We start from the raw sequence: 57671 nt of genomic DNA, 5'->3' as shown, positions 1-57671 counted from the left end.
GCTACATCGGCAAACTCGAACGTGGCGAGCATCGATGGCCATCGGCGCACTACCGCACCGCGTTACGCGCGGTGCTCGGCCGGGACACCGATGCCGAACTTGGCTTCTACATCATCCAGGGGCACGCCAGCGACGACGCGGCAGAGGTTGAATCGGATGCGTCCGGCGAGGCTGGCGCGGCGGTGGCGGGCCTGGCCATTGCGCCCCCGGTCGAGCTGGTGGCCGAGGCGGTTGCCGGGGTCGCGGTGCCGGACGCGGGGGCCGGGGCGGCGTGGCAGGTGAATGTGAGCGCGCAGGCGGGAACGGCGGTCACGGTGGTGTGCCAGGACGGCGCGGCGGGCCGGGTGGCGGTGCTGGCCGGCGGGGTGCGAGTGCTGATCGACGCGGCCGGCACCGGTCCGGCGAGCCTGGCCCCGGCCGTGCTCGACGTTGCGGCGGTGCCGGGCAGTGCGCGGGTGTACTCGCTGGTTGAGCGGCGGGCGCGATGAGGGCGGGCGGGGTCAAGCCGGGACAGGTGGCCGAGGCGCGTAAGGATCTGGGTCGGCAACTGGCCGCGTGGCGCGACGCGGCCGGGTTGACCCAGGTGCAGCTTGCCCGGCGCATTCCCTACTCGCGGAGCACGGTCGCCAACGTTGAGGTCGGTCGGCACAGCATCACCCGCGCGTTCTGGCGGTGCGCCGATCGGGAGGTTGGCGCGGCCGGGGCGCTGTTGGCCGCGTTCGAGGAGGTTGACCGGCTGGTGCAGAGGCAACGGGAGCGGGTGCTGGGACGGCAAGTCCGGGAGCGGGCCGGGTATGGGCTGCCGGAGTCGGGGCAGGCGCCGGACGGGTGCGGGTGCGGGTTGACGGTGGCCCGGTGGGCCGGGCGGGAAACCCAGGCGTTGCGGGAGGCGTTGCGGATGAGCGTGCGAGCGTTCGCCGAACACCTCGGGGTGACCACCTCGACGGTTTCCGAGTGGGAGAGCCGGGCCGCTGCGGCACCGCTGCGGTTGGCTTCGCAAGCGGTGTTGGATCAGGCGCTCAAACTCGCCGATGCCGACGCGCGGACCCGGTTCGCGGTGCTGGCGGCCAGTGCTGCGCACGGTGCGTCCGGCGGGGTTACCGGCGACGGGGGCAGCGTGAGGCGCGGGTCCGTGGTGGCCCCGTCGCGCCGCCCGGAACGGGCGCGCGTCGCGTCCTGAAACCTAAGCACAGCAACAGTTTTCGAGACGGAGGAAGGGGGGCCGCGATGGTGGGAACGCCGATTCCGAACCTGCACGGCACCCCGACGCACGTAATGGCGGTGGAGTTGTACCAGGGCCACCACGGCGACGCGACCGGGGCGTGTGTGCGCTGCGGCGAGCGGGCACCGTGCCCGGTGCGGTCGCACGCCGCGTCGGTGATCACGGCGGCCGGGGAAGACCCACGCTGGTATGACGGGCGACTGACGGCCGCGCCGCCTACGCCCACCCCCGGTCTCCGGCAACCGGGTGCGGATGAGCGGCCCACAGCTCAACTGGGCCTGGACCGGACGCATCCGGATCACTCCGGCTACCACGTTGGTGGGCGCACTGTGCCGATGAGCCGCGAGGGCTTCCTGTACGAACGGGAGCCGGAGCTGTGATGACCCTCGACGCGCGTTTCCCGCTGAACAACGATGCTGGATCATGGCGGCAATTGAGCGTTGCCAGTTATCTGCTTGACCCGTCGTGGAAAGGCGGGCAACTCTGTGGAAGGCAAAGCGCGGGATTGATCGGGGAGGACCGCAACGAGGCGTTCCGACCCGCTTTCCATTGTCCGGGTTCCTCGCGACGGAAGGAAAGGCGATGGCGGTAGTAGCTTTCGGGGCGCGGCAGGCGGTTGACGTCGTGCCGGTGCCGGTGGATCTGTCCACGGTTCGATTCGATCCGGATCGGCAGATCAGCATCATTACCGAGGACGGGGTGAGTGTTCCGGCGTTGAAGCACTCCACCGGTACCACGTCCACGAACACCGCAGTGCAGGACAACAAGGGCGGGTCTGACAAAGATTCCGACCGGACCGAGGACTGAGCGCACGCGTGGGCGGGCGTACGGTCGTGGTGTTCACCGGAGAGTTCGACGTGACTGCCGATGCGGTGATTGTCGAGTTGGAACGTCGGGGCGTTCCGGTGTTCCGGTGTGATCCGGGCGCGTTCCCGTCCACGTTGGTGCTGGGTGCCCGGTTCGGCGGTAGCTGGACCGGGCACCTTCGCACCGACCGGCGAACGGTGGACGTGGCTGACGTGGTGTGCGCGTGGTGGCGGCGCCCCACCCCGATCGCCGTACCGGCTGAGGTGCCGCACGCCGATTGGGTGCGCGCGGAGGCGGTGGCCGGGCTGCGGGGCGTCCTATCAGTGCTGCCATGGTTGAACCACCCGGACGACATCCGCGCGGCGGAGCACAAGCCGTTGCAGTTGGCCACGGCGGCACAGGTCGGGCTGAGCGTCCCGGCAACGATGGTGACCAACGATCCGGCCGAGGCGCGGGCGTTCGCCGAGGAACACGGCCCGATCATCTACAAGTCGTTGACCATGGGCCTTCTCGACGGGGACAAGGTGATCTACGCCTGTCCGGTCGATCCGGCGACGCTGGATGACGGCGTTGCGGTCACGGCGCACCTGTTCCAACAGCAGATTGAGAAAGCGTACGAGTTGCGCGTGACGGTGGTGGACGGGAACGTGTTCACCGCGCGCATAGACGCATTGACGGAGAAAGGCCGCGCCGATTGGCGTGCCGATTATCGCAATCTCCGGTACAGCCCTTACGCGCTACCAGAGGAGGTGGCGGACAAGGTGCGGCGTTTCCTCACGCTGCGGCGACTGCGTTTCGCCGCGCTAGATTTTGTTGTTACCCCGGACGGTGAGCACGTGTTTTTGGAGGCGAACCCGAACGGGCAATGGGCTTGGATAGAGCACGAAACCGGTCTGCCGATAGCCGCTGCTATCGCCGACGCGTTGGAAGGCGTCACACATGACTGATCAACGGTCCGAGGACATCGCCCGGTTCCTTTCCGGGTTGGAAGCCGACGGCTACCTATCCGATCCGGCGTGGAAACAGGCGTTCGGCCAGGTGCCGCGTCACGTGTTCCTACCCGCGTTCTTCCTGCCGCTGCCCGATGGGCGGTGGCAGGCCATCGATGCGACCCACCCCGACTACTGGGTCAACGTGTACGCGGACACCACCTTGACCACGCAACTTGACGGCACGGTCAGCCCGGACCCGCACGTCGGGCCGCTGTCCGGTACCGGCACGTCCAGTTCGACACAGCCAGGGCTCATGGCGTTGATGCTGGACGCATTGCGCCTGTCCGGCGATGAGCGGGTGTTGGAGATCGGCACCGGGACCGGCTACAACGCGGCATTGTTGGCGCACCGCCTCGGCGCGGCCAACGTCACCAGCGTCGAGGTTGACCCGGTGGTCGCGGACCTGGCCCGGCAACGCCTCGCCGCGTGCGGGTACCGGCCGACCGTGGTCACGGGTGACGGGGAACAGGGCTGGCCGGAGGGCGCACCCTATGACCGGCTGATCGCCACGGTGTCCGTGCCGGCGGTGCCGCCCGCATGGCTGGCTCAGGTACGTGACGGCGGGGCCATCGTGGTCAGCCTGTGGCGTGACCTGGGCGGCGGTCCGCTCGTGCTGTTGGAGGTCAACGCCGGTAGCGCGCAAGGATTCTTCCTGGCCGAGCAGGGAGGGTTCATGCCGGTCCGCGCGGCCAACCGGGCGGCGTCGGCGCTGTCCACGGCGGTCAAGCAGACCGGCACCACCCGGCCGACCCGGCACCCGAGTTCCGTGCTGCACCACGCCGACGCGGGGCTGTGGCTGGCGTTGCAGGTCCTCGGCGTGACCTGGCTCGGGTTCACCCCGGACGGCGGCAACGAACAGATGTGGCTGTTCGCCACGGACGGCTCATGGGCGGCGGTCGACGACACCGCCGGGCAGGTGGAGCAGTACGGACCGCGTGAGCTGTGGGACGAGATCGAAACCGTCTACGACCGGTGGCGCGACGCCGGGGCACCGACTAGGGACCGCCTTGGACTGACCGTCACCGACACCGGAGCACACCGGGCCTGGCTGGACAGCCCGGACGTGGTGCTGTGGGACGGCGCGAGCGCACGCCGCTAGCCTTCACGGGCATGACGGTCCCTCGGCCGGACGCAACCAACGGCCGGGGCGGGGGCGGGCACCTCGCCCCGGCCTCACGCTGCGCCCCGCCGTGTCTCGCGCAGGCTGGGGTGGTGGTGTCAAGCTGTGAGGGTGAGCCGTCGCCGTGACCGTCGCACATGCGCGCGTAGCGTGCGGTGGCGGCGTGCGCTGCGGCGCAGGATCGGGGCCGGCCCGTCTCGGGTGCTGAAGCCGCGCACGCGGGGGGCGTGGGCGAACTGGGCTGATGACGTGTACAACCGGGGCGTAGGCGCGGTGTTCGATGAGGAGTGGCGACGGCAGGTGCGCGGCGAGCCGTCCTCGATGATCCTGCTGCCGGTTCACGACGAACGCTTGCACGGCCCGATGCCGAACGAGGTTTCGGCCGATGTCCCGGTGGCCTCGCGCAAGCGGCGGGCGCTGGCGCAACAGTTGCACGCGCAGTTGGCCGACCCCCCGTCGTGGAGCGGCCCGGACCGGTTCGGCTGGTCGGTGCTGGACGTGCCGGCGGCGCGGCTTGACGGCGCGGCGCGGGCGTTGCGGGAGGCACCGGCAACGGCGCTGCGTGACCCGTCGTCGGTGCTGGTCACGGTCGGCAAGCGCTCTGGCTCGGTGGTGCTGCGCCTACACGGGGACACGTTCTCGGTGGTGTTCCACGTCTCGCCCGGTGACGGGCCGGTTCTGGTGGTGCTCGATGAGTTGCCCGGGTACGCGGTCCGAGTCGATACCGACCCGGACCCGAAGGGCATCATGCGCGTGATGGCGATGAAGCACGAGGTGCTTCGGGCCATGGACAAGACGCAACGGTCCCGCCCGGCGGCGGCCCGTGCGCCCGTGCCGCACACCACCTAGTCCGGTTGGCGTGCGGCGGCGCCATCGGTTGGCGCGTCGGCTCCCCATTCCGGGTGCTTGGCTTGCAGGTACCGCGACGCCAGCGACGTGAACACGGCCCGCTTGACGCGGGGCAGTTTGGAGCGGGCCGAACCGGAGGACATGCCGATCTCCTGGGCGGCCTCGGGAATGGTGCGCCCGTACAGGCTGCACAACGCCAGCAAGGTTGCTTCTTCTGCGGTGACCTTTGGCCTGCGGTCGGTGCGGCTGGGTTTCACGTGGGCGGTGGCGACCACGAGCGCGCGCAGCACTGGGGCCAGCTCGTCATCGGGCGGCGGGGTGTCGTCGGCGGGCGGCTCCGGTTCGGGTTCGGGTTCCCCGGGAAGCGGGGGCCATTGGACGTCCCGGTCTTTCCACCATGCCTGTTTGGCACGGTGGACCGCTCGCCAGATGATCCGGTCACCGATGCGTTCGTCGTCGGGCCGCACGTTGAACAGCTCGGCAAGGAATCCCACGGCGAGGTGTTGGTGAACCTGCCGTTTGTCGTCGTACTCGCCGTTGGCGCCACCCGGCGTCAGGTAGTGCGCTTTCTCGATGAGCCGTAGTGCGGCGACACCGATCACGTAGACGTACCACCGGCCGCGCTGCTGCCTGGCGTTGGTGATCAGGTAGTGCCAGACCGCATCGCGGGCCGGTAGCGGCGTGGTCTCTTGGTGCAGCAACGCCCGAAGGGTGTCCATGGGCAACAGCGCATCGGGCGGGTACGCGCCGAGCATGTGACCGGGCACGCCGATACCGGTCATCGCCTCGGCTTGCTCACGCAGGTACTCCAACGGTAAGGGGGTGTAGAGCTGCCACCGGCGGGTGCGGCGGGGTGCGCCGTCGTCCTGGTGCGCGGGTGTGAGGTCACCGTCATCCGGGGGTGCGAGGTCATCGTCGTCCGGTTCGAGCACGGCGGGGTGTCCTTCCAGCGGCTCACGTGTGCGCGTGGCTGTGGTGGACACGCCGGGTCCGCCGGTCGGCGGCTGGGTGTGCGGTGGTCGGCGTTGACCGGGCACGGTAACCCGGCGTGCTGCGGACAAGCGCCGGGATCGTGTCGAACGATTGTACGAAAGTTGCTCGGGTGTGGCGACGGGGTTTCCCGTGCCGGAGGTCGCGGAGATCCGCGCGGGCGGCGATGCCGGCCGTTCGGGCGGCGGGGTGGCGGTGTGCCTCATGTGGTCACCAAGCGCATTGCCGACCGGCCGAAGCGCAGCGGCGGGCGCCGATGGATGCTGGCGGTGACCGTCACGGCGTGCCCCCACATGCCCGTGCCCTGCTGGCGCGCTAGATCACCCGAGCGTACGCCGACTGCCCAAGATTCTTTCCCGCCATATTCGTGATCTTGCGATTTTTCCTTGATCACGAGTTCTGTATGGGGGAAGGCACTACCGAGCCGGGAACCTTTCCCGGCAGTGCGCCGGCCCCGGGTGGGGTCGGCGTTGTGCTGTCTGCCCGTGTTCACCCGAAGGTGTCTGCGGGCTTCAACCCATTCACGGCCGGTCCGCTCCGCGCGGGCCGGTCCTGCCAAGGAGGCGCATGAGCATCATTCAACCGATCGCAGGGACGATCATCATCTTCGGTCCGCCGGTGTGGGCGGGCTCTCCTGTGGACTGGCCGGACACGCTCGGCCAGTGGATCACCAACCTTCCCGCCCACCTGGCCGGGCTGTGGCACGCGGTCGGGTCGCTGTGGTGGCCGTGGGTGCCGTTGCTCGTGCTCGCGGTGGTGTTGAGCGTCATCGCGGTTCGCCTCGCGCTGTGGGTGTTGTGGCGGCGGGTGGCGGCCGGCGGGTACTGGGTGGAGATCACCCCGCCCCGGACGGTCGAGGCGGCCCGTTGGGGTCTGGTGTGGCGGCGGCTGGACGGCCTGGCCTGGCGTGCCCGGGGCCGGTGGCGCCTGGTACGTCCACCCCTCGCGTTCGAGGTGTATGCGGACGGGCGTGGATTGCGGGCCGGGCTGTGGCTGCCCGGCTGGGTGCCGCTGCGCGTGGTGGCCGGGGAGGTCGCCCGTGCCTGGCCCGGCGCTCTCGTGCGCCGCACGGAACCGCCCACCGTGGACGGTCCCGGCGCGGTGGCCGGGGTGCGGTTGGCGGCTGACAGCTACCACCCGGAAACGGGGTGGCTGGTGGACGACCCGCGCCCGCGTACCGGCACCCGTCGGGGCGTGGGCAGTGACCCCGACTTGGGCATGGTGTGGTCCGCCCTGGCCGATCCGGGTACGGAGCGGGTGGGGCGGCTGCTGCTGCAAGTCCTCGTCCGGCCCGCGCCCGGTCGCCGGGTGGGCCGGTTGGCGGCGGCGGCCCGTCACCCGGTGGGGCCTTCGCGGGGCGGGGTGGCGCGCGGCGGTGATGCGCTGCTGTGGCTGCTGCAAGCCGCGTTGCGGACGGTGTTGTCCGTGCTGGAGGTGTTCCTGTCGTCGGGCTCCAGCTCGTCCCGGTCGCGCTCCGGCTCGACGGGGCGGCGGGAGCCACCGAACGCCATCGACCGGGAGGCGATGGCCGAGGCACGCGCCAAACGCAACGACCGGCCGCACCTGCTCGTCTCGGTGCGGGTCGGTGCGGTCGGCGGGCGGCGTGCTGCGGTACGGCAGGCGGCCCGGTCGGTGGCGGCCGGGTACGGCGAGGCATCGCGGTGGCTGCGCCCGGTCCGCCTGCGCCGGCCCGCGGTAGCGCTGTCGCTGCGGCGGGCGAGCCGCGGTGAGTGGCTGCTGTTGTCCGCCAACGAACTCGGCGTGCTGGCGCACCTGCCACCCGATCCGGCGCTGTACCGGTTCGACACGGCCGCGCTGCACCGAGCACACCCCGGCGGGGCGCGGCGTGCCGACCCGGAGGCGGGCTGGACCCGGCAGGGCTGGACCCCGGCCAGTGGCGACGACCCTGACGACGAAAAGTTTCCGGAGGCGGTATGACGAAACGACAACCATCAACCACCACGGCGGGCGCTGCGGCGCCCGCCGTGCCGCTGCGCCCGGCTGCGGCCCGGCTGCGGCTGTTCCCGCCCGACTCGCCGCGTCGGCAGGCGGTCAAGGCGCTCGGCGTGGCACCGCTCGGTGAGCCGGTGCTGATCGGGTTGGCCCCGGCGGACGCGCGGCACCATCTGCACGTGCCGGGGCCGACCGGTACCGGCAAGACAACCCTGTTGCTCAACCTGGCCATGGCCGACGCGCGGGCCGGGCGCGGCCTGGCCGTGTTCGACCCCAAGGGCGACTTGGTGCGGGACCTCCTCGACAGGCTCCCGCCCGGCGTGGCCGGGCGCCTGGTCCTGATCGACCCGGACGAGAAACAGGCACCGCCCGCGTTGAACCTGTTCGACCTGGGCGACGACCCGGAGACGGTGGCCGGCCAACTCGTCGGGGTGATGGCCAAAGTGTGGGCGCAGTACTGGGGGCCGCGCACGGACGACCTGGCCCGGCACGCGGTACTCACCCTCGCGCATCTGCCCGGCTCCACCCTCGCCGACCTACCCCTACTCCTTGCCGATGCGGCGTATCGGCGGAGGGTCCTCGGGCTTGTTCGCCGCCGGGCCGGGCCGGTCGAGTCTGCGGAACTGGCCGCGTTCTGGGCCTGGTACGACGAACTGTCCCCGGCGCAAGCATCCGTGCAAGCCGGACCGCTGCTGTCCAAACTGCGGGCGGTGCTGTCCCGCCGGTTCGCCGCGTCCCTGTTCGGCGTGGGCGCCTCCACCTTCCGGCTTCGGGAGGTGCTGGACGGCGGGGTGTTGCTCGTGCGGCTCCCGCCGACTCTCGGTGAGGACACGGTGCGCCTGGTCGGCTCGCTGCTGCTGGCCGCGTTGCTCCACGCGGCGAACGGTCGGGCCGACCTGCCAGAGGCGGACCGGCTTGACGCGAGCCTCGTCCTCGACGAAGCGCACACCTTCCTGCACCTGCCGGTGGGCATCGACAACGCGCTAGCCACCGCGCGGGCGCTGCGGGTCTCCCTCGTGCTGGCACACCAGCACTTGGGCCAGTTGTCCGCGTCCATGTTCGGGGCGATCGACGCGAACGCCCGTAACAAGGTGTTCTTCTCCCTGCCCCCACGCGACGCGCGGGACCTGGCCCACCACGTCGCGCCGTACTTCGAGCCCGAAGACCTCATGCGCCGCGACGCCTACGGCATCGTCTGCCGCCTCGTGATCGACGGCCGCGACAGCGAACCGTTCAGCCTCAACACCCGCCCCGCACCCCCGGCCGTGCCCGGCCGCGCCGAGGCGCTGCGAGCAGCGGCCCGCGCACGCGGCCTGTCCATGCAGGAGCGTCATGCGCTCGCCGAGGCACGCCGCCTCGGCCCCGCCGCAAGGGCCACCAACCCAAGCGGGACCGGAAACGGCCCGGCTGCCAACCCAACCGACGTACCTACAGACCCAACGGGCGGACGGTTCCCGCCCGCAGGGCCAACCGGCGGCCCGGCCGACGGGCCGGGAGTGCAACCGCCCCCGGTGGCCGGATTCCGGCCACCCACCCCACGCAAGAAGAGAAAACGATCGGGGCGCGTTGATCCTTGAACATCGCTTCCGCGCTTGCCAACCCAACCGGAGTGGCGTTGTCAGATCCGATCCGGCCCGACAGGCGGTCTGTTGGGTTGGTGTTCGACTCGGAGCCTCCCTCGGGTGCTCCCCGGCGGCTCCCCGGAGGCGAGCGCCCAACTGAGGCTCCGGCCTTGAACAACCCAACAGCGCAGGCCAACCGGCCTGTGCTGCCTCGTCTGCGAAAGGTGACTGGTCATGAAGACCACAACAAACAACCCGCACGGGCGGCCCCCCGAACCCCGGGGACGCCACCCCGGCACGTCCGTGCCGGACGTAGCCAGCGAACTACGCCGACTCATGCCCCGCGACCGGTGGCTGATCGACCTACTCCATCACCATCAGGTCTTCACCACCGAACAGGTTGCCGCGCTCGGCTTCGACAACGTGCACACCGCCCGTAACCGGCTCAACCTGCTCAACCGGCGCGGGGTGCTGGCGCGGTTCCGCGACGCGGTACGCCCCGGCTCCCAATCGTGGCGGTGGGCGCTCGGCTGGATCGGCGCGGCGTTCGTCGCATACCGCGACGGCGGGCCGGTACCACGACCGGGCACGATCGCCGATCGGGTCAACCGCCTCGCCGCAAGCCCGCGCCTGCCGCACCTGCTCGGCGTAAACGGGTTCTTCGTGGACCTGGCCTCGCACGCCCGCCACACCCCCGGCACCCGCCTCGGCGTGTGGTGGTCCGAACGGCGCTGCCGGGACGTGTGCGGAGACCTGGCCCACCCGGACGGGCACGGCGTGTGGACCGAAGACGACCGCACCTGCTCGTTCTGGCTGGAATACGACCGGGCCACCGAACCCGCCCGCCGGGTCTTGGAAAAACTCGACGGATATCAATCACTGCACCGGGCGACCGGACTCAACCACGCGGTGCTGATCCGGATGCAAACCCCCCGGCAGGAAACCACGCTGCACCAACGGCTACGTACCCACCCGGCCGTTACCGGCGGGCGGCTCATGGTCGCCACCATGAGCGGCGACCACACCACCCATCCCGCAGGGCCGGTCTGGCTGCCCACCGGTCACAGCACCCGGCGTCGCCTGGCCGACCTACCCACCACCGGCACCGACACGTAGCCCGCGCACGCGGACGCCAATCTCGACCGCGCCCGGTCGAGATTCGATAAGCAAAAGCCATATCTTGCTCGGCGTTTGGCGGCCAAACGCCATATCTTGCTGCGCGACCGAACGGCGCGTACGCAGATCCGGTAACCCGTACTACAACTTGCTCCGCCGACCCGACTCGACGGGAGTCGTCACCGTTTAGGCGCTACCGGTCGCGGACGACGTGATACGCAACGATACGACGCGAAACGAGTCGCGTATAGCACCACGGGCGTGTCGCATGATGCCACCTGGCCTCTCGGCGACGGAGCCGCAGCGGGTGGCCTCGGGCTGGTAGCGCCGTTGCTCGGGGGGCCGGGCGCTACCGGTAACCCCGTAGCGGTCCTGCCTGGGCGGTAACACCACCGAGGGTGTGGTAACGCCTTGACCTCAATGACCAGCAACGCATCTGTTCACTTCGTCACACCCATATATCCCGGCTGGTGTCGGGCTTTTCTGTCCCCTGTCGGCTCGTGCCAGAAAAGACTGTCACCGAGGGCTACGGGTAGCGCGGGTGGTAACGCCCCCGCGTCATTCTCGAACCAAGGAAAGGCGAAAGCGATGACCACAGCAAACCGGAATCCAGCAGGAACAACCGTGGAGGACGATGGCCACAAGCCAGACGACGACACCTGACCCACGCCGTCGCCCACGAGGCGACCAGGAGCCGCTCCACCAGCCAACGACGCCGGACAGCGGCCCCACCCCCGCCGACAACCCGCACGCGAACACGCCTGGCCATCCGGACGCACGGGGGACGTTACCGATGGCCCGTTACCTGCTCGACCCGGCGACCGAAGACGAGATCCAGGCACTCGCCCGGACCGCGCCACCGATGACTCCTGACGTGGCGATCCGGATTGCCCGGATGCTGCGGTGGAACGAACGCGACACCACCGGCACCGACCGGGCGGCCTGACATGCGAGCGCCGGGCGACCCGACCCCAACGGGTCCGGGCCGCCCGGCGCTTCTGTCGTGCGGCGGGCTACGCCGCGTCCTGCTCGGCGTCCGGGCCGAACCGCCACGTCCATTCGAGGCGATGCGCGCCGAACGGCTGGCGGCTGCCCTTGCCGGCCCGCAACAGCTTGATGTCGGCCACGGTACGGATGATTTCCCGCTTCACCGCCACCTCGTCACCCAACTCGGCCCATCTGCGGGCGGCGTGCTCGCCGATCATCCCGCGCAGCACGGGCGGGATACCCGCCTCCTTCGCCCGCGCCTCGTGCTCGGCGATCTGCGCTGTCAGGCCCTTCTCGGCGCGGGCGTAGGCGATGGCGGACACCTCACCTTCCTCGCCCAGCTTGCGCCAGTCCTCCAGTTCGGCGCGCAGCCGGGCGGCCTCGGCGCGGGCGTGCGCCGCCTGCTCATCCCCACCGGACAGCGCGGACAGCATCTCGCCGGTCTCCGGCAGCGACAGCCACGCCACCACGGTCCGCTGAACGTACTCGTCCAGGAACTCCGCCTTCACGGCGGCGCACCGCTTCTTCAAGCAGGAGTACACCTGCCCCTCCCACCCGTGCCGGGACACATGCCCGGACGAGATTGGGCCGCCGCACACTCCGCACGCGACGATGTAGGACAGCAGGTGGACGGCCCGCCCCGCCCGCGTGGTCGTCCGGGACGGATCCTCCAACAGCCGCACGCACGCCCAATAGGTGTCCTCATCCACCAACGCCGGCCAGATCCCGTCCCCGACGATCTCGCCCCGGAACACCCGCTTGCCGATGTAGGCCGGGTTGAGCACCTGCTTGCGGATGATCCCACGCCGCCACGTCGACCCCTGCGGCGACGGGATGCCCTTGGCGTTCAACTCGTCCTCGATCGTGATCAGCGGAACCCCGGCGGCGACCTTCGTGAAGTTGTCCCGCACCACCCCGGCATGGCTGTACTCCGTCACCGTCTCATCCGCGCCCACGGCCTTGCGGATCTCGGTGTCCGGCTCCTGCCGCAGCAACGCCTTGGTGCGCTGGTCGTAGATCCGCCGGTAGCCGTAGGTCACCTTCCCGTGCGGACGCCCCGCCTCGGCCGCGCCGACGATGCCACGCAACACGTTGTCCCGGATCGAGTCGGCCAGCCACTCCGCCTGCACGGCCTGGAAGCCGAGCATCATCCGGTCGTTCTTGTCCCGCAGGTCGTACAACACCCCACCGACCAGCCAGAAGTACAAGCCGACCTCGGTGCACATGTCCCGGATCCGCACGTACACCGCGAGGTCGCGTTCCTTGCGGGAGATCTCCCAGATCACCAGCACGTCACCCTTACCGGCGCGGATCTGCTCGATCAGCAACTCGAACTGCTCACGCTCCTTCGTGGCGTGCCGACTCGCCGACCGGTGGTTGTCGGTGAACGACCCGGCATCCTTCCACGACCGCTTCGTGATCTCGGCAAGGTTCAGCTTGCCCTGATCACCGACGCTCTTGCCCTGTTCCTTCTTGTCCTGGCTGGCCCGCTGATACCGCAGTGCCCGCACGTCAGCGCCACCGGCCAGCAGCGCGTCCTTGGTGTCGAACCGAACCCGGTTCCCGGCCCGCGTTCCCCGCCGTACCATCGGATCGTCCCCTGTTCAATCGATGTCCCTAGCTGCTAACATCGACCTTAGCATCTAACGACCCTTGGGAGTGCCGACCGAACAACCGAGTGTCTCGGCGACCTGGGCCTCGGTGAGGTCCTCCCAGTAGCGCAGCACCAGCACCGCGCGCATCCGGGGCGGCAGGTGCTGCAGAGCGGCGAGCACCTCGTCGCGGACCACGACGTCGTCGGCCAGGTCCCGGTTCCCGCCGTGCTCGGTCTGCGGCCGCCAGGAACCGGTGATGCCGGCGAGGAACTCTCGGAACCCGAATCGGCGCCAGAGCCGGGTCCTTTCGTTGACCATGATCTGGCGGACGTACGCCATCGGTTGGTCCACCTGTCGCCATCGGCGCATCACCCGCATCAGCGCGATCTGCACCAGATCCTCGGCCGCGTGCCGTGAACCGGTCAGCAGGTATGCGGTCCGGATCAGGTCCGCGTACCGGATCTCGACGAACTCGCGGAAGCCGTCATCGGACACCTGCACCCCCTTCAGCCCTGCCTGGGCGTCCTTCATGACAGGGAGAGTCCGGGCCGGAAGGAAACGTTGTGCGGCGGTGGCGAGAAGTTCCAGGCGCGGGGGCGACACACGCCGGCCGCATGGGGGATTGTGAGTGCGTTACCGGGTGGTAACGATGTCGTGTCATGGACTCCGCCCTGACCCTGATCGGACTACCCATCGCCCTCGGCATCATCATGCTCGGTCTGGGTCTCGGACTGACCATCGATGACTTCCGCCGGGTGGCCCGACACCCGAAGGCCGCCGTCATCGCGCTGGCATGCCAGGTGCTGCTCCTGCCGGCGCTCTGCTTCGGCCTGGTCCTCGCCTTCGACCTGCCACCGGAGCTGGGCGTCGGGATGATGCTGCTGGCCGCCTCACCCGGCGGCACCACGGCCAACCTCTACAGCCACCTCTTCGGCGGGCACGTGGCCCTGAACATCACCCTGACCGCCATCAACTCGGTGCTGGCCGTGTTCACCCTGCCGATCGTGGTCAACCTGTCGGCGGCCTACTTCCTCGGCGACGCGAGAAGCATCGGCCTGCAGTTCGACAAGGTGCTGCAGGTGTTCGCCATCGTGCTCATCCCGGTCCTCGTCGGCATGCTGATCCGGGCCCGGGCGTCGCACGTGGCCGAGCGCCTGAACCGGCCGGTCCGGTTCCTGTCCGTCGTCGTGCTGGTCGCGGTGATCGTCGGCGCCGTGCTCGGCGAGCGCGAGAACCTCGCCGACTACTTTGTCTCGGTCGGCCTGGCCGTGCTGGCGTTCAACCTGTTGAGCCTCGGCATCGGGTACGGGGTGCCACGGCTGGCCGGCGTCGAACGGAGCGCCGCGAAGGCGGCCGGTTTCGAGATCGGCATCCACAACAGCACCCTGGCCATCACGATCGCGCTCAGCCCGGCACTGCTCAACAGCACCCAGATGGCGATTCCCGGGGCCGTCTACGGCATTGTCATGTTCTTTACCGCAGCGGCCTTCGGCTACCTGGTCAACCGGGTCGGCACGCGACCGGCCACCACCCGGGACGAGGCCGCCACGACCTGACCCCCACAACGGCGTGGCGCTCGCGCGTACGACCACGGGTGGTCAGGTTTTCGGTGACGTTCCCTCGCTGTGCAACGATCGTTGAGCGTCATGCCGACCGCCCCGGTTCCGCCGGCCTGCCCCGCAGGCCAATGGCGGGCATGCGGAGAGGCGCCACACCTCGTACCCCTTTGGAGAGCACGATGTCCCTCTCTCCGGCTCGGGTCCTCGCCGCGCTGAACGCGGTGCGACCGCCCGACCAGGCGTCCCCCGTCATGGACAAGGCGGTGGTGATCGGCGGCAGTGTCGCCGGGATGCTGGCCGCCCGGGTGCTGTCCGACTACGCGGACAGCGTCGTGGTCATCGACCGCGACGACCTGCACACGACCGGCGGACGGCCCGGCGTACCGCAGGGAACCCAGCTGCACGCGCTGCTGCCCGGCGGTTTCCTCCAACTCGAACAGTTGTTCCCGGGGTTCCGGGAACAGGCCCTGGCCCAGGGGGCGATCGGGGCCCCGCCCGCGGCCCGGCGGAACTACCTGGACGGCCGGCTGAAGGTGGTCGTCCCGGACGACGCCGACAGCCTGGCCGGCAGCCGGCCCCTGCTGGAGTCGCTGATCCGTCAGCAGGTGCTCCGGCTGCCCAACGTCAAGACGATCACCGCCCGCGCCACCGGACTGGTGTTCGACGGCGCCGCCGTCACCGGCGTCCGCTACGACGTCGGTGGCGTGCCCGGTGTCGAGAACGCCACCCTCGTGGTGGACGCCATGGGCCGATCGAGCCGCCTGTCCGAGTGGCTGGAGGAGGCCGGCTGGGAAAGGCCGGCCCTGCGGCGGATGACGGTGAACCTCAACTACGCGACCGCCCTGTTCCGGCGGCGCGAGGCGAACCCGGAGCACACCGTCGTGCTGGCGTTGCACAGTCCGGCGCGGTCGTCGGACGTCGCCGGTGCCGCGTTCTTCGCCATCGAAGACGGCCGGTGGATGGCCATGATGGCGGGGTACGGGGAGAACCGTCCCGGCCGCACCGCGGAGGACTTCGTACGCCGGCTGCGGGAACAGTTTCCCCCGGAGTTCGGCGCGGTCGCCGACAGCGAGATGCTCGGTGACGTGCAGACCTACCGGCACGCCGACAGCCGGCGGCGGGACTTCGACGGGCTGACCCGGCTGCCGGCCGGGCTGGTCAGCGTCGGCGACGCGGTCGCCTCGTTCAACCCGGTGTACGGGCAGGGGATCACCACGGCGGCCCTGCACGCGGCCTGCCTGTCGAGCTACCTGCGATCCGGCCCGGATCTGGGCGTACCCGCCCGCCACTTCTTCGCCCTGCAGCGGGTCGTGGTCGACGCCGCCTGGTCGATGTCGACCTCGGCCGATCTCGCGTTGCCGCACGTCGACGGGCCCTACCCGCGCGGCTACCGGTTCTCCAGCTGGGTGAGCCGGCAGATCGTCACGGCGACCGTCACCGACGTGACCATCGCACGCCGGTTCAACGAGGTCGTCTCCATGCGGGAGCATCCGAGTTCGCTCGCCACCCCGAGGGTGATCCTGGGCGCCCTGCGCGCCACTCGCCGCGCACGCTGACCCGTGGCCGGCGGCCGGGACCGGCATCGGGCCGACAGCAGATCGACCGAAACCAGTTTCCGTTGCCCGCCGGACCCGGGCAACATCCGACCATGGCTCTCATCGAACGCGTCCGGGACCTCTGGGTCGGCCTTGCCGGCGTCGCGACCAGCTTCCCGCCGGCCGGCGTACGGGTGGTGACCGCTGCCGGCTCCCGGCTGGCCCCGCCGGGATGGGCGGGCATCGTGGTCCTGGGGGACGCGGGCATCGCCACCGTGCCGCATCCGGGCGTTGCCCGGTACCTGCACGGGTCCCTGTCGGGCCGGCCCGCGAGCGAGGCGGTCGACGCCGGACGCTGGCGCGACCGGCCGGAGATCCAGGGCGTGCTCGGCCCAGCCGCGCTGGCCTACCTGGACGAGCGGAACTTCGAGCGGGTACCCGATTCGTCCGGCACGCCGGAGGTACTGCCGCCGGGGCATCCCGACCTCGGCCGGTTGCTGGGGCGGGTCGGCGCCGACGAGGCGGGGGAGAGCGGCATCGAGGAGGCGACCTCGCCCGTGTTCGTGGTCCGAGACAGGTCGGAGGTGGTGGCGGCGGCCGGCTACCGGGAGTGGCCCGGGTCGGTCGCCCACCTGTGCGTGCTGACCGACTCCCGGTGTCGCGGCCGGGGCCTAGCCGGGACGGTGGCGTCGGCGGCCGTTGCGGACGCGCTGCGGCAGGCGTTGTTGCCGCAGTGGCGGGCCCGTCTGGAGCCGTCGCGGCGACTTGCCCGGCGACTGGGCTTCCGCGAGCTGGGGACGCAGCTGAGCGTGCAGATCGCCCCTGTGGAGGCGACCGATGGCGAGGTCCTGCCGCGCTGGTAGCCATCCGGACGTCAAGCCCACGTGTCCGATTCCACAGGTCGAGCCGACATGATTGCATTCATAGCAATGTAAGCATATGTTGCTCGTGACGGTGGACGAGAGGGGTCGGGGTGGGCGCCGGACACGATCACGGGCAGCAGGTCCTGCGGGCGGGGGAGAAGCACCGCGGGCGGTTGTGGGCGGCCTTCGCCCTGTTGGCGGTCTTCATGCTGGTGGAGGCGGTCGGGGCGTGGGTGACCGGCTCCCTGGCCCTGCTCTCGGACGCCGGGCACATGTTCACCGACGTGCTCGGCATCGGCATGGCGCTCGCGGCGATCACCGCGGCGAGCAGGGCGTCTCGGGACGGGCAACGCACGTTCGGCCTGTACCGGATGGAGGTCCTGGCCGCCCTGGCCAACGCGGTGCTGCTCTCCGGGGTGGCCCTCTACGTGCTGGTGGAGGCGCTCCGGCGGCTCGACGAACCGCCGGAGATCCTGGTCGGCCCGATGCTGGCGGTGGCCGTGGCCGGGCTGGTCGCCAACGTGGTGGCGTTCCTGCTGCTGCGCTCCGGCGCGAAGGAGAGCCTGAACGTGCGCGGCGCGTACCTGGAGGTCTTCGGTGACCTGCTCGTCTCGATCGGCGTGATCGTTGCGGCCGGGATCATCGCGGCGACCGGCTGGTGGTACGCCGACCCGATCGTCGCCGTGGCGGTGGGCCTGTTCATCCTTCCCCGTACCTACCGGCTCGGCCGCGCCGCCCTGCGGGTGCTCGTGCAGGCCGCGCCGCCGCACGTCGACGTCGCCGAGGTGCGGGCCGGGCTGCGCGGGGTGGACGGCGTCGCCGACGTGCACGACCTGCACGTGTGGACCCTCACCTCGGGCATGGACGTGGCCTCGGCCCACCTGACCCTCGACGCCGACGCCGACCTTGCCCGGGTGCTGGCCGCCGCCCGCCAGGTCCTGCACGACCGCTTCCAGATCGAGCACGCCACGTTGCAGGTGGAGCCCACCGACGCCGACGGCGTCTGTGACGGCGCGCACTGGTGACGAGCCGGCGCGTGATCCCTCAGCCCGTTCCCAGGAATCTGCCAGCCGGCCGGTACAGCATGGGCCGTACCCGCAGAGAAGGTTGACGCCCCCATGACGAGGAACACCCGACTGACGCTGGCGATGATCCTGGTGGTGATCCTGGCCGGCCTCGGCGTGCTGACCGTGAACCGGCACACCGCCCCCCGCACCGCCGGCCAGACCGGTGCGCCGGTCGACCCGGCCGTGCTGGTCCGCGACGACAGTCACCGGCTCTCCACCAGCGCCGACGGCCGGGTCACCCTGGTGGAGTTCCTCGACTTCGAGTGCGAGTCGTGCGCCGCCGCGTACCCGGCGGTCAAGGACATCCTCGCCACCTACCAGGATCGGATCACCGTCGTGGTGCGGTACTTCCCGGTCCCCGGCCACCCGAACGCGGAACTGGCCGCCCGGGCCGCGCAGGCCGCCGCGAACCAGGATCGGTTCGCCGGGATGTACGCCCTGCTCTTCGAGAACCAGGACGCCTGGGGGCACCAGCGCACCCCGCAGACGGAGGCGTTCCTCGGCTACGCCCGTACCCTCGGCCTGGACCTGGAGCGCTTCGCGCGTGACCTGGACGACCCGGCCACCGCGGCCCGGGTCGCCCGGGACAAGTCCGACGGCGAGTCCGTCGGCGTGCGGGGCACCCCGACGTTCTTCCTCGACGGCCGCGAGCTGACCCAGGTGCGTACCCAGGAGGATCTGGTCGCCGCCATCGACGCCGCCCTCGCTGGATGACCGCCACCGTCGACCGCCGCCCGGACGCGACCGCGCCGGAGGCCGGCTTCCTCGCCCGGGTCACCGCGTGGGTGCTGGCCGTCGGCGGCGGCATCGGCCTGCTCGCCGCGACCACCCTCACCGTCGAGAAGATCAACCTGCTGGCCGACGCCGACTACGTGCCGACGTGCAGCATCAACCCGATCCTGTCCTGCGGCTCGGTGATGATCACGCCGCAGGCCGCCGCCTTCGGCATCCCCAACCCACTGATCGGCATCGCCGGCTTCGCCGTGGTCACTACGATCGGCGTCATCCTGCTTGCCGGCGTTCGGCTGCCCGGCTGGTGCTGGCTCGGCCTGCAGGCCGGGGCCACCTTCGGTGTCGTCTTCGTGCACTGGCTCGTCTACCAGAGCCTGTACGTCATCTCGGCGCTCTGCCCGTACTGCATGGTGGTCTGGGTCGTCACCATCGCGATCTTCCTCTACACCACCCTGCACAACCTCCGGCGGCTGCCGCCGTCGTCCCCGCTGGCGCGGCTGGCCGAGGTCGCCAGCTACCACAGCTTCATCCTGGTCACCTGGTACGTGGTGATCCTGCTGGCCATCCTGGTGCGCTTCTGGGACTACTGGTCCACCCTCGGCTGACCGACCTCGGCCGGCCTAGCCGGCGGGGTGGGCGATGACGTCGGTCAGGGCGAGAACGCCGGGTAGGCGGGTGTCCTGCCGCTGGAACTGCACCACCACCGGCACCGAGGAGGTGAGCACCGCGCCGTACGGGCGGGCCAGGCGGATCGCCTCCGGGTCGACCAGGTCGTTGAGGCGTACGTGGCGGATCCGTCGGGGCGGCACCGTGAGCGGGTACGGGCCGACCGGCTCCTGGTCGGTGTAGTAGACGGTCAGCTCCAACTCGGCGGGCCGGTCACCGGTGTTGAGCACGCAGAGCTGGTCGAAGCCGGTGAAGTCCGGTTCCTCGCCGTGGCTGGGGAAGGGGATGCGCCCGCCGGGCACCACCCACGTGGTCGCGCCGATCGGGTCCATCACGCCTCCTCCAGCAGCCGGGCCAGGTCCGGGGTGAGCAGCACGCCGTCCGGGTCGAGCCGGCGGCGGACGCCGGCGAAGGTGTCCCAGTCCGGGTAGAGCTCCCGCAGCTCCTTCGCGGTCAGCGAGTGTTTCTTGCCCCAGTGCGGTCGGCCGCCGAAGTTCCGGAAGACCGCTTCCATGTCGGCGAAGTATTCCTCGTGCGGCAGGTCGACGTTGTGCAGGCAGGCGATGGTGGTGGTCGCCCGGCCGTTGGCGTTGCTGAGGTGGATGTCGTCGGCGGCGACGGTACGCACGAGCAGCCGCCAGGCGACGGCCTTCCGGTGGCGGTCGAGGATGCGCCGGCGTACCTCAGCGAAGCACTCCTCGAACGCCTCGCTGGGCAGCATGTACTCGATCTCCTCGAACCGCAGCTCGCGGTCCTGCGGCAGCTTGTGGTGCAGCGGCCCGGTCTCCCGCTCCCGGATCGGGCCGGTCCAGATCGGCTCGGGCGGGTCGATGTGGTCGTCCAGGGCGCGTACCTGGGTCAGGTTGCTGCGCGGGTACCAGTAGAAGTCGAGGTTGCGGTGCCGGTGCTGCGACTCCTCCCGATGCGCCAGCGTCCATTCCAGCGGCGCGCACCAGGTGCGCCGGACCACTTCGAAGTGTGGTTGGACGTCCAGGGTGATACGGGTGACGATGCCCAGCGCCCCGAGCGACAGTCGGGCGGCCGGCAGCAACTCGGCGTTGCGCTCCGCCGAGATGTCCAGCGCCTCGCCCGTGCCGGTCACCAGGCGTACCCCGGCGATCTGGGTGGAGAGGTTGCCGAATCGCGGCCCGGTGCCGTGGGTGCCGGTCGCGGTCGCACCGGCGATCGTCTGGTAGTCGATGTCGCCCAGGTTCGCCATCGCCAGCCCGGCGTCGAACAGGCCCTCGCCGAGGTCCTCCAGCCTGGTGCCGGCACCGACCGTGGCGCGCCGCCGCCCGGCGTCGTGCGACAGCACGCCGGCGAGCCGGTCGACACTGACCAGGAACCCGTCGGTACGCACCAGGGGGCTCGACGAGTGACCGGAGCCGACCGGCCGCAACGTCGCGCCCGACTCGCGGGCGTGCCGGACCAGCTCGACCACCTCGGACTCGTCCGCCGGCTCCAGCACGCCGCGCGGGGTGAACCGGATGCTGCCGGACCAGTTGCGCCACTCCCGGGTCACGCGGCCTACCTTCCCTGCGGCGTCCCCGTCACCGCGCGGGGCGCGGGGCTCGGCACTTCGTCGGTGACCGGCGGTGCTACCCGAGAGCCGGAGCGGATAAACAAGATCGTTCACCGGCCGGTCGGTACGTCGGCGTCGGCGTCGAGCGCGTCGAGCAGCCGGCGGCGCCGCAGCGCCACCACCACGACGCCCAGCGCCAGCCCGGTGAGCGCCACGGCCCACCGCACCCCGATCACATCGGCCAGCCAGCTCTGCACCAGCGCGCCCGCCGGATAGGCACCGGCGAAGGCCATCCAGTACAGCGAGGCCACCCGTCCCCGCAGGGCGTCGGGCGCCAGCACCTGCACCGTCACGTTGGCGGTGGAGAGCACCGCCAGGTAGCTGGTGCCGAGCACGACCACCGCGGCGAAGCCGAGCCAGAGCGTCGGCGCCGCGGCCAGGGCGAAGGTCGCGAGACCGTGTACGGCCAGCGCGACACCGGCGACGCCGGACCGCCGCCGGCCGCTGCCGTACACGCTGAGCAGCACCGCGCCCAGGACGGCGCCGATGCCCAGCCCGGAGGCGAGCAGGCCGGCGCCGCCGGTACCGGCGTCGTACACGTCGGTGGCGAAGACGGCGGCGAGCTGGACGATCGGCGTACCGACGAAGGACACGCAGCCGGCGAGCAGCACCGCGACCAGCAGTCCGGGGACGCGGCGGGTGTACCGCACGCCGCCGCGCAGCCGGGCGAACATCGGCTCCGGCGGTGCCGGCTCCGCCGGCGTACGCGGCCGGATCGTCGCGAGGGCCAGCAGCATCGTGACGTTGGCGCCCGCCGCCACCAGGAACGCCGCGGTGCTTCCGGAACGGACCAGCACCGCCGTGGCGAGCACCGGTCCCAGCGCCCGGGCGGCGTTGGCCTGCATCGCGTTGAGGGCGATCGCGTTGAGCAGATGCCGGGGCGGCACCAGTTGTGGGATGAGGCTCTGCCAGGCCGGGGTCTGCACCCCGTTGGCCGCGCCGGCGGCGGCGACCAGGGCCAGCAGCGCCAGCGGTGATGCCGTCCCGTCCCGGCTGAGCAGCGCCAGCAGCAGGGCGACGGCGAGCGCGACCAGCTGGGTGACGGCCAGCACCGCGCGGCGGGGGTAGCGGTCGGCCAGCACCCCGCCGACCGGAGAGCCGAGCATCGCCGGCACGAACTGCGCGAACGCGCCGAGACCCGCCCAGAGCGCCCGCCCGGTCGCCTGGTAGAGCAGCAGGGGCACGGTCAGGTTGAGCATCCAGGTGGCGGTGCTGGCGCAGATCGCCCCCACCCAGAACGCCCGGAACGGCGGGCAGCCCAGCGCCGCCACCGCGCCGGCCCAGCGGACCCGTCGCGGCGGCGTCGGTACCCCACCGCCCGGGGGCACCAGCACCGCCCGCCGGCGGCGGGACGGCGCGGTGCCGGCCGGACGCCCGTCCCGGTCGCGTTCGCTGCGCACGCCGTCTCCGGTACCCGGTGCACGCCGCCCAAACGCGGCGGGCGGACCGTTACGGGGCGGGGACGACCTCCTGGCCCAGCGGCCAGATCGCCGCCGGGACGAGCTTGAAGTTGGCCACGCCGAACGGGATGCCGATGATGGTGAGGCAGAGGCCGACGCCGGCGACGATGTGCGACAGGGCCAGCCACCAGCCGGCCAGGAGCACCCAGATGACGTTGGCGATGCCCGAGGCCACGCCGACACCGGGCTTGGGCACCAGGGTCCGGCCGAAGGGCCACAGCGAGTACGACGCCAGGCGCAGCGACGCGACGCCGAACGGGATGGTGACGATGAGCACGAAGCAGATCAGGGCGGCGATGCCGTAACCGATCGCCAGCACCAGCCCGCCACCGAAGATGAGCCAGAGCACGTTCAACACGAAGCGGATCATGGATTCATCATGACCCCCGGGCGCCACCGGCCGTCCAGGACGGCCGGTGGCGCGGGCGCGTCAGCCGGTGACGCCGGTGACGCTGCTGCCGGACTTCGTGACCCGGTAGGTCACCTGTGCACCGCTCCAGAAGTGGAAGGTGAGGGTGACCGGGGCGTTGTCGCGTACCTCGCCGAAGAAGGTGTCGGTCAGCGTGATGCGGCCGCCGGTGTAGTCGGGGGCGAACGTCACGTCGAACTCCTTGAACGACGTCCAGTCGTGCGGGCCGGCGTTGCTGCCGTCGGCGTTCCTCGCCTCCATGGTGGCCAACTGGTCGCCCCGGAACTGGGTCGGGACGGCGAAGGAGTCGGTCGACCCGGTGGCGTTGGACAGCACCGGCGTGTCGTAGGTGATCACGTCGATCCGCCAGGGCACGCCGGCGGAGAACCGCGCGTGCAGGGTGGCGTTGACCCCGTACGCCCGGTTGCCGACCAGCCGGGTCAGCGCGCTCGCGGTGATGGTGAGCTGGCTGCCGGAGACGGTGTAGTCGGTGCCCCGCACCAGCTCGGTGCTGCCCTGGCGCAGCCCGGAGAAGGTGGTGCCGTTCAGGTTCAGCGTGAGCGACCCGGCGGTGACCGAGCCGGTACGCGGCACGTACAGCTGGTCGGCGGAGGCGGTGCCGGAGCGGGTCGTCCAGCTCGACCTGATCTGGGCGAACAGCTCCGCGTCCCGCCACTGGAAGCTGGTCCGGTTGAAGTGCTGGCCGTTGTCCCAGAGCTGGGTGGTGAGCTGCCTGCTGCGGGCGTGGTAGCCGAAGAACTCGAAGAACTTCAGCTTCTCGCCCTGCTGGATGGTGCCGGTGTGCCGGTCGAAGCCGAGCAGCCCGTACTCGCCGATGACGACCGGGATGCCCCGGGCGACGAAGGCCCGGTGGACCCGGTCGAAGGAGTCGGTGAGGTCCTGCTGGGCGACCGCGTCGAAGCGGGTGCCGCCGGCGACGTTGACGCTGAACGGCCAGTAGCCGTAGAAGTGCACGGTGGCGATCAGGTTGCGGTCGTTCAGCCGGCTGATGGTGGCCGCCAACTCGTCGACGCGGGCCTGGTCGGCGGAGGTGTGCAGGGTCGGTAGGACCAGCATCCGGGTGGCGTTGTTGCCGCCGGAGGCGCGCACGATCCGGTGGAACGAGGTGTTCAGTTCGTCCAGCAGCTGCGCGTTCTGGGCGTCGCCGGAGCTGTTGGCGAACTGCGGTTCGTTGACGCTCTCGAAGTGCAGCCTCGGCGAGGCGTCCCGGAACGCGGTCGCGATCTGGGTCCAGAGCGCGTTGTAGCGGTTCAACACCGTGGTCCGGTTGGTGGGCATCTCGTGGATCCACTGCCACGAGTCGTGGTGAAGGTTGATCATCACGTAGAAGCCGTCGTCCAGGGCCCAGCCGACGACCTCCTTGATCCGGTTCAGCCAGGCCGCGTCGATGGTGTACGACGGTGCCGGCCCGTGGTGGTTGCTCCAGGTGACCGGGATCCGGATGCTGTTGAAGCCCTGCGCCCGGATGGCGTCCAGCTGCGCCGCGGTGACCCGGGGGTTGCCCCAGGCCGTCTCGTCGGCACCGACGGCGTCGAAGCTGTTGCCGAGGTTCCAGCCGGGCTGCATCGCGGCCACGTACGCCATCGGGTCACCGGCCGGCGGCGGGGTGGTCGGCGGCGGCGTGGTGGGCGCTGGGGTGCTCGGCGGCGGGGTGCTCGGCGGCGGGGTGGTGGGACCGACGCTGCCGGTGCAGGTGACGCCGTTGAGGGCGAACGTGGTCGGCGCCGTGTTGCTCCCGGACCACGACCCGTTGAAGCCGAACGAGACCGTCTGGTTGGTGGCCAGTGCGGCGTTGTAGCTCAGGTTGGCGGCGGTGACGTTGTCGCCGGACGAGGTGACCGTGGCGTTCCACGCCTGCGTCACCCGCTGCCCGGAGGGGAACGTCCAGGTCAGCCGCCAGCCGTCGAGCGGGTCGCCGAGATTGGTCACGTCCACGCTGGCGGTGAAGCCGCCCGGCCACTGGCTGGGGGCGGAGTATGCCACCCGGCACCCGGCCGCCGCCTGGGCGGCACCGGCATTGACCAGGCCGACCCCGGCCAGCAGTACGGCGATGCCGCTGGCGACCAGACCGAATCGCCAGCGTGTCCTTCGTAGTGTGCCCCTCAGCCCAGCCATGACGCTCCTCGTGTGGTGATGGTGTCGACGGGTGGCTGGCCGGGCGTCGCCGGACCACCGGAAACATCCGGCCGGCTCGCACCATAAGTTTGGATCAACAACTTTGTCAATCGACACATCGCGATGTCGCCGCCACCGCTGGTACCGCCGGACGGTGAATGAGCACGGCCCGGCGGGGTAGTCGGCGGCGTGGTGGCGGCGGGCGAGCGGGGCTGGGGCCGGGCGCGGGGCGCCGCGCGCCGGGTGGAGGCCGGGGTCGCGGGGGCGGTCGGCGGGTTCAGCCGGCGGGTCGGCTGGCGGGAGCGGCGCCGGACCCTGGAGTTGTACGCCATCCTCGCCGTGCAGGCCGGGGTGGCCGCCGCGCTCGCCTGGACGGTGGCGCACGAGGTGCTGCACCACCCGTCGCCGGTCTTCGCTCCCACCGCTGCCGTCGGCACCATCGCCGCCGCGATCGGCCGCCGCACCCGCCGCACCGTCGAGCTGCTGCTCGGGGTGCTGGCCGGTCTCCTGGTCGGCGATGCCCTGATCGCGATCATCGGCACCGGACCCTGGCAGATCGGCACCGTGGTCACCCTGGCCATCCTGCTCGCCCTCACGCTGAGTCGGGGCGGCCAGGTCGTCACCCAGGCGGGCGGCACGGCGGTGCTGATCGCCACGCTCGCGCCGTTCCAGCGCGGGCTGGAGGTACCCAGGATCATCGACGCGATCATCGGCGGGCTCTCCGCCGTGGTGGTGGTGGCCGTCCTGCCGGCCAACCCGCTGCGCATCATCCAGAAGGCCGCGCGCCCGCTCTTCGCGGCCCTGATCGAACACCTGCACGCCGCCGCGGACGGGATGTCCAGCGGTGACGCCGAGATGGTGGCCCGGGCACGGGACGAACTGGGCGCCCTGGACTCTCAGCTCGCGTTGCTCAACGACGCCGTCTCCGGCGCGGAGGAGGCGGTGGCGGTCTCGCCGGCCCGCTGGCACCGGCGGCGCGAGTTCGAGCACTACCAACGCGGCACGCGCTACCTGGACCTGGCCATCCGGGGCAGCCAGGAGATGCTGCGCCGGGGGGCCACCGCCGTCCGCGACGGCGAACCCGTCCCACCCGGGCTGCCGGGCGCGGTGCACGACTTCGGCGACGCCCTCGCGCTGCTCCAGATCGAGGCGGAGAGCGGGCACCACACGGAACGGTCCGAGCTGCTGGTCCTCAAGGCGGTGGACCGGGCGGCCGAGGCGTACGACGAGGGGGTCGGCTTCTCCGGCAGCGTGGTGGTGGCCCAGATCCGCACCGTCGCCACCGACCTGCTGCGCAGCCTCGGCTGCGGCGAGGAGGAGGCCAGCACCGTCGTCCGGGAGCGCTTCGCCCGGCGGCGCGCCGATGATTCCGCCGACTACCCGGCCGAGCCGGACCGCGCGTGACCGGCCCGGCCCGGTCGGGTCAGAGCCGCCCGGCGACCGTCCGGGCCAGCTCCGTCAGGCGCTTGTCGTACGTGGCCATGTCGTCCAGCCGGACCAGCCGGATGGCGACCCAGACCCCGGAGGCGTGCACGAAGACCGAGCCGTCCTGAAGGTGCGCCTCGTCCCCGATTCCGGAGAGCGTCTCGAACTCGTGCCCGAGTTCGCGGTCGATGTCGAGAATCTTCTGCGCCCCATCGCCGACGAAGACCTCCACCTGTGCCAACGGCCCCGATACCGGCCCGGTGTACGTGCAGGTCTCGCGGACCGACACCGCGTCCTCCAGCGGCGTGCCCGCCAGCTTCTCGGCCTCCGCCTTGGACACCAGCGCGCAGGCGTCGATCTCGGGCGCGTCGACCTGTGGCGCGTCGATCGGCGGCTCGGGTGCGCCGGTCGCCTCGACCGGCGCCACGGCCTCGGCCGGCGATGGTGGGGTCGCCCCGGTGCCCGGGTCACCCCCGCAGGCGGCGAGCACGGTCACGGCGACAGCTGCCGCGCCGGCGAGCCTCAGGTACCTCACGGTCGTCTCCTCCGGCCGACGTCAGCGGGGCAGGGCGTCGAGCAGGCGGCGCAGCGCCCGCTCGTACCCGTCGGATTCGGCGCCGAGGCGCTCGAAGCTGCTCAGGGTCACGGTGAAGCTGCCGGCGCCGCCGACCACCACCGCCTCGGCACCGATGTCCTTGACTGCCAGGTAGCCCTTGCCGGCACCATCGAGATCCGTCACCGTCTGGTAGATCTGACCGGCCTGCTGGCGCTGGTAGTCGTAGGTCGTCTCGCCGGCGAGCTGGGAGGCGGTCGTCACGGAGAGGGTGGCCACCCCCTTGCCGTCGCCGAAGCTGCAGTTGCCGTCGTCGACCATCGACTGGCCGACGAACTCCGAGATCTGGGCCGCGGTGAAGGGACAGGCCGGACGCTGCGTACCGGCGTCGCCGGCGGGCAGGTCGAGGTCGGCGTCCGTGCCGGATCCCGCCTCCGGCGGCGGGGTTTCGGTGCTGTCGCAGCCGGTCAGCGCGAGCATGGCCGCGAGGACCACGGGCAGGATCAGTCGCCGCACGTGTTCTGTTCCCTTCTCCCACCCGGCCGCCACCCGGACCGGGCTCCGGCAGGTGACGTCCTGACGCTACGGTCGGCCAGCCGTGGAGGAATCCGGTGTTTCCCTAGCCTTTGCCGCCGCCGAGGGCACCGGACGGTGCACCGGCCTTCGATGCCGCCGGTTCCGTCCGGCGCCCCCGCTCGTCGGGCCCACCGACCCGGGCCAGCGCGGCACCGAGTTCGGCCCGGCGGGAGATGCCCAGCTTGCGGTAGACCCGGGACAGGTTCGTCTCGACCGTCTTCGGGCTGACGAACAACTCGTCGGCGATGGTCCGGCTGGTCCGTCCCTGCGCGGCGAGCCGGGCGACCCGTTCCTCCGTGGCGGTGAGGTCCGACGGCGCGGGTGGGCGCCCGCCGAGACGGGCCCCCTCGGCCCGGGCCCGCCGGGCGAACGCCGACGCGCCGATCGCGTCGAACTCGGCCGCCGCGTCTCGCAGCGCCTCCCGGGCCGGGCGCTTACGGCGCGACCGGCGGTGCACCACGCCGGCGACGAGTAGGCACCGGGCCCGGTCCAGCGGCAGGATGTCGGGCGGCACCGAGGCGCGCGCGGCGGCGAGGTCGGCCAGGGCGGCCGAGGGGTCGACGCCACCGGCGCTGTCCAACAGGGCGCGGCTGCGCGCCAGGCCCAGCAGCGTCCAGGGGCGGGGCAGCCGCCGGTGGCGCTGCGCCAACCGGTCGAGGGCGGTGCGGGCGGTGACGAGATCACCGGCCCCCACGCACGCCTCGATCCAGTCCGCCTCGAAGCGCTGCGCCAGGGGCTCGGCCAGCCCCAGCCGATCGACCGTCGTGGCGAGCCGGCCGTACCCGGCCGCGGCCTCGGTCATCCGCCCGGCGCAGAGCGCGACGAACGCACCCAGTTGCAGGTGGATGCGCAGGCACCAGTCGTCGTCGAGTTGCTCGCCGAGCCGGACGCCCGCCTCGGCCACCTGCTGCGCCACGTCGAGCCGGCCGCGGAGGGCGTCGAGCAGGCCGGTCAGCCAGGTCTCCGCGGTCGCCTCCGTGCCCAGCAACTCGCCGAGTTCGCGCGCCGCCGAGATGTGCCGCTCGGCCGCCGCCCAGCGCCCCGCGAGCAGTTCGGTCTCGCCGAGGTGCTTGAGCAGCTCGTACTGTGACGGCTCGTCACCCCGGGCCGTGGCCAGGTCCAGCATCGTCCGCAGCCGGGCCCGGGCCTGCGCCGGATCGTCGATCGCCTTCCACCAGATCGCCGGGATCGTGCCGGCCAGCCACGACGGCTCCGGTCCCTCCGTCTTCAGCGCGCGGTCGAGCAACTCGGTGCGGGGCGGCTCACCGGCGCGCACCTCGTGGAAGAACAGGTACAGCAGCGCCGCGGCCAGCAGTGTGCGGTCGCCGTCGGGACCGGTGAGCAGGGCGATGGCGGCCTCCGCGTGCGTCCGCGCCGGGTCCGGCAGGTCGACGAAGAGCGCCAGGTGGGCGTGGATCCGACCGGCCAGCGGGGAATCCGGCCGGGTGGCCGCCAGTGCCCGCTCGGCGGCCTCGACGGCGGTGCCGCCCGACTCGTCGGCGCTCCACGCGACCACCGCGCGTAGCAGCAGCGCCTCGGCGCGAACCTCGCCGCTGAACCCGGTGGCGACCGCGTCGGCGGCGGCTCGTGCCCCGGGATGGTCTCCGCACCCGAACCGGCAGCGGGCCGCCGCCAGTAGCCGCCGCCCGCGGCCGGCTTCGTCATCGGTCGGGGTGAGCCGCGCGGCCGACTCATACAGGTTCGCGGCGGCCTCCGGCGCGCCCCGGACGTGCTGCCGGGCGGCGGCCGCGGCGAGGGCGTCGGCGACCACCGGATCCGCCGTGGTGGTGCAGAGTGCCAGGTGCCGGACGCGCTCGTCCGGGTCGGTCACCACCTCGGCCAGCCGGCGGTGCAGGCCGCGCCGGACACCGGGCGGGATGCCGGCGCGAACCGCCGCCGCGTGGACCGGATGGGTGAACTCCACCCGCAGCGGCCCGACCGCCAGCAGCCCGGCCTCCTCGGCGGCGTCGAACGCGGCGGGAGGGAAACCCGCCGCGGCCAGGTCCCGCAGCAGGGGTACGCCGAGCAGGGCGGCCAGCCGTACGGCGTCGCGGCACCGGGCCGGCAACCGGGCGAGCACCTCACCGAGGAGTTGGTGCATGGACGAGGCCACCGGCAGATCCTGCGCCGGCTCCGGCGGCCGCGGCAGCCGCTGCACCGCGCGGGTCACCTCGATGGCGACGAGCGGGTTGCCGCCGGACTCGCGGGCGATCCGGGCGAGCAGCGGGCGGCTCAGCGTGGCACCGGTCCGCTCCCGCAGGAGGTGGTGCAGGGCCCCGACGCCCAGCGGTGCCAGGGGCAGCCGGGTCAGCGGACCGGGGCAGGTGTCGAGCCCGAGAGGCGCGGCCCGTAGTGCCGGCGCGTGGTCGGTGCGGGAGCTGACCAGGGTGGCCAGCCCGGGGCCGACCCGGCGCAGCGCGAACCGTAGCGCGCGCTCGCTCGGCCGGTCCAGCCACGGCGCGTCGTCCACGGCGACCAGCACCGGCCGGCCGGCCGCGAGCGTGGCCTCCAGCAGCGAGCGGGTTGCCGCTCCGACCACCCGCTCGTCGACGGTTTCGTCGCTGTCGTGGGTGAGCAGCACCATCTCGGCCGCGATCCGCTGTGGACGTGGCAGGCCCAGCACCAGATCCGCCAGTGGGCGGAGCAGGTCGGCGAGGGCGGCGAAGGGCAGGTCGGTCTCGGACTCGGTCGGCGCGCAGGCCAGCACGTGCCAGCCGGCCTGCGTCGCCTCGGCGACCAGTGCCCGCTGCAAGGCGGTCTTCCCGATGCCGGCCGGGCCCTCCAGCAGCACCGACCCGGGCGTGTTCAGCGAGCGCCAGGCCTGGTCGAACACGTCGTTCCGGTCGACGAGCGCACGCCGCATGTGGCGATTCTGGCACCCGCCGCGGTAGCGGGCCATCGTCTGGACGGTGACCCGCCGGCGGCGGTCGGTCAGGCACCGGTCAGGCGTGTAGTGTGCGGCTTGGCGGTATCCCGTAGGTGGCGTGGTAGCGGGCGGTGAACCGGCTGTGACTGAGAAATCCCCACCGCGAGGCGATCGCCGAAACCGTTTCCTGCCGTGGGTCGGCCTGTAGCAGGTCGCGGTGGGCACGGTCGAGCCGGACGCGGCGCAGGTGCGCCATCGGGGTGGTATCGAGGTGACGGCGGAAGGCCAGCTGCAGGGCCCGCAGCGAGACCTGGGCCGCGGCGGCGATGTCGGCCGCCCCGATGTCGCGGTCGGCGTACTCCTCAATGAACGCCGTCGCCCGGCGCAGCGTCGCGGTCGTCGCGGCGCGCCGGTCCGTCGCGGTCGGCCAGCCCGCGGTGGTGTGCGGAAAGACCGCGAGAGCCGAGGCGGCCAGCAGCCGGGCGGCGTTGGCGATCACCAGTGGCTCCCGGTACGCGTGCGGGTTGCCGAGCACCACGTGGTTGAGGTAGCTCGTGGTGTGCCGCCACAACCGGGTCAGCGCCGGCGAGATGGGCGTCAGCCCGGTGAACTGGACCGTGGTGGCCGGGTCGGGCTGTGCCCCACCGGCGACCCGGCCCAGCACGGAAAGGCCCAGCAGGCACATCGTGACCTTGCCGGGCAGCCAGCGCACCGAGTAGGGCAGGCCGGGTGCGGCGGCCAGGAAGACGTCGCCCGGCCCGAACCGACCGTCCACATTCCGGCAGTGGCGATCGACGCGACCGCTGACGACCTGACCGACCACCAGGGCGGCGGTCGGTCCGACATCGATATCGAGTCGGGTGGTCTGGTCCATCGCCTCCAACCAGAACGGGCCGGCGTCCACCCGATGATGGCGGAACCGGTAGCCGGTCCCGGCGGCCGCGCGGATCACGACCTCGGTGCCGTAGGCGCTCGTCAGGAAGCCGTGGATCGTTGCCGGGTCCTGGCTGTCGAACCGGTGGGCGGTCGGAACCTTCGTCGTCACTACGTCTCCATCGACCTGGACGGAGGGTGCTGCCGCGTGTCGAGCGGAGCCTGGCGGGACGTGGTGGATCCGGTGAGCGGCAGGGTAGGCAGAGCCGGGATTCCCATCGATGGTATCCACAAAGGAGGAAATCCCACGAAGTTTTCGTGGGGATTTCCGGCGTCGCGGCGATGGGACTCGATCGTTGCCGACGTCAGGGGGAGCTTCGTTTTCGGGCTAGCCGGAGCCGTCCGGCGTGCGCGCACCGGCCTAGCCGACAACCGACCGTGGCCGTGATCATGCGAAGGGTGTCGAACGAGAGGTAGCTGATCGACCAACGGATGAAGGGATGGGTGTTGGAGACCAAGGATCCGACTGACGTCGTCCGCCGGGCGACGGCTGAAGCGCTCCGGCGGATCGCCGGGGAGACACTCCTGACCGCCATCATGGGAGCCCGTCTGTCCGCCCTCGGTGACGGGCTACGGGACCTGCTGCGTTCTGCCCTGGTGGAGCAGCGGGTGGCGGCGCCGACACGGCTGATCGCGCTGTGCCGGGACCTCGGCCTGGAGCCCGACACGTTCGACCTGCTGGGGCACCATGTGCTGGGCGCCCTGGTCGGCTACCGGCCGGGGCCGGATGCGCTGGTGCGGGTGGGTGGCGCACTCGGGGTGGCGCGCCGGGAACTGTTCGTCGCCCGGCGGCCGGCGCCGGGCGACCCGCTGGGGATGCCCACCCGGGTCCGCAGTCGCAACAGTGCCACCACCCGCTACCGCTCGGCCAAGCCCCCGGAGCACCTGCCCTCGCCGCCGGCCTGGACCTGCACCGGCTGCGGACAGGAGTGGCCGTGTGCGGTCAAGCAGAGCCAGTTGCTCGCGGAGTTCGGCGGCGCCCGTGCCGCACTCGCGGTCTACCTGGGCTCGTGCCTGCTGGCCGCCGCCCGGGACCTGCCGGGCCTGCCGCTGGCCCGGGCGCGTAACCGGTTCCTCGGCTGGCTGCCTCGCCGCCCCTTCTGACCTGACCGGCGTACGGGTTCGCCGGTGCGAGGTCAGTTCGCCGCCGGCTCCGGTGACCGGTCGGCATCGGTCGAGGTGGCCGCCGGCCGCTCGGCGTGCGTGGCCTGCTCGGTGTGCTCAGCCCGATCAGCCCGATCAGCCCGATCGGCCTGCTCGGACTGTCCGGCCTGCTCGGCAGCCTGACCGGCGAACCAGTTGATGCCCCCCGGCCCGCCGGCGGCCACCGCCGCCGCCGCGCGGGCCACCGGATCGGGCAGGGGGTACGCGCCGTTCCCGGCCTGCGGGTGCCCCGGTCGCCCGGCCACGACGCCGTTACGCTCCGAGGTGGAAGGACCGGCGCCGTCGGCCACCGCCCGCTCCGCGGCCGACCCGTTCCCGTCGGCGTCCTCGGCGGAGGCGGGGTCGGTGCCCCCCTCGGGCTCGCCGCCGGCCGGCGTGGCCGGATCGCCGCCGGCCCAGCTGGTCGCCGCACGGGCGACCATCGGGTACTCGGCGGTCTCGCCGCCACCGGCCGCGGCGGCCATCACGGCCGCTGCCGCCAGGTCGGCGACCCGCTTGGCCTCGCGCTGCACCCGCGCCCGGGTCTCCTTGGCGTGCCGCTCGGCGGCCTCGGCGGCCCGACGCACCTCGTCCAGTCGCTGGCGCTCCGCCGCCAGGTCGCGGCTGGTCTCCTCCAGCTGCCGGCGCAGTCGGTTCCACTCGGCATCCGTGGCGTCCTTGATGCGGCGGGACTCGTCGAGCTGCTGCCGGGCCTCGTCCAGTTCCTCGTGCAGCTGCGCCAGCGCCTGCTGCTGCTCGCCGACCGCCAGCTGTACGGTGTGGAGCTGCTCCTCGGCCGCCGCGGCGTGCTCGTCGCTGAGCCTGCGTACCTCGGCCGCCTGCTCGTCCGCGCGCTTGCGGATCTCCGCGGAGTACTGCTGGGCGTCCGCGATCATCGAGCTGACCCGCTGCTCCGCGGTGGCCCGCTGGGCGGCCAGCTCGCGCTCGACGGCGGCCCGCTGCTCGGCCAGGTCCTCCTCGGCCGCGGCCCGCCGCTCCGCCAGCTCCTCCTCGACCGTGGCCCGCCACTGGGCCAGCTCCTGCTGGCTCTTCGACCGGGCGGCCTGGATCTCCTGGTGGATCTGGGTACGCGCCGAGGTGGTCAGCGCCTCTGCCGCCGAGCGGGCCTGCTCGATCTGCTGGCGGCACTGCTCGCCGATCCGCTGCGCCTCCTGCTGGGCGCGCTCGTGCGCGGCCTCACCCTCGGCGCGCAGCTGCTCGGCCCGCTCGCGGGTCTCGGTCAGCTCCGCATCGGCCGCCGCGCGCAGCTCCTCGTACGTCTTCTCGTGTTCGGCCCGCCGGCCGGCCAGTTCCTCCTCGAGGTCGGCCAGCGCCTTGACGGTGCGCTCGCGTGCGTTGGCGAGCGTCTTCTCCGCCTCCGTTTGGAGTTTGGTGGCCCGCTGGGTGTGCGTCTCGATGATCGCCGCGGCCTGCTTCTCGGCCAGGTCCAGGATCTGGCCGACCATCGGGCCCACGTCATGGAAGGTGGCCTTGTCCACTTGCGCCGGACGCTGCCGCAGCTCCGCCATCTCGGCCTGGAACGCCTGGAGCTTGCCGGTCAGCTCCCGCGCGTGCGCCGCGGCCCGGTCCCGTTCCGCCGAGATCGCGGCGAGCCGGCCGTCCATCTGCTCGACGTAGCGTTCGACCTGCCGTTTGTCGAACCCGCGCAGGGCGACCTCGAAGCTCGGCCGCGAGGCCAGGTCGTCGCGGGCTGCGAACGGCTCGTCGCCGATGGACATGCCCCATCCTCCGTACGATCGCAGAGCGCCGCACCGGCGGGCCGGCGGCGGATGACGCGCAACGTTACCGCTGCTCCGGCCGGTCTGTCCTCCCACCCCGGTATCGTTTTCGTCCCGCCTGGCGGCTGGCTCCCGATCGGTGTCGGCGCCCGGTCCCGGGAGGCGGCCGTGGCGGATGCCCGGCGGGACGGACAGCGCGGCGTCAGGATGGCCTGTCGCACCGCGTCCACCAGTGCCGACGTCGTCGTCGAGGCGGAGAAGGCGACAAGGGCCCGCGTCTTGACAGGCACTTAGGTTAGGTTAGCCTAACCGCATGTCGAGCGGACTGGTGTCGAGTGGCGCCGAGCAGAGCCTCCGCGGAGTCGATCTCCACTTGGGCTACCACGGCACGCAGGTGGTGCACGGGGCCGCGATCGCCCTGCGTCCCGGCGCGGTGACCGCTCTCGTCGGGCCGAACGGCAGCGGCAAGTCCACCCTCCTGCGGGCACTGGCCCGGCTGCATCCGGTCGACAGCGGCACGGTGCTCTTCGCCGACGGGACCGAGGCGGCCGGCCTGCCCGCCAAGGAGTACGCGCGCCGGGTCACCCTGCTCGCCCAGAGCCGGCCGATCCCCAGCGGAGTCACCGTCCGTGACGTGGTCGGCTACGGTCGCCACCCGTACCGGGGCCGGTGGCGGGCCGACGATCCCGGCGGGCCGGCCGCCGTCGCCCGCGCGATGGAGGTCACCGGGGTCACCGCGATGGCCGACCGGCCGGTGGACGAACTGTCCGGCGGCGAACTACAGCGGGTCTGGCTGGCCACCTGCCTCGCCCAGGACACGCCGGTGCTGCTGCTCGACGAGCCCACCACCTTCCTCGACCTGCGCTATCAGGTCGAGATCCTCGACCTGATGCGCGACCTCGCCGACGACCACGGCGTCGCGGTCGGCGTCGTGCTGCACGACCTCAACCAGGCCGCCGCGGTGGCCGACGAGGTGGTGCTGCTGCACGGCGGCCGGGTCCGCGCCACCGGCACCCCGGCCGAGGTCTTCACCGAGCACGACCTGACCGAGACCTACGGGATCCGGATCGAGGTCACCACCGATTCGTTCAGCGGACTGGTGACCACCCGCCCTGTCGGCCGGCACCTGACCCGCATCCCGGTCTGAGCACAGACCAGTCACGAACCCCACCCGAGAAAGAACATCATGTCCCGTACCCGAGTAACCGCCCTGGTGGCCGCCGCCACCGCGGTGCTGCTGGCCGCCTGCGGCAGCACCGAGAACCCGACCGAGCCCGCCGCCTCCGCCCCCGCCGCCGGCGGACCGGTCACCGTCACCGACAGCCGGGGCAAGGAGATCAAGCTCGACGCCCCCGCCACCAAGGTCGTCGGCCTGGAGTGGGGCGAGGTCGAGATGCTCGTCAGCCTCGGCGTCATGCCGGTCGGTGTCGCCGATCCCAAGGGGTACGCCACCTGGGTGAGCGCCGCCAAGCTCGACGCGGACGTCAAGGACGTCGGCACGCGGGGCGAGCCGAGCATCGACTCGATCGTCGCGCTGCAGCCCGACCTCGTGATCATGGAGGACGACCGCGGCGCCAACGTGATCAGCCAGTTGGAGAAGTACGTCCCGGTCCTCGTCGCCAAGGGCACCGACGCCTCGGACAACCTCGGCCGGTTGCGTACCGACCTGAACATGATCGCCACGGCGGTCGGCAAGACGGCCGAGGCGGAGAAGCTGCTCGCCGACTTCGACGCCGCGATCGCCGACGGCAAGAAGAAGATCGCCGACGCGGGCGCGGCCGGCAAGCCGTTCGTCATCGCCGACGGCTGGAAGGAGGGCAGCACGGTCAGCATCCGGATGTTCGGCCAGGGCGCCCTGGTCTCCCAGATCGGCATCGCGCTCGGCCTGACCAACGCCTGGGAGGGCAAGACCGACGAGGCGTGGGGCCTGGGCCAGACCGACGTCGAGGGCCTGACCGTCCTCAAGAGCCCGGACCTGCACTTCTTCTACAACGCCTCGGACGGCACCGACGTCTTCGCCGACGGCCTCGCCGGCAACGCGATCTGGACGTCGCTGCCCTTCGTCAAGCAGGGCAATCTGCACCGGATGCCCGACGGCATCTGGACCTTCGGCGGGACGCTCTCCGGTAAGCAGTACATCGACCAGTTCGTCAACACCTACGCGGTGTGACCACGCTGTCCGCGCCCCCGCGTCCGGAGTCGGCCGTCCAGCCGGCTCCGGCCGGGCGCCTCTCCGCGCCCCGCGTCGTCGGTGCGTTCGCCGCCGCCACCGCGCTGCTGCTGGTGGTCGTGGCGGTGCACCTCACCCAGGGCACCTCCTCCGTCGGTGCGCTCGACCTGCTCCGCCTGCTGAGCGGCGGCGACGACGAGACCGCCCGGGTGCTGATCGCCTCCCGGCTGCCGCGACTGCTCGCCGGTTTGACCATCGGCGTCGCCCTCGGCTTCGCCGGTGCGGCGTTGCAGTCGATCGCCCGTAACCCGCTCGCCTCGCCGGACACCCTCGCCGTCAACGCCGGCGCGCACCTGGCCATCGTCTCGGTGGCCGCGTTCGGCATCGCGCTGCCCGCGCTGCCCGCCGGTGGCCTGGCCTTCTGCGGCGGGCTCGCCGCCGCCGGCCTGGTGATGGCGATGTCGGCCGGCGGGCAGGCCGGCACCACCCGGCTGATCCTCGCCGGCTCGGCCACCGCGCTGGCGCTCGCCTCGGTGACCACCCTGCTGCTCCTGCTCTTCGAGCAGGCCACCATCGGCCTGTTCGCCTGGGGCAGCGGTTCCCTGGTGCAGAGCGACCTCAACGCGCTCACCCAGCTCGCCCCCGTGATCGGGGCGGCCATCGCGGCGTTGCTGCTGCTCGGTCACCGCCTCGACATCCTCGCCCTCGGCGACGACACCGCCACCGTGCTCGGCATCGACGTACGGCGTACCCGGCTGATCGTCACCGTGCTCGCCGTGCTGCTCTCCGCCGCGGCGGTCACCCTCACCGGCCCGGTCGGCTTCGTCGGTCTCTGCGCGCCGGTGATCGTCCGGCTGCTCGGCCCGCTGGTGCCCGGGGTGCACCGGCACCGGATCCTGCTGCCGCTCTCCGGCATCGCCGGGGTGATCATCGTCCTCGGCTCCGACGTGCTGCTGCGGGCCCTGATGGGCGGACAGGCCGGCGTCGACATCCCCACCGGCGTGGTCACCACCCTGCTCGGCGCGGCGATCCTGATCTGGCTGGCCCGCCGGCACCGCGACGCCGGCCCCACCCGCCGCCCGCCCGGCGGCCACGCGGCCGTCCGCTCGGCGGGCTTCCACCGCATGGTCGTCGCCGTCGCCGCCACGGTCACCGCCGCGGCGGTGCTGCTCGGCATGCTCGCCGGGGACACCTGGCTGCTGCTCGGCGACATCGTCAACTGGATCAACGGAACGACCGGGCCCGCGTACACCTTCGTGCTGGACCAGCGGTGGCCGCGCGTCGCCGCGGCGATGCTGGCGGGCGCGGCCCTGGCGGTGGCCGGCACCACCGTGCAGGCGGTCTGCCGCAACCCGCTGGCCGAGCCCGGCATCCTCGGCATCACCGCAGGTGCCGGGCTGGGCGCCGTCTCGCTGCTCACCTTCGTGCCGCTGGCCGGGGTCTGGGCCGTCTCCGGCGTGGCCGGGCTCGGCGCGATGCTGGCCTTCGGTCTGGTCTACGGCGCGGCGTGGCGCGGTGGGCTCAGCTCCGACCGGCTGGTCCTGATCGGGTTCGGCGCCTGGCAGGGCGGCATGGCAATGATCACCTTCATGATCGTCGCCTTCGACCCGTGGAACACCGGCAAGGCCCTCACCTGGCTCTCCGGCTCCACCTACGGCCGGACGGCCACCCAGGTGCTGCCGGTGGCGATCGCCCTGCTCGTGCTCACCCCGGCGGTGGTGGCCGCCCGGCGCGAGCTGGACCTGATGACGCTCGACGACGACACCCCGCGCGTGCTCGGTGTCCGGCTGGAGCGCACCCGGCTGGTCGCGCTCGGCGCGGCGGCGCTGCTCACCTCGACCGCGGTATCCGCCGTCGGTGTGATCGGCTTCGTCGGCCTGGTCGCCCCGCACGCCGCCCGTGCCCTCGTCGGCGGCCGGCACTCCCGGGTGTTCCCGGTCGCCGCGCTGCTCGGCGCGGCCCTGGTCAGCCTCGCCGACAGCCTGGGCCGCACCGTGATCGCCCCGGCCCAGATCCCTGCCGGCCTGGTCACCGCCATGATCGGAACGCCCTACTTCGTCTGGCTGCTGTGGCGGTCACGCGCCGCGGCGTCGCACACCCGGTAAGCACCCCGACCCGCACACGGAGAGGCACCATGACCAACACTCTGCCCGTCGCGCCGTGGCGGTTCTTCGCCGTCGAGGTCCGCGCGGTACGTCAGCTCAGCCCGTCCTTCGTCCGGGTCACCTTCACCGGCGCGGATCTGGACCGCTTCGCCGACAACGGCTACGACCAGCGGATCAAGCTGGCGCTGCCGCTGCCCGACCGGAGCGGGGTGGACCTGCCGCAGGGGCCGGACTGGTACGCGCAGTGGCGGGCGCTGCCCGACCACCAGCGCAACCCGATCCGGACCTACACCGTGCGCGCGGTCCGGCAGCAGCTCAGTGAGGTGGACGTCGACCTGGTGCTGCACGGCGACGGTGGGCCGGCGTCCCGGTGGGCGCGGCGGGCCCGCCCGGGCGACGAGATCGCCATCATGGGACCGGACGCGGGGTACCACGGCGACCACGGTGGGATCGAGTTCCGGCCCCCGTCGACCGGGTGCCTGCTGCTGGCCGGGGACGAGACGGCGGTGCCCGCGATCGCCGGCATCTGCGAGCGGCTGCCGCTCGACGCGCGCGGCCGGGTGCTGCTGGAGGTGCCCGAGGCCGAGGACGCGCTGCCGCTGGTCACACCGCCCGGCGTCGAGGTGACCTGGTTGCCCCGGGACGCTGGCGCGCACGGCAGCCGGCTGGTCGCCGCCGTCGCCGCCACGGCGGCCGAGCTGCTGGCCAGCGTGGAGGCCGCACCGGCGGAGTCACCGACGGAGGCCGGGTCGGCGGCAGCGCAGGTCGACGACGTGGACGTGGACAACGAGATCCTCTGGGAGGTGCCCGACGCGCCGCCGACCGCCCCGCTCTACGCCTGGCTGGCCGGGGAGGCGGGTGTCATCCGTACCCTGCGCCGGCACCTGGTCGCCGAGCGTGGCCTGGACCGTCGCGCCGTCGCCTTCATGGGCTACTGGCGCCACGGCCGCCCCGCCCCCTCCTAACACCCCCAACCCCAACCCCCAACCCCCAACCCCGCGATCTTGCAGTTCTGGTCCCCGCAAAAGCCGTAGAAAGGCACTTATCGGCGACCAGAAGTGCAAGATCGGCGAGGAGAGGGAGGTGGGGTTGGGGAGGGGAGGGTGGGGGTTAGGGGCAATGCCGCTCAGTTAAGGGGGCGGGGCGTGTGTCAAGGGGTGTGGTGGTAGACGAGGACGGCGGGGTCTCGGTATAGAGGTTTGTCACTCCAAGACAGCCTCTGGACCGGGAGCCCCGCCGTTGGAACAGTCTGCCATCACGTCCACGATCACGGTGGCTGCGGGGCGGTTCGCGCCGGGTCATCTGGGTGAGTTGACGCAGCAGGTGCCGTTCGAGATGGTCGATGCGGTGCTGGCCGAGGCCGGTGGTGTGCAGTCGCGGGTGCGGGATCTGCCGTCGCGGGTGGTGGTGTATCTGCTGCTCGCGGCGGGGTTGTTCGCTGAGGTCGGTTACCGGCAGGTGTGGGCTCGGTTGGTTGCCGGGCTGGACGGGTTGACAGTGGCGCTGCCGACGTCCTCGGCGCTGTCGCAGGCTCGCCGGCGGGTCGGGGACAAGCCTCTGGTGGCGTTGTTCCGGCTGCTGTCGGGTCCGCCGGCGGGGGCCGCCCGGTGGCGGGGTCTGCTGGTGTGCGCGATCGACGGCACCAGCATGTTCGTGCCCGACACTACGGCGAACTTGAGGGTCTATCCGCGTCAGGCGGGCAGCCACGGTGGGTCGGGGTATCCGATGCTGCGGCTGGTCGCCGTCGTGGCGTGCGGCACTCGCGCTGTCATCGACGCCGTGTTCGCGCCGATCAGCATCGGTGAACTGGGCTGCGCCGGCCGGCTGCTGAGCTGCCTGCGCCCAGGAATGCTGCTGCTGGCCGATCGTGGGTTCGCCGCCCGTCAGATGATCGAACAGTTCGCCGGCACCGGCGCTGACCTGCTCATCCGCGACAAGGACGACCGGCGGCTGCCCGTCATCCGCCGCCATCGCGACGGGTCCTGGCTGTCTGTCATCGGCGCGATGACGGTCCGGGTCGTTGACGCCGAGATCGTCGTGAGCATGAACGGTAAACGCCACGTCGGCCGGTACCGGTTGATCACCACCCTCACCGACCAGCGCCGCTTCCCCGCCCTGGATCTGGTCACCCTCTACCACCAACGCTGGGAGATCGAGACGGCGTACCTGGAGCTGAAGTCCACCCTGCTGGGCGGACGGGTCCTGCGGGCACGGACCCCGAACGGGGTAAACCAGGAGGTCTACGCCCTACTGGCCGCCTACCAGGCGGTCCGGCTGGCGATGGCTGACGCCACCGCCAGCCAACCCACGACCAGCCCCGACCGGGCCAGCTTCACCATCGCGCTGCACGCCGCCCGCGACCAGATCATCCACGCCGCAGGTGTCATCGCCGAGACCACCATCGACCTCGTCGGCGCCATCGGCCGCGCAGTCCTGGCCGACCCACTGCCCCCACGCCGCACCCGAGTCAGCCCTCACGTGGTCAAACGAGCAATCTCCAAACACCGCGCCAAAGGCACCATCGACCGCACCAACTACCAAGCCACGATCAACATCAACATCCTCGCCACAGCAGGGTTGACGACCGGCCCAGAACCCTAACTGAGCGGCATTGGGGTTAGGGGAGGGGGTGGGAGATGTTGCGGGCGTGGTCGGTGAGGGCGGCGGCGACGACGGTGGCTTCCAGGGGGAGCACTTCGAGGCAGCGGCGTATGGCGGTGGCCATCAGCGCGTTCGGCACCCGCATCGACAGCGTGCAGTGCGGCACCCACCGGCCCGGCCGGTAGTGCTCGACCAGCGGGACGCCGCCCGAGGTGAGCCGGTCGTACACCCGCCGGTGGTGATCGAGCAGCTCCGTCGTGGGGACCGGGCCCAGCCAGAGCACCCGGCCGACGAACTGGCCGGCGTGCTGGAACGACAGCCGCAGCGGCACCGCCACCCTGGTGCCGGCCAGCGCCGCCGTGACCTGCTCGGGGTCGAAGCGCGGCGCGACCGCGAGCGAGACGTGCGGCCGGTGCCGCTGCGCCAGCAGGGAGCGCATGCTCTGCACCCCCTCGGCCTCCAGGGCGTCCCAGAGCACCCGGATGCGTCGGGTGGCGACGGTGTCCAGGTACAGCTCCAGCGCGGCGACCACATGATCAATCTACGGTACGACGACAGCCCGGCCGTCCAGCGTGCCGTCCCGCATCATGCGGTACGCGTCCATCGCGTCGTCCAGGCTGAACGTGGTCGTCTTCGGCCGGACCAGGCCGCGCGCACCGAGGTCGAGCACCTCGATCAGCTCCGGGCGGCTGCCCCAGTACGTGGTCTGGATGCTGACCTCGTGCGGCACGGTGAAGAAACCGACCGACAGCGAGCCACCGCCGAGACCCACGATGGTCAGGTCACCCACGGTCCGCGCGGCGGCCACGCCGGTCTTCAGCGTGGCGTCGGCGCTGACGAAGTCGAGCACCACGTCGGCGCCCCGGCCGCCGGTGGCCGTCCGGATCTCCTCGGCGGTGCCCTCGCCGGAGCGCAGCGTCAGGTCGGCGCCGCACTCCTCGGCGAGCCGCAACGCCTCGTCCCGGGTGTCCACCGCGATGATCCGGGCCGCGGTGGTGGCCTTGAGGATCTGCACGCCGACGTGCCCGAGCCCACCGACGCCGATCACGACCGCGGTGCTGCCGGGCGGCAGCTTGGGCCAGGACCGGCGGATCGCGTGGTACGGGGTCAGCCCCGCGTCGGTCAGCGGCGCCGCGTCGACCGGGTCCAGACCCTCGGGTAGCGGCAGCACGTGCCGGGCGTCCGGCACCAACTCGTACTCGGCCATTCCGCCGTCGAGGCCGAGGCCACCACCGCCGCCGGGCACCGGCGCGGCGGCCGGGTTCTCGCAGTAGTTGTCGGCACCGACTCGGCAGCGGGCGCAACTGCCGCAACCCCAGGGGCCGTAGACGGCGACGGGCTGACCCACCTCCAGGCCGGTCACCCCGGCACCGAGAGCGTGCACCCAGCCCGCGTTCTCGTGACCGAGCGTGAACGGCGGGTTCCACGGCAGGGTGCCCGCCTCGAAGTCGTGCATCAGATGCAGGTCGGAGTGGCAGGCTCCGGCGGCCCCGATCCGCACCACCACCTGGCCCGGTCCGGGCGTCGGCTGGTCGACCTCGACCAGCTCCGGTTCGGTCTTCCAGGCGGGCAGCCGCAGTGCGCGCATCCTTGCCTCCCGACGTCGGTGACGCTGCCGCACGGCCTCCCCGGTCGACGGCCGGCCAAACCACCCGACCGGCGACCGGGACCGCCCACCGGTTGCCGATTCGCCCGCGCGGCGGTCCACTGAACTACATGGGTGTCATCAAGGTGGGCACGTCCTCCTGGGCCGACCGGACGCTGCTGCGCTCCGGCTGGTACCCGCGAGAGGTGAACACCCCCGCCGGGCGGCTGGGCTACTACGCCGACCGGTTCGGGCTGGTCGAGGTGGACACGTCGTACTACGCGGTGCCGGCGCCGGAGACGGCGCAGGGCTGGGTGGACGCCACCCCCGACGGGTTCACCGTCAACGTCAAGGCGTTCAGCCTCTTCACCGGCCACCCCACCCCCGTCGCCACCCTGCCCGCCGACCTCCGTCCGGCCGGCGGGCCGGCGCGGATCCGCCGGCGGGACCTGCCGCCGGCGGCGTACGACGAGCTGTGGAGCCGCTTCCGGGCGGCGCTGGCGCCGATCGCGGCGGCCAACCGGCTCGGCGCGGTGCTGTTGCAGTTCCCGCCGTGGCTGGCCCGCGGCGAGGCCGCCCGACGACGGATCGCGGAACTGGCGTCCCGCTGCCGGCCGTGGCGGGTCGCCGTCGAGCTGCGGCACGCCTCCTGGTTCGACGGTACGGCGGCGCTGGAGACGCTGGCCTTCCTGCGCGAGCAGGAGCTGACCTTCTGCTGCGTGGACATGCCGCAGGGGCACCCGGACTCGGTACCGCCGATCCCGGTCGCCACCGCCGACCTGGCGATGATCCGGTTCCACGGCCACAGCAGCGCGTGGACCGGCGGCGACAAGGAGGAACGGTTCCGCTACGCCTACGGTGCCGAGGAACTGCGCCGCTGGTCCGAGCTGCTGGTCGACCTCGCCGGGCAGGCCGACGAGCTGCACGTGCTGTTCAACAACTGCTGCGGCGGCCAGGCCCAACACGACGCGGAGCGGCTGGCCGACCTGCTCGGTGTCCCCGGCCGGCGGGCCGTGCCGTCCTGATCGGACGCGGGGTCACCGCCCACGGCTCAGCCGTGCCAGGATCCCTCCGTGTGCATGCCGGTCGCCTCCTCCAGCGCGTTGTCCGGTAGGTCGTCGCCGGCCGCGTCGTTGGGAAAGCTGCGTCGCGACGGCGCCGGGTCCGGCGGCGCGCCGGGCCCGGCCACCGGCGTACGGGTGGGCTCCACCGGGCCGAAACCGTGCCGGCCGGCGGGCCGGTCCGCCGCGTCGCCCCCGGGCGCGCCACCCGCCCGCCGCTCGCCGCGCCGGCCCTCGGGTACGGCGGTCTCCTCGTCGCCCTCGTCCATCGGCGAGTCCGCACCGGCGCCCCACGGCGGATCGGCGTCGACGCCGTCCGTGGTTCCCCAGGGCGCGACGTCCTGCGGTCCCCGGTCCTGCCTGTCCCTGTCGGTCATGGCCACCTCGCTGATCGGTGTGCCGGCACCCGGTGGTGGTCCGGCCGGTCGCGGTCCTGCCGTCAGCGGCCGGACATCGCCATCTGCCGGACCGCCCGCACCGCCGCCATCCCGCCGGCACCCTTGCCCGCCGTCCGGGACGCGTGCATCAGGCCGTTCGCGCGGCCGAGCACGCCGCGCAGAACCTGCCCGGGTTTCTGCTGTTCACCCATGCGGGCGGTGACCACGATCAGCGCGCCGGTCAGCGCCGGAATCGCCCACTGGAGCATCTTCAGCTGGCGCTGGTAGGACGCCACGTTCGCCGGCGTCTGCTGGTTGGGCTCGGTGACGCCCTCGACCGACGGCCGGCCGGCCCTGGCCAGCCGCATGCCGAGCAGTCGGCTGTAGCCGGTCACCGCCAGGGCACCGACGGTCAGCGCGGTCTTCACGGCGCTCGCCCGGCCGACACCGGACTGGGCGGCCATCCGTGGACTCTCCGTCACCAGCTCACCGACCGCGCCGGCGAGGTGGGTACCGATGGCCGCCGCGTTGACCGGCGTCCACCGTGACCAGCCGGCGGAGGCCACCGGGAGTCGCTGGGTCGAGTCGCCGACCCGGGCCGCGGCACCGTTGACGCCGAAGACCCCCATCAGGGAGCCGCCGAACCAGGCCGCCAGCCCGAGATCATGCATCGAGCGCAGTGCGGTGTGACTGTCAGACATCAGGTCCCCTTCCGCCGTGTCGGGCGCAGCGGCTTACCCGCGCCGGGGACGGCTAATCGCCGGTCACCGGTTCGGCGCGGCGCGGGGGTGGAAAGGATTCACCGTCACCACTAGGCTGGCCCGCATGTCGCGCCCGACGCCCGAACCGGGCTCGGCCCGCAAGCTCGTGTGGGCCCCCGACGACGTGATCGCCCGCCTCGGCGAAGAGGTCCAGCCGCAGGCCAGTCTGCCGAGAAGGCTCGGGCAGGCCGCGATCACGGCCTTCGTCTTCACCTGGCCGCCGGCCTTCCTCGTGTTCGCGGCCTCGACCATCGCCGCGCCCTCGACGACCAACGGGGCCAGCGTCGGGACGACCGCCCGGTGGGCGGTGCAGTTCTCGGTGCTGATCGCGATCACGGCGGTGGCGGCGGCGCTGTGGCGCACCGCCAGGCCCGACGCGGCCGAGCCCTCGACCCGAGGAGTGACACTGCGGGTGGCGACCCAGCTGCTGCTCACCGGCGGGTGCGCCTGGCTGGTGTTGGCGCTGCACGGGCTCTCGGTCGGCCAGATCGCCGCGTTGACGGTCGCGCTCCTCGTCGTGCTGCACCTGCTGCCCATGGTCGTGGCCAGGCTGCTGCGCCGACGTCGTACCCGGCGCCGGGCCGGTCCGCCCGATCCGGCGCCGTAACGTCTTCGCCCGGACGATCCGTCAGCGTACGGGCAGGGTGGCGGCGAAGTCGGCCACCCGCGCGGCGAGCGGCCCGGCGGCGCGTACCCAGGTGAAGTGGTCGACGACGGCGCCCGCCGGCGCCCGGTAGTGCTCGCGCTCGACGGGGGCCGCGGTGAGCTTGGCGCAGAGCCGATCCAGTGTGGACGGTGGGGTGTACTGGTCGCCGTCCACGCTGACCGCCAGCACGGGCGTGCGGACCCGGCGCACCGCCGCCTCGGTGTCCATCCCGCCCATCCGGGGGAAGCGGCCGGTGCGGGCGGTGTGTGCCCAGTCCCGCATCACCCCGCGCGCCTGCCGGCCACCGAAGCTCCACCCGGGCCAGACGCCGAGCAGCCGGGCGGTGGCGGCGATGCCCTGGGTGGACGCCAGCACGCCGTAACGCCGCGCGCCGGCGAAGTCGCGCCAGTACGGGATGCCGACGGCCACCAGCGCCAACCCGTCCACCTCGTGCTCGCCGTGCAGGGCCAGGTGCAGCACGGCGGCCTGCCCACCGAGGGAGTGCCCCAGCAGCAGGGTGCGGCGCCCGCCCAGCCGGGGCTTGAGCGCCGCCCGCACCGCGCCGATGTCGGCGGCCAACTCTGCGTAGCCGTACCGGCAGGCCCGGCCCGGCCGGGGTGTGCTCTCACCGGTGCCGCGCAGGTCGGCCACGACCACGGCCAGCCCGGCGTCGCGCAGCGCGGCGGCGAACGGCCGGTAGTACCGGGCCCGGACCCCCATCGCCGGCGTGATCAGCACCACCGGCGCGTCCACCACCCCGGCGGGCTCGGGATAGACCTGGATGCCGAGGCGGGCACCCTCGACCTGGACGAACTCCTGGGCGTACTCGACCTCCGTGTTCACCCGACCAGGTTACCGGTGGGTAAGCGGGGAGTGGGGCCTGCCCTCCGGCGCGCCGCCCGGCCCCGAGCGGGGTCCGGGCGGCGGGGGACGGGTCGGTCAGGAGACGGTGACCGTGCCGTTCGACGCGCGTACGCAGGCGACCGAGCGGGCGGCGGTGGCGGCCGCGCCGGTCAGGCACTGGCCCAGCACCTGGTGCCCGGCGGCGTTCGGGTGCCACGACTCCTGGCACGTCTGGAAGTGGCTCACGCAGGTGTTCGCGATCCGCTGGATGGCGATCTTGTCCTTGCCGGAGAGGCTGGTCACGAAGGTGCCGTTGGGCGGGTTGTCCATCAGCCGGATGGGGGTGGCCAGCGTGCCGGTGGGGCTGCCCGCGTTCTCGCAGAGCCGGGCGCCGTCGAAGGCGCGCTGCACGTTGAGGTAGACCAGGTCGGCACCGGGGAACTCGCCGGCGAGGGTGTCCCGGGTGGAGCGCACGATGGTGCCGAGGCCCTGCGAGAACCGGTGCCCAGGGGCGAGGCTGGCCCGGTGGATCGGGCAGCCGGCCGCGTACCGCTCGGCGCCAAGGGCGCGGAACTTGTCCCGCGTGTCGTCGCGGCTGTCCTCCGTGTGGTAGCCGGGCTCCAGGTCGAGCGGCAGCGGGTTGGTGTAGTCCTGTAGCACCACCCGGTGCTGGCCGTCGGCGTCCACCTCGCGCAGGGTGGTCAGGATCTGGCGTACGGCCGCGGTGGTCTCGGCCGTCGCGGCGCTGATCTGGGCGGCGGTGGCCAGGTCGGCGTCCGCGCACGGCTTCTGCTCCACCGGCCCGTTCAGGTACGCCCAGAACTCCCACCAGCCCGTCCAGGCGTCGGCGATGAACCGGTTGGCGCACTTCTCGGCCACGCCGCCGAAGGTGAACGAGCTGTTGTTGGAGCCGAGCCCGATCAGCACCAGGTCGATGTCGTGGGTCGCGGCGACCGCGCGCAGCTGGTCGAGCTGGGCGGCGACCTGCCGGCCATTGGCCCGCGCCGAGGAGGCGGCGGCGATGTCGTGCGGCTGGCCGCCGGAGCAGGCCAGGTTGAACCGGTCCTGGATGCCCGGCAGCGACGCCGTGTGCAGCGAGGCGTTGCCGGAGCGGTGGCAGAAGAAGGCGTTGCTGTTCGGCGCGGTCCACCCGGGGAAGCCCTGTGCGACGCCGGCCGCGTTGACCACCGGTTGGTAGGCGCCGGCCCCCTCGCCGCTGATGAAGCTGTCGCCGAGGGCGATCGCCGCCGTGGGTGGCGCCGCCGAGGCGGGGGCGGGTGCCGCGACGGCGGCGGAGAGGGTCGCCGTGGCGATGGCCAGGGCCATCGCGCCGACGGTACGACGAATCCCGGACATGGGCTGCCCATCCGTTCATAGAAATATGAAAGATCCTCTGGTGCGTGATGACATCACGCGTGTGTGACGCACGTCAACAGGGGGAAACACTTGTGATCTGTGGGTCAGGTGGGGGTTAAATCTCGGCTGCCCGACCGCGCTGCCCGACCACCGGTGGACGCCGGTGCCGGGCATAAGGCCGGACGACGGGGCGTTGACCGCGACAGGTCCCGCCAGCAGCGGCCCCGGCGTGCCGTGCGGGTGTCCGTACGGGTTGTCGGAGCGTGCGGCTACGCTCGCTGCGGCGTGCCCGCGCCGGGCCGACCGCCGACGGTGCGGGGCAGCACATCGCCGAGACCGGGGAGTACGACCAGTTGACCGCAGAGCCTGAGACCCTGTACGGGGCCGACGACCTCACCCACCTTGAGGGGCTGGACGCCGTTCGCAAGCGGCCCGGCATGTACATCGGCTCCACCGACAGCCGTGGTGTGGGTCACCTCGTCAACGAGATCCTCGACAACTCCACCGACGAGGGTGTCGCCGGCCACGCGACAAAGATCGAGGTCACCCTGCACGCCGACGGCTCGGTGCAGGTCGACGACGACGGCCGGGGCATCCCCACCGACGTGCACGCCCGCTCCGGCATCTCCGGCGTCGAGCTGGTGCTCACCCGCCTGCACGCCGGCGGCAAGTTCGGCGGCTCCGGCTACAAGACCTCCGGCGGCCTGCACGGCGTGGGTGCCTCGGCGGTCAACGCGCTGTCGCTCCGGTTCGACGTCACCGTCCGCCGGGGCGGCAAGATCCACGCCATGTCGTTCCGGCACGGCGTACCGGGCGTCTTCGACGGCGACGGCCCCGACGCGCCGTTCACCCCCGGGCCCGGCCTCCAGGTCGTCGGCGCGACAAAGCGCGGCCAGCGCACCGGCACCTCGATCCGCTACTGGTACGACCCCCGCTACTTCGAGACCGGTGCCGCGCTGGACCACGACGCGGTGCGGGCCAAGCTGCGCCACACCGCCTTCCTGGTGCCCGGGGTCAGCTACACCCTGCGCGACCGCACCGTCGAGGAGCCGACCGAGGAGCGGTTCCACTACCCCGACGGGCTCACCGACATGGTGGAGTTCCTCGCCCCGGTCGGCGACCGGCCCGTCTCCGGCACCCTGCTGGTCACCGGCGAGGGGAGCTACCGGGAGAACGCCGCCGACGCCAACGGCGTCATGCAGTCCAACGTGCAGCGGCGCGCCGAGGTCGAGGTGGCGTTCCGCTGGGGCACCGGCTACGAGCGCACCGTCGAGTGCTTCACCAACACCATCCGCAACGCGCACGGCGGCACCCACCGCAAGGGCTTCGAGCGGGCGCTGGCGCGTACGCTCGCGGACGCCGTACGCAACACCCGTGGGCTGCTCAAGGCCAAGGAGGACGCGCCCACCCTGGACGACGTCCTGGAGGGCATGACCGCGGTGGTGCACGTCCGGGTGCCCGAGCCGCAGTTCACCTCGCAGACCAAGGACGAGCTCTCCACCGCCGGCGTCACCAAGGTCGTGCAGGGCGTGGTCGAGCAGCACCTCAAGTCCTGGCTGGACGATCGCAAGACGAAGACCGAGGCCCGCACGGTCCTCCAGAAGATCGTCGACGCCGCCCGGGTGCGCCTCACCCAGAAGCAGCAGAAGGACGCCGCCCGCCGCAAGACCGCCCTGGAGGGCGCGGCCATGCCGCCCAAGCTGGTCGACTGCCGCGCTTCGGGCATCGATAGAAGTGAATTGTTCATCGTGGAAGGCGACAGCGCATTGGGCACAGGTCGACTTGCCCGTTCTGCGGAATATCAGGCGCTTCTTCCGATTCGCGGCAAGATCCTCAACGTGCAGAAGGCCAACCTCCAGCAGGTGCTGGACAATGCCGAGTGCTCGGCGATCGTGCAGGTGCTCGGGGCCGGCTCCGGGCGCACCTTCGACCTGTCCTCGATGCGGTACGGGCGGGTGCTCATCATGGCCGACGCCGACGTCGACGGCGCCCACATCCGGACGCTGCTGATCACCCTCTTCGCCCGCTACCTGCGGCCGCTGATCGAGGCGGGCCGGCTCTACGCCGCGATGCCACCCCTGCACAAGATCACCACGCGGGGGCGTAACCCGGAGACCGTCTACACCTACACCCAGGCGGAGATGGAGGCGACGGTGCGCAAGCTGGAGAGGGCCGGCAAGCAGATCGTCAGCCCGGTGCCCCGGTTCAAGGGTCTCGGCGAGATGAACGCCGACGAGCTGTGGGAGACCACGATGAACCCGGCCACCCGGACGGTACGCCGGATCACCCTGGACGACGTCGAGGCCGCCGAGCGGATCCTCGAACTGCTGATGGGGGAGAAGGTCGAGCCGCGCCGCAACTGGTTGATCGACTCCGCCGACCGCGTCGACCGCGACGCCATCGACGCCTGACCACCGGGCCCTTCGGAAGGAAAGCTGAGCCATGGCACGGCGTAAGGAAACGAAGGTCGACCACTCCGCGTTCGACCGGGCCGGCGCGCGGATCATCGACAACCCGCTGACCACCGAGGTCTCCGACTCCTACCTGGAGTACGCCTTCTCGGTCATCCACTCCCGCGCCCTGCCCGACGCCCGCGACGGCCTCAAGCCGGTGCACCGGCGCATCCTCTACTCCATGCACGAGTCGGGCTTCCGGCCGGACCGGGCCTACGTCAAGTCGGCCCGCGTGGTCGGCGACGTGATGGGCCGCTACCACCCGCACGGCGACACCGCGATCTACGACGCGATGGTCCGGTTGGCGCAGGACTTCTCGCTCAACGTGCCACTCATCGACGGGCATGGAAATTATGGAAGCCCAGACGATGGACCGGCAGCGGCGCGCTACACCGAGGCGCGGATGTCGCGGGAGGCGATGCTGCTCGTCGGCGAGTTGGGCGAGGAGACCGTCGACGTCGAGCCCAACTACGACGGCTCGCTGACCCAGCCCACCGTGCTGCCGGCGGCCTTCCCGAACCTGCTGGTCAACGGCACCTCCGGGATCGCCGTCGGGATGGCCACCAACATGATCCCGCACAACCTGGGCGAGGTCGTCTCGGCGGCCCGCTGGTTGATCCGGCACCCGACCGCCACGCTCGACAGGCTGATGGAGTTCGTGCCCGGCCCCGACCTGCCCACCGGCGGTCTGTTGCTCGGCCTCGACGAGGTGCGCCGGGCGTACGAGACCGGTCGTGGTGTGGTGCGGATGCGCGGCAAGGTGGAGATCGGGCCGCTGGAGGGCAGCCGGGGCCGGCAGGCCATCACCGTGGTCGAGTTGCCGTACGGGGTCGGCGCAGAGAAGATCATCGCCGCGATCACCAACGAGGTGACCAAGACCAAGCGGCTCACCGGGATCGCCGACGTCAAGGACCTCACCGACCGGGAGAGCGGCACCCGCCTGGTCATCGAGTGCAAGGTCGGGGTGAACCCGCAGGCGCTGCTGGCCGACCTGTACCGGCTCACCCCGCTGGAGCAGTCGTTCGGCGTCAACAATCTGGTGCTGGTCGACGGTCAGCCGCGCACCCTCGGGCTCAAGGAGCTGTTGGAGGTGTTCCTGGCCCACCGCTACGAGGTGGTGAGCCGGCGCAGCGCGTACCGTAAGCGTAAGCGGGAGGAACGGCTGCACCTGGTCGACGGCCTGCTGATCGCCCTGCTCGACATCGACAAGGTGGTCAAGCTGATCCGGGCCAGCGAGGACGCCCAGGCGGCGAAGAGTGGCCTGATGCGCCAGTTCAAGCTCTCCGAGATCCAGGCGAGCTACATCCTGGACACTCCGCTGCGCCGGCTGACCAAGTACGACCGGCTGGAGCTGGAGGCCGAGCAGGAGAAGCTGCGCGCGGAGATCGCCGAGCTGTCCACCATCCTCGACGACGAGAACGTGCTGAAGAAGGTCGTCTCCGACGAACTGGCCGCCGTGGTCAAGCAGTTCGCCGCGCCCCGGCGGACCACCCTGGTCGACGGCGATCTCAAGGAGGTGCTGGCCGCGTCCGCGCCGGCGGGCCCGCTGGAGGTGGCCGACGACCCGTGCCAGGTGATCCTGTCGGCCACCGGCCTGGTCGCCCGCACCGCCGCGGAGTCGGAGGAGGCCGCCGAGGGGCGCCGCCGGCACGGCCGGGTCAAGCACGATGCGGTACGCGCCCTGGTGCACTCCACCGCCCGGGGCCGGGTGCTGCTGGTGACCAGTGCCGGTCGGGCGTTCAAGGTGGACGTGCTGCCGCTGCCGGTGCTGCCCGAGCAGACCGGCACGGTGTCGCTGCGCGGCGGGATGTCCGCCGCCGAGCTGGTGCCGCTGGAGCCGGGGGAGACGGTGGTCGGCGTGGCGCCGCTCGGCCCGTCCGCCGAGGGGTCGCCCGGGCTGGCGCTCGGCACCCGGCAGGGCGTGGTGAAGGTGTGTGCCCCCGACTGGCCGGTGCGCTCCGACGAGTTCGAGGTGATCGGGCTGCGCGAGGGTGACGAGGTGGTGGGCGCGACCTGGCTGACCGACGGCGCCGAGACGTTGGCGTTCCTGACCAGCGCGGCTTCGCTGCTGCGGTTCCCCGCCGGGACGATCCGCCCGCAGGGCCTCAAGGGCGGCGGGATGGCCGGGGTCGCCCTGCCGGCCGGGGCGCAGGTGGTCTTCTTCGGCGCGGTCCGGACCGACGATCCGGAGCACGGCGACCCGATGGTGGTCACCTCGACCGGCGCGACGGTCAAGGTGACGCCGCTGGCCGCGTACCCGGCGAAGGGGCGGGCGACCGGCGGGGTGCGCGCGCAGCGGTTCCTCAAGGGTGAGGCCGACGTGGTCGTCGCCTGGGTCGGCCCGCGCCCGGTCGGCTCCACCGCCACCGGCGAGCCGGTCGAGCTGCCCGCCGCCGACCCGCGCCGCGATGGCTCCGGCTTCGCCGTCATGCTCGGCCCCACCGTCATTGGCCACCAATTCGACCGCAACTAGCCCACCCTCACCCCCACCCGGGTTGATCATGAAGTTGTTGTCGCGACACGCCGGGCACGGTGGCAACAACTTCATGATCAACGGTGAGGTGGGGGGTGGGGCGGGGGCTAGGCGACGTCGGTGGGGCGGAACTGGACGCTGACTCGGGGGCCCACCGGGCGGGTGGTCTTGGGTATGGCGTGTTCCCAGGTGCGCTGGCAGGAGCCGCCCATCACGACCAGGTCGCCGTGGCCCAGCGGGAAACGCAGGCTGGCCCCGCCGCCGCGCGGGCGCAGCAGCAGGTGCCGGGGTGAGCCGAAGGAGACGATGGCGACCATCGTGTCGGCGTGTGCGGAGCGGCCCTGGGTGTCGCCGTGCCAGGCCACGCTGTCGCGGCCGTCCCGGTAGAGGCACATGCCGGCGGTCACGAAGGGCTCGCCCAACTCGTCGGCGTAGTGCCGGGTCAACGTCTCCCGGGCGGCCAGCAGCACCGGGTGTGGCAGCGGTCGGCCGGCGCCATACCAGCAGAGCAGCCGGGGCACGTCGACCTCGGTGTCGTACATGGTGCGCCGCTCGGCCCGCCACGGCACCTCCCGCAGCAGTACGTCGAGCACCTGGTCGGAGCCGTGCACCCAGCCCGGCAGGTGGTCGACCCAGGCGCCCCGGCTCAGCGGGTGCCGGCGCGCCCGCCCGCGCAGCGCCCCGAGGGCGGGTGGCGCGTCGCTGACGTCGAGCATCGACGGCTGGTACGCGGCCTGCGACATGAGGCCACCCTAGCAGGGGGTTAGTACACGTGTATGAGGTTCTCGCGCCGGCAGGCGCCGAGGCGGTCAGCAGCCCCGGAGATCGTGATGCAGGACGGCGAGGTACTCGTGGTGCTCGTGGAGCAGTCCCGAGAAGCTGGGTAGCGGGGTCGTCGGGTCGACCGGGCGATCTCCGACGGTGACGGCCGTCAGGGTCAGGCCGGTGCCGGCCAGCAGCAACGCCAGATCGGCCGGGCTGTAACAGCGGAGGGTCTGACTGATCTTGTGATGGGGACTGGCCGCCTCCCACCACGTGTCGGTGGCCGTGCAGGTCACCGGATCGAACGTGGTCCGTTCGTACAACTCGTGCGCGTAACCCAGCTCCGGGTTGGGGAGCCGGTGCTCCTCGTCGCCGTCCCACCGGGCCCAGCCGAACGGATTCTGGACGTCGACGAGCGCGACCCCGTCGGGCTTCAGCCAGTCGCGGGCGATCCGGACGAGAAGCCGGCGCTGATCGGCATCCGTGCCGACGCCGAAGCCGTTCCAGTAGCAGACGGCGTCGAATCGCTCGGGCAGCTGCACCGCGTAGAAGTCGTCCTGGACGATGGACAGCCGTCCGGGTGCGGCCGCGCGGGCGAAGTCGACGGCATGGCGGGCCCGGTCACTGATCTCCACGGCGGTCACGACATGGCCCGCCGCCGCCATGGCGGCGGCGGTGGTGCCGTAGCCGCACCCGAGTTCCAGCACCCGGATGGGTCGCGTTCCCCGGTGCTCGTGCAGGAGCCGCACCCGACGGTGATCTCGATCCGAGATCTTCGCCTCTGCGGCGCCCCACCAGGCACCGGTCTGCGAGTAGAAGCTCCTGACCCAGTCCACGACAGCACTACACCATGACGGGCTAGGGCCGGTGTCGAAGCCCCTGGCCGGCCTGCGGCGGGCCCAGGCACCGACCGGCGGCGTTGGAGATGGGTCCGGATACCGGTGTTGTATCCGGACCCATCTCCGCCTTGCCGGCCGCCGTCTGGACTCCGCCTCGGCTCGACCGAGGACTTCGACACCGGCCCTAGGCGACCTGCTGGTGGGTGAGCGCGTCGAGCACCGCGTCGACCACTCGTTGCCGGCCGCGCCCGTCCACCGCCGCCCAGGCCCGCGCGGACAGCGCCGCCCGCTGTGCCCCGCTGCCCAACAGCCCGTCGAGGACGCGCCGGGCGGCGGCGCCGGCGGCACCGTCGGCGGCGAGCGCGGGCAGCTCACCGAGCCCGGCGACCAGCCCGGCCGCCACCACGCGGTGGTACGACTCGCGCTGGTTGTCCACCACGCAGACCAGCGCCGAGGGCGCACCGAGGCAGCACAGTTCCCAGGTCGACGTGCCGGCCGCGCTGACCACCAGGTCGGCGGCGGCGATCAGGGCCGGCAGCGTGCCGGTGGGGGGCACCGGCAGCAGCGCCTGCCCGGGCCCCGGTGCCAGCCGGGCCAGCCGGGCGGCCACCTCGGGCCGGCCGGCGACGACCGTGAGTTCCATCGGCCGGCCGGTCGACAGCAGTATCTCGGTCAGCAGCGGTGCCGCGCCGGCCGCGTCGGTGCCGCCGAAGAAGGCCAGCACCGAGGGGCGGTCCACCTCCACCGCCGGCCGGGCGGTCGCCGGCCGGGCGGCCAGTACGCCGTCGCGCAGCAGGGCGTACCCGCTGCCGGCCAGCAGCCGGCGCGCCGGCACCGCCAGGTCGGTGCCGAAGTTCTGGTCGAGGTAGAGGTCGGCGTCCTGCCCCCGGGTGTCGCCGTCGACGATGGTCAGGGTCAGTACGCCCGCGGCGCGCAGCGCGCCGGCCGCGGCCGGATCCAGCTCGTACGAGTCGAGGACCAGCACGTCCAGCCGGTGCCGGCGGGCCGCCTCGACCAGCCCCGCCGGGGTGTCCGGGCCGGGGTGCAGCGGCAGGCCCCGGGCGGCGAGCTGCCCGGTCGCCCAGTCGACACCGGCCACCGTCCCGAAGACCTCGACCGAGGCGCCCCGGGCCAGGAACTCCTCGCCGAGGGCGAGACAGCGGACCAGATGCCCGACGCCGCGTAGCGGCCCGGCGTCGCAGCGCAGTCCGACGCGTACCGTGCTCAGCATTCCTCCAACTGCTTCTGCCGCACGTCGGCGTTGAGCGCGCGCAGCCCCGGCTGTCCGTCGAGCCAGTCGGCGAGTTTGGCCAGCGGCACGCTGACGTCGCCGAAGTGGTCGACCACCGCGTTGACCAGTTCCCAGTCACGCTCGGTGTCCAGGGTGAGTCGCAGGTGCGAGCGGTCCGGCGTGACGGTCACGCCGAGCACCCGGAACAGCTCCGGGTGGGCGTACGCGTACGAGGTGACGTGCACCCGGTGGTGGTCGGTGGCGAGCCGGTCCACGGTACGCAGGGCGGCCGCCCGGATGATCTCGACGTCCAGCCCGCGCGGCAGGGTACGGGCGATCGACGTGTTGGCGTAGTCCAGCCCCGGCACAGCGCGGTACACCGAGGCGACCAGCGTGACGATCTCCGGGTCCAGCAGCGGGCAGTCGGCCGTGAACCGCATGACCGCGTCGGCCGGGTGGGTGTCGAGCGCGCCGACGTAGCGGGTCAGCACGTCGTCGACCGGACCCCGGTGCCAGGCGACCCCGAGCCGGTCGCACTCGGCGACGACCGCGTCGTCGGTGGCATCGGTGCTGGTCGCCACCACCAGGTCGGCGAGCACGCCGCTGTCCTGGGCGGCCCGGACCACCCGCCCGAGCACGCTGCGCCCGGCCAGGGGCCGCAGCACCTTGCCGGGCAGCCGGGACGATCCCATCCGGGCCTGCACGATCCCGACGATTCGCTCGGTCACGTCCGATCCTCCTGCTTCGGGTGCTCCTGTCGGCGGGCGGTGATCGCCGCGCGGGCCCGGCGCTTGGCGGCCCGGGCACCCCGGCTGGCCATCCGGGCCGGGGTGATGGCGAGCCGGCCGACCTTGTAGCTCAGCGAGCCGCTGAGCAGATTGATCTTCGCCTCGGCTCGGCGCAGGGCGCGCTCGCGCGAGGTGAGTAGGTCCTCGGTCCACTTGAGCAGCGCGCTCAGCCGGGTGTTCTCGTCCCGCTGGCGCCGCCACGCCTCGCGTAGCTGCTGGTAGCTGTGGGGGCCGGGCGGTGGGTCGGTCGGCGTGACCGCGCGCAGTTCGGTGTCGAGGTCGATCCGCCCGGCCGCGTCCAGCCCGCGCCGCGCGGCACCCACCGCGGCCTCCGTCTCCACCGCCGCGTCGACGACCTCCCGGTCGAAGTCTCGCCCGGCGACTCCGCCGAGCACCACGGTCAGCCCCGCGACGTCCAGGGTGGAGACCCACGGGTGGGCGTACCCGCCGGTGAGCAGTTCGGTGGCGAAGCGCCACAGGGTCCGGGCCAGCACCACGTCGACCGGTAACGGGGCGTCGGCCCGCCAGGTCGGGTCGAGCACCGCGTAGCGGTCACCGGCGACGACCAGGTTGTCCGCCCCGGCCAGCGCCACCGCGCCGGTGAGCCGGCCCTGCTCGGCCTGGCCGGCGAGCCAGTCGGCGTACCCGCGCAGCAGCCGGCGCAGCAGGACGGTGTCGCGGCGCAGGCAGCCGTCGAGCAGCAGGCTGCGCAGCAGGCGCCCGTCGGGCACCGGCCCGTGCGGTGCCTCCGGGTCGCGGTAGGCGGCCTCCCGGCTGGCGTACGGCGCGGGCACCGGCCCGGTACGACGGTCGCCGTCGGTGCGGTGCCAGTGCCAGCCCTGCGGCCCGTCGCGCACCTCGACGACGTCGCTGCCCGGTCCGCCGGCCCGCACCAGCGCCACCGGCAGCGCGTCCCCGGCTGCCGGGTCGCCGGCCACCCCGGCGGTTGCCGAGGGGCCGGTGACGGGCGAGCCGGTGGTCGGCATGTCGTCGGCCACCTCGGTGGCGGCCGGCCGGCGGGCGTGCACCAGCCAGGACGGGGCCAGGTCGGCGGCGCGGCCGGCGTGCAGCGCGTCCACGGCCAACCGGGCCGGATCGGCGAGCACGAACTGGCCGGTGAACCCCTCGGTGCAGGCGTCGTGCAGGACCGCGTCGAACAGCCCGGAGGTGGTCCGCCGGGACA

The 57671-nt window shown here is 72.3% G+C and carries 52 protein-coding genes (2 of these 52 cut by a window edge); 28 read left to right on the top strand and 24 right to left on the bottom strand.

Annotation, left to right across the window (positions count from 1 at the left end; all coding sequences use genetic code 11):
- From O7615_RS33665 to O7615_RS33635, 7 genes are all read left to right on the top strand, one after another.
- Positions 1-488: the 3' portion of a hypothetical protein gene (locus tag O7615_RS33665; RefSeq protein WP_278181831.1), read on the top strand. It extends 79 nt beyond the left edge of the window; only the last 488 of its 567 coding nucleotides appear in the window; its start codon lies off the left edge, out of view; the stop codon is at positions 486-488.
- A complete protein-coding gene (locus tag O7615_RS33660; RefSeq protein ID WP_278181830.1) occupies positions 485-1180 on the top strand; it encodes a helix-turn-helix domain-containing protein in 696 nt (231 codons plus the stop codon). Before O7615_RS33665 ends, O7615_RS33660 begins: the two co-directional genes overlap by 4 nt.
- 47 nt (positions 1181-1227) lie before the next feature.
- The gene (locus O7615_RS33655; RefSeq protein ID WP_278181829.1) at positions 1228-1602 is read left to right on the top strand and encodes a hypothetical protein; all 375 of its coding nucleotides are present in this window, start codon (positions 1228-1230) and stop codon (positions 1600-1602) included.
- A gap of 169 nt (positions 1603-1771) precedes the next feature.
- A complete protein-coding gene (tgmA, locus tag O7615_RS33650; protein WP_278181828.1) occupies positions 1772-2029 on the top strand; it encodes a putative ATP-grasp-modified RiPP in 258 nt (85 codons plus the stop codon).
- Between the two features lie 8 nt (positions 2030-2037).
- Positions 2038-2976, top strand: coding sequence for an ATP-grasp ribosomal peptide maturase (gene tgmB, locus O7615_RS33645; RefSeq protein ID WP_278181827.1), 939 nt, complete (start codon positions 2038-2040; stop codon positions 2974-2976).
- Positions 2969-4120: an ATP-grasp peptide maturase system methyltransferase gene (gene tgmC / locus O7615_RS33640; protein WP_278181826.1), complete on the top strand. Its 1152-nt coding sequence runs from the start codon at positions 2969-2971 to the stop codon at positions 4118-4120. Before tgmB ends, tgmC begins: the two co-directional genes overlap by 8 nt.
- 294 nt (positions 4121-4414) lie before the next feature.
- Entirely contained in the window at positions 4415-4990 is a 576-nt protein-coding gene (locus tag O7615_RS33635) for a hypothetical protein (RefSeq protein ID WP_278181825.1), read from the top strand.
- Here the strand turns inward: O7615_RS33635 and O7615_RS33630 are convergent.
- Positions 4987-5802: a hypothetical protein gene (locus tag O7615_RS33630; RefSeq protein WP_278181824.1), complete on the bottom strand. Its 816-nt coding sequence runs from the start codon at positions 5800-5802 to the stop codon at positions 4987-4989. The two genes, O7615_RS33635 and O7615_RS33630, sit on opposite strands and share 4 nt — an antisense overlap.
- A gap of 745 nt (positions 5803-6547) precedes the next feature.
- Here O7615_RS33630 and O7615_RS33625 point away from each other — a divergent pair.
- The 4 genes from O7615_RS33625 to O7615_RS33610 all read left to right on the top strand — a co-directional run bounded on the left by O7615_RS33625 (position 6548) and on the right by O7615_RS33610 (position 11557).
- The gene (locus O7615_RS33625) at positions 6548-7918 is read left to right on the top strand and encodes a hypothetical protein (protein WP_278181822.1); all 1371 of its coding nucleotides are present in this window, start codon (positions 6548-6550) and stop codon (positions 7916-7918) included.
- On the top strand, positions 7915-9510 hold the full coding sequence (locus tag O7615_RS33620) for a type IV secretion system DNA-binding domain-containing protein (protein ID WP_278181821.1): 1596 nt from the start codon (positions 7915-7917) through the stop codon (positions 9508-9510). Before O7615_RS33625 ends, O7615_RS33620 begins: the two co-directional genes overlap by 4 nt.
- Positions 9511-9729: 219 nt before the next feature.
- Positions 9730-10611 carry a replication-relaxation family protein gene (locus tag O7615_RS33615; protein ID WP_278181820.1) on the top strand — a complete coding sequence of 294 codons (882 nt, stop codon included), beginning with the start codon at positions 9730-9732 and terminating at the stop codon, positions 10609-10611.
- Positions 10612-11404: 793 nt separating this feature from the next.
- Positions 11405-11557: a hypothetical protein gene (locus O7615_RS33610; RefSeq protein ID WP_278181819.1), complete on the top strand. Its 153-nt coding sequence runs from the start codon at positions 11405-11407 to the stop codon at positions 11555-11557.
- A 67-nt stretch (positions 11558-11624) separates the two neighbouring features.
- On the opposite strand, the gene O7615_RS33605 is transcribed toward O7615_RS33610, so the two are convergent.
- The gene (locus tag O7615_RS33605) at positions 11625-13187 is read right to left on the bottom strand and encodes a recombinase family protein (RefSeq protein WP_278181818.1); all 1563 of its coding nucleotides are present in this window, start codon (positions 13185-13187) and stop codon (positions 11625-11627) included.
- Between the two features lie 54 nt (positions 13188-13241).
- The gene (locus tag O7615_RS33600) at positions 13242-13724 is read right to left on the bottom strand and encodes a SigE family RNA polymerase sigma factor (RefSeq protein WP_278181817.1); all 483 of its coding nucleotides are present in this window, start codon (positions 13722-13724) and stop codon (positions 13242-13244) included.
- Between the two features lie 128 nt (positions 13725-13852).
- Between O7615_RS33600 and O7615_RS33595 the strand changes: the two genes are divergently transcribed.
- The 6 genes from O7615_RS33595 (at position 13853) to O7615_RS33570 (ending at position 19554) form a co-directional block, all read left to right on the top strand.
- Complete coding sequence (locus tag O7615_RS33595) at positions 13853-14749, top strand: bile acid:sodium symporter family protein (RefSeq protein WP_278181816.1); 897 nt, start codon at positions 13853-13855, stop codon at positions 14747-14749.
- A 182-nt stretch (positions 14750-14931) separates the two neighbouring features.
- A complete protein-coding gene (locus tag O7615_RS33590) occupies positions 14932-16308 on the top strand; it encodes an FAD-dependent oxidoreductase (RefSeq protein WP_278181815.1) in 1377 nt (458 codons plus the stop codon).
- Positions 16309-16400: 92 nt separating this feature from the next.
- Positions 16401-17150, top strand: coding sequence for a GNAT family N-acetyltransferase (locus tag O7615_RS33585; protein ID WP_278181814.1), 750 nt, complete (start codon positions 16401-16403; stop codon positions 17148-17150).
- 110 nt (positions 17151-17260) lie between these two features.
- Complete coding sequence (locus O7615_RS33580) at positions 17261-18175, top strand: cation diffusion facilitator family transporter (protein WP_278181813.1); 915 nt, start codon at positions 17261-17263, stop codon at positions 18173-18175.
- A 93-nt stretch (positions 18176-18268) separates the two neighbouring features.
- On the top strand, positions 18269-18931 hold the full coding sequence (locus O7615_RS33575; RefSeq protein ID WP_278181812.1) for a thioredoxin domain-containing protein: 663 nt from the start codon (positions 18269-18271) through the stop codon (positions 18929-18931).
- Positions 18928-19554 carry a vitamin K epoxide reductase family protein gene (locus tag O7615_RS33570; protein ID WP_278181811.1) on the top strand — a complete coding sequence of 209 codons (627 nt, stop codon included), beginning with the start codon at positions 18928-18930 and terminating at the stop codon, positions 19552-19554. The genes O7615_RS33575 and O7615_RS33570 overlap by 4 nt, the downstream gene beginning before the upstream one ends.
- A gap of 15 nt (positions 19555-19569) precedes the next feature.
- Here O7615_RS33570 and O7615_RS33565 read toward each other — a convergent pair whose 3' ends face one another.
- The 5 genes from O7615_RS33565 to O7615_RS33545 all read right to left on the bottom strand — a co-directional run bounded on the left by O7615_RS33565 (position 19570) and on the right by O7615_RS33545 (position 25202).
- Positions 19570-19947, bottom strand: coding sequence for a sensory rhodopsin transducer (locus O7615_RS33565; RefSeq protein ID WP_278181810.1), 378 nt, complete (start codon positions 19945-19947; stop codon positions 19570-19572).
- Positions 19947-21137: a D-arabinono-1,4-lactone oxidase gene (locus O7615_RS33560; protein ID WP_278181809.1), complete on the bottom strand. Its 1191-nt coding sequence runs from the start codon at positions 21135-21137 to the stop codon at positions 19947-19949. The genes O7615_RS33565 and O7615_RS33560 overlap by 1 nt, the downstream gene beginning before the upstream one ends.
- A 110-nt stretch (positions 21138-21247) precedes the next feature.
- Entirely contained in the window at positions 21248-22597 is a 1350-nt protein-coding gene (locus tag O7615_RS33555; protein WP_278181808.1) for an MFS transporter, read from the bottom strand.
- 49 nt (positions 22598-22646) lie between these two features.
- Positions 22647-23027: a YccF domain-containing protein gene (locus O7615_RS33550; protein ID WP_278181807.1), complete on the bottom strand. Its 381-nt coding sequence runs from the start codon at positions 23025-23027 to the stop codon at positions 22647-22649.
- Positions 23028-23087: 60 nt separating this feature from the next.
- Positions 23088-25202, bottom strand: a complete 2115-nt coding sequence (locus tag O7615_RS33545) for a cellulase family glycosylhydrolase (protein ID WP_278181806.1) — start codon at positions 25200-25202, stop codon at positions 23088-23090.
- 189 nt (positions 25203-25391) lie between these two features.
- On the opposite strand from O7615_RS33545, the gene O7615_RS33540 reads away from it, so the two are divergent.
- Complete coding sequence (locus tag O7615_RS33540; protein ID WP_278181805.1) at positions 25392-26606, top strand: FUSC family protein; 1215 nt, start codon at positions 25392-25394, stop codon at positions 26604-26606.
- Between the two features lie 19 nt (positions 26607-26625).
- On the opposite strand, the gene O7615_RS33535 is transcribed toward O7615_RS33540, so the two are convergent.
- From O7615_RS33535 to O7615_RS33520, 4 genes are all read right to left on the bottom strand, one after another.
- On the bottom strand, positions 26626-27162 hold the full coding sequence (locus O7615_RS33535) for a hypothetical protein (protein ID WP_278181804.1): 537 nt from the start codon (positions 27160-27162) through the stop codon (positions 26626-26628).
- 21 nt (positions 27163-27183) lie between these two features.
- Positions 27184-27696, bottom strand: coding sequence for a hypothetical protein (locus O7615_RS33530; RefSeq protein WP_278181803.1), 513 nt, complete (start codon positions 27694-27696; stop codon positions 27184-27186).
- Between the two features lie 103 nt (positions 27697-27799).
- Positions 27800-30619: a LuxR family transcriptional regulator gene (locus tag O7615_RS33525; protein WP_278181802.1), complete on the bottom strand. Its 2820-nt coding sequence runs from the start codon at positions 30617-30619 to the stop codon at positions 27800-27802.
- Positions 30620-30698: 79 nt separating this feature from the next.
- Complete coding sequence (locus O7615_RS33520; RefSeq protein WP_278181801.1) at positions 30699-31667, bottom strand: helix-turn-helix transcriptional regulator; 969 nt, start codon at positions 31665-31667, stop codon at positions 30699-30701.
- 332 nt (positions 31668-31999) lie between these two features.
- Between O7615_RS33520 and O7615_RS33515 the strand changes: the two genes are divergently transcribed.
- Entirely contained in the window at positions 32000-32659 is a 660-nt protein-coding gene (locus tag O7615_RS33515; RefSeq protein ID WP_278181800.1) for a hypothetical protein, read from the top strand.
- A 32-nt stretch (positions 32660-32691) separates the two neighbouring features.
- Here the strand turns inward: O7615_RS33515 and O7615_RS33510 are convergent, their stop codons facing one another.
- Positions 32692-34437 carry a hypothetical protein gene (locus O7615_RS33510; protein ID WP_278181799.1) on the bottom strand — a complete coding sequence of 582 codons (1746 nt, stop codon included), beginning with the start codon at positions 34435-34437 and terminating at the stop codon, positions 32692-32694.
- A gap of 313 nt (positions 34438-34750) precedes the next feature.
- Here O7615_RS33510 and O7615_RS33505 point away from each other — a divergent pair, with 313 nt between their 5' ends.
- The 5 genes from O7615_RS33505 to O7615_RS33485 all read left to right on the top strand — a co-directional run bounded on the left by O7615_RS33505 (position 34751) and on the right by O7615_RS33485 (position 41313).
- Entirely contained in the window at positions 34751-35584 is an 834-nt protein-coding gene (locus O7615_RS33505; RefSeq protein WP_278181798.1) for an ABC transporter ATP-binding protein, read from the top strand.
- Positions 35585-35623: 39 nt separating this feature from the next.
- Positions 35624-36607, top strand: coding sequence for an iron-siderophore ABC transporter substrate-binding protein (locus O7615_RS33500; RefSeq protein ID WP_278181797.1), 984 nt, complete (start codon positions 35624-35626; stop codon positions 36605-36607).
- Complete coding sequence (locus O7615_RS33495) at positions 36604-38712, top strand: iron ABC transporter permease (RefSeq protein WP_278181796.1); 2109 nt, start codon at positions 36604-36606, stop codon at positions 38710-38712. Before O7615_RS33500 ends, O7615_RS33495 begins: the two co-directional genes overlap by 4 nt.
- Positions 38713-38741: 29 nt before the next feature.
- The gene (locus O7615_RS33490; protein WP_278181795.1) at positions 38742-39677 is read left to right on the top strand and encodes a siderophore-interacting protein; all 936 of its coding nucleotides are present in this window, start codon (positions 38742-38744) and stop codon (positions 39675-39677) included.
- 274 nt (positions 39678-39951) lie between these two features.
- On the top strand, positions 39952-41313 hold the full coding sequence (locus O7615_RS33485; RefSeq protein ID WP_278175131.1) for an IS4 family transposase: 1362 nt from the start codon (positions 39952-39954) through the stop codon (positions 41311-41313).
- A 16-nt stretch (positions 41314-41329) separates the two neighbouring features.
- Here O7615_RS33485 and O7615_RS33480 read toward each other — a convergent pair whose 3' ends face one another.
- The gene (locus O7615_RS33480) at positions 41330-41845 is read right to left on the bottom strand and encodes a 2'-5' RNA ligase family protein (RefSeq protein ID WP_278181794.1); all 516 of its coding nucleotides are present in this window, start codon (positions 41843-41845) and stop codon (positions 41330-41332) included.
- A gap of 9 nt (positions 41846-41854) precedes the next feature.
- Positions 41855-42901 carry an NAD(P)-dependent alcohol dehydrogenase gene (locus O7615_RS33475; protein ID WP_278181793.1) on the bottom strand — a complete coding sequence of 349 codons (1047 nt, stop codon included), beginning with the start codon at positions 42899-42901 and terminating at the stop codon, positions 41855-41857.
- Positions 42902-43029: 128 nt separating this feature from the next.
- Between O7615_RS33475 and O7615_RS33470 the strand changes: the two genes are divergently transcribed.
- Positions 43030-43923, top strand: coding sequence for a DUF72 domain-containing protein (locus O7615_RS33470; RefSeq protein ID WP_278181792.1), 894 nt, complete (start codon positions 43030-43032; stop codon positions 43921-43923).
- Between the two features lie 26 nt (positions 43924-43949).
- Here O7615_RS33470 and O7615_RS33465 read toward each other — a convergent pair whose 3' ends face one another.
- Both O7615_RS33465 and O7615_RS33460 read right to left on the bottom strand, forming a co-directional pair.
- The gene (locus tag O7615_RS33465) at positions 43950-44336 is read right to left on the bottom strand and encodes a hypothetical protein (RefSeq protein ID WP_278181791.1); all 387 of its coding nucleotides are present in this window, start codon (positions 44334-44336) and stop codon (positions 43950-43952) included.
- 62 nt (positions 44337-44398) lie between these two features.
- Positions 44399-45037, bottom strand: coding sequence for a hypothetical protein (locus O7615_RS33460; protein ID WP_278181790.1), 639 nt, complete (start codon positions 45035-45037; stop codon positions 44399-44401).
- Between the two features lie 124 nt (positions 45038-45161).
- On the opposite strand from O7615_RS33460, the gene O7615_RS33455 reads away from it, so the two are divergent.
- Positions 45162-45704: a hypothetical protein gene (locus tag O7615_RS33455; RefSeq protein WP_278181789.1), complete on the top strand. Its 543-nt coding sequence runs from the start codon at positions 45162-45164 to the stop codon at positions 45702-45704.
- Positions 45705-45725: 21 nt separating this feature from the next.
- On the opposite strand, the gene O7615_RS33450 is transcribed toward O7615_RS33455, so the two are convergent.
- Both O7615_RS33450 and O7615_RS33445 read right to left on the bottom strand, forming a co-directional pair.
- Entirely contained in the window at positions 45726-46586 is an 861-nt protein-coding gene (locus O7615_RS33450) for an alpha/beta fold hydrolase (protein ID WP_278181788.1), read from the bottom strand.
- 96 nt (positions 46587-46682) lie between these two features.
- Positions 46683-47942, bottom strand: a complete 1260-nt coding sequence (locus O7615_RS33445; RefSeq protein WP_278181787.1) for a hypothetical protein — start codon at positions 47940-47942, stop codon at positions 46683-46685.
- Positions 47943-48295: 353 nt separating this feature from the next.
- On the opposite strand from O7615_RS33445, the gene O7615_RS33440 reads away from it, so the two are divergent.
- Positions 48296-50353, top strand: coding sequence for a DNA topoisomerase IV subunit B (locus O7615_RS33440; protein WP_278182329.1), 2058 nt, complete (start codon positions 48296-48298; stop codon positions 50351-50353).
- A 31-nt stretch (positions 50354-50384) separates the two neighbouring features.
- On the top strand, positions 50385-52868 hold the full coding sequence (locus tag O7615_RS33435; RefSeq protein WP_278181786.1) for a DNA topoisomerase (ATP-hydrolyzing): 2484 nt from the start codon (positions 50385-50387) through the stop codon (positions 52866-52868).
- Positions 52869-52975: 107 nt separating this feature from the next.
- On the opposite strand, the gene O7615_RS33430 is transcribed toward O7615_RS33435, so the two are convergent.
- The 5 genes from O7615_RS33430 to O7615_RS33410 form a co-directional block, all read right to left on the bottom strand.
- The gene (locus O7615_RS33430) at positions 52976-53611 is read right to left on the bottom strand and encodes an alpha-ketoglutarate-dependent dioxygenase AlkB (RefSeq protein WP_278181785.1); all 636 of its coding nucleotides are present in this window, start codon (positions 53609-53611) and stop codon (positions 52976-52978) included.
- Positions 53612-53677: 66 nt separating this feature from the next.
- On the bottom strand, positions 53678-54466 hold the full coding sequence (locus tag O7615_RS33425; RefSeq protein ID WP_278181784.1) for a class I SAM-dependent methyltransferase: 789 nt from the start codon (positions 54464-54466) through the stop codon (positions 53678-53680).
- A gap of 187 nt (positions 54467-54653) precedes the next feature.
- On the bottom strand, positions 54654-55697 hold the full coding sequence (locus O7615_RS33420) for a spore coat protein (RefSeq protein WP_278182328.1): 1044 nt from the start codon (positions 55695-55697) through the stop codon (positions 54654-54656).
- The gene (locus O7615_RS33415) at positions 55694-56428 is read right to left on the bottom strand and encodes a glycosyltransferase family protein (protein ID WP_278181783.1); all 735 of its coding nucleotides are present in this window, start codon (positions 56426-56428) and stop codon (positions 55694-55696) included. Before O7615_RS33415 ends, O7615_RS33420 begins: the two co-directional genes overlap by 4 nt.
- Positions 56425-57671, bottom strand: partial view of a class I SAM-dependent methyltransferase gene (locus tag O7615_RS33410; RefSeq protein ID WP_278182327.1) — the 3' portion only. Its footprint extends 598 nt past the window's final position; 1247 of the gene's 1845 nt are visible here — the last part of the coding sequence; its start codon lies beyond the right edge, outside the window; it ends in the stop codon at positions 56425-56427. The genes O7615_RS33415 and O7615_RS33410 overlap by 4 nt, the downstream gene beginning before the upstream one ends.

The sequence above is a fragment of the Micromonospora sp. WMMD1082 genome, assembly GCF_029626175.1.
Classification (GTDB): Bacteria; Actinomycetota; Actinomycetes; order Mycobacteriales; family Micromonosporaceae; genus Micromonospora.
This window is presented reverse-complemented; position numbering and strand designations above follow the sequence as displayed.

Bases quoted from the DNA above. Each gene is read 5' to 3' on its own strand.
- O7615_RS33660 (WP_278181830.1), top strand. From the start codon at position 485: ATGAGGGCGGGCGGGGTCAAGCCGGGACAGGTGGCCGAGGCGCGTAAG.
- O7615_RS33655 (WP_278181829.1), top strand. From the start codon at position 1,228: ATGGTGGGAACGCCGATTCCGAACCTGCACGGCACCCCGACGCACGTA.
- tgmC (WP_278181826.1), top strand. From the start codon at position 2,969: ATGACTGATCAACGGTCCGAGGACATCGCCCGGTTCCTTTCCGGGTTG.
- O7615_RS33625 (WP_278181822.1), top strand. From the start codon at position 6,548: ATGAGCATCATTCAACCGATCGCAGGGACGATCATCATCTTCGGTCCG.
- O7615_RS33620 (WP_278181821.1), top strand. From the start codon at position 7,915: ATGACGAAACGACAACCATCAACCACCACGGCGGGCGCTGCGGCGCCC.
- O7615_RS33615 (WP_278181820.1), top strand. From the start codon at position 9,730: ATGAAGACCACAACAAACAACCCGCACGGGCGGCCCCCCGAACCCCGG.
- O7615_RS33610 (WP_278181819.1), top strand. From the start codon at position 11,405: ATGGCCCGTTACCTGCTCGACCCGGCGACCGAAGACGAGATCCAGGCA.
- O7615_RS33605 (WP_278181818.1), bottom strand. From the start codon at position 13,187: ATGGTACGGCGGGGAACGCGGGCCGGGAACCGGGTTCGGTTCGACACC.
- O7615_RS33600 (WP_278181817.1), bottom strand. From the start codon at position 13,724: ATGAAGGACGCCCAGGCAGGGCTGAAGGGGGTGCAGGTGTCCGATGAC.
- O7615_RS33595 (WP_278181816.1), top strand. From the start codon at position 13,853: ATGGACTCCGCCCTGACCCTGATCGGACTACCCATCGCCCTCGGCATC.
- O7615_RS33590 (WP_278181815.1), top strand. From the start codon at position 14,932: ATGTCCCTCTCTCCGGCTCGGGTCCTCGCCGCGCTGAACGCGGTGCGA.
- O7615_RS33585 (WP_278181814.1), top strand. From the start codon at position 16,401: ATGGCTCTCATCGAACGCGTCCGGGACCTCTGGGTCGGCCTTGCCGGC.
- O7615_RS33575 (WP_278181812.1), top strand. From the start codon at position 18,269: ATGACGAGGAACACCCGACTGACGCTGGCGATGATCCTGGTGGTGATC.
- O7615_RS33570 (WP_278181811.1), top strand. From the start codon at position 18,928: ATGACCGCCACCGTCGACCGCCGCCCGGACGCGACCGCGCCGGAGGCC.
- O7615_RS33565 (WP_278181810.1), bottom strand. From the start codon at position 19,947: ATGGACCCGATCGGCGCGACCACGTGGGTGGTGCCCGGCGGGCGCATC.
- O7615_RS33550 (WP_278181807.1), bottom strand. From the start codon at position 23,027: ATGATCCGCTTCGTGTTGAACGTGCTCTGGCTCATCTTCGGTGGCGGG.
- O7615_RS33545 (WP_278181806.1), bottom strand. From the start codon at position 25,202: ATGGCTGGGCTGAGGGGCACACTACGAAGGACACGCTGGCGATTCGGT.
- O7615_RS33525 (WP_278181802.1), bottom strand. From the start codon at position 30,619: ATGCGGCGTGCGCTCGTCGACCGGAACGACGTGTTCGACCAGGCCTGG.
- O7615_RS33510 (WP_278181799.1), bottom strand. From the start codon at position 34,437: ATGTCCATCGGCGACGAGCCGTTCGCAGCCCGCGACGACCTGGCCTCG.
- O7615_RS33505 (WP_278181798.1), top strand. From the start codon at position 34,751: ATGTCGAGCGGACTGGTGTCGAGTGGCGCCGAGCAGAGCCTCCGCGGA.
- O7615_RS33500 (WP_278181797.1), top strand. From the start codon at position 35,624: ATGTCCCGTACCCGAGTAACCGCCCTGGTGGCCGCCGCCACCGCGGTG.
- O7615_RS33490 (WP_278181795.1), top strand. From the start codon at position 38,742: ATGACCAACACTCTGCCCGTCGCGCCGTGGCGGTTCTTCGCCGTCGAG.
- O7615_RS33475 (WP_278181793.1), bottom strand. From the start codon at position 42,901: ATGCGCGCACTGCGGCTGCCCGCCTGGAAGACCGAACCGGAGCTGGTC.
- O7615_RS33470 (WP_278181792.1), top strand. From the start codon at position 43,030: ATGGGTGTCATCAAGGTGGGCACGTCCTCCTGGGCCGACCGGACGCTG.
- O7615_RS33465 (WP_278181791.1), bottom strand. From the start codon at position 44,336: ATGACCGACAGGGACAGGCAGGACCGGGGACCGCAGGACGTCGCGCCC.
- O7615_RS33460 (WP_278181790.1), bottom strand. From the start codon at position 45,037: ATGTCTGACAGTCACACCGCACTGCGCTCGATGCATGATCTCGGGCTG.
- O7615_RS33455 (WP_278181789.1), top strand. From the start codon at position 45,162: ATGTCGCGCCCGACGCCCGAACCGGGCTCGGCCCGCAAGCTCGTGTGG.
- O7615_RS33445 (WP_278181787.1), bottom strand. From the start codon at position 47,942: ATGTCCGGGATTCGTCGTACCGTCGGCGCGATGGCCCTGGCCATCGCC.
- O7615_RS33435 (WP_278181786.1), top strand. From the start codon at position 50,385: ATGGCACGGCGTAAGGAAACGAAGGTCGACCACTCCGCGTTCGACCGG.
- O7615_RS33430 (WP_278181785.1), bottom strand. From the start codon at position 53,611: ATGTCGCAGGCCGCGTACCAGCCGTCGATGCTCGACGTCAGCGACGCG.